This window comes from Paenibacillus cymbidii, assembly GCF_004764705.1.
GTDB classification, from domain to species: domain Bacteria; phylum Bacillota; class Bacilli; order Paenibacillales; family NBRC-103111; genus Paenibacillus_AN; species Paenibacillus_AN cymbidii.
Window position 1 is genome coordinate 346,028 of record NZ_SHLX01000002.1, and the last position, 57,671, is coordinate 403,698.

At 58.1% G+C, this 57,671-nt stretch carries 42 protein-coding genes, 4 tRNA genes and 1 riboswitch (2 of these 47 running past the window's edge); of the genes, 8 read left to right on the forward strand and 38 right to left on the reverse strand.

From position 1 onward, the window contains the following. From EXY20_RS04745 to EXY20_RS04755, 3 genes are all read right to left on the reverse strand, one after another. A protein-coding gene (locus EXY20_RS04745) for an extracellular solute-binding protein (RefSeq protein WP_135548192.1) crosses the window boundary here: on the reverse strand, positions 1-934 show its 5' portion. The gene continues 629 nt to the left of window position 1, outside the view; 934 of the gene's 1,563 nt are visible here — the first part of the coding sequence; the start codon lies at positions 932-934; its stop codon lies beyond the left edge, outside the window. A 246-nt stretch (positions 935-1,180) separates the two neighbouring features. Next, on the reverse strand, positions 1,181-3,397 hold the full coding sequence (locus EXY20_RS04750; protein ID WP_167858990.1) for a helix-turn-helix domain-containing protein: 2,217 nt from the start codon (positions 3,395-3,397) through the stop codon (positions 1,181-1,183). A 552-nt stretch (positions 3,398-3,949) separates the two neighbouring features. Next, complete coding sequence (locus EXY20_RS04755; protein ID WP_235885368.1) at positions 3,950-4,405, reverse strand: arsenate reductase/protein-tyrosine-phosphatase family protein; 456 nt, start codon at positions 4,403-4,405, stop codon at positions 3,950-3,952. A gap of 673 nt (positions 4,406-5,078) precedes the next feature. On the opposite strand from EXY20_RS04755, the gene EXY20_RS04760 reads away from it, so the two are divergent. Further along, positions 5,079-5,309, forward strand: coding sequence for a YolD-like family protein (locus EXY20_RS04760; protein ID WP_207671221.1), 231 nt, complete (start codon positions 5,079-5,081; stop codon positions 5,307-5,309). Between the two features lie 162 nt (positions 5,310-5,471). On the opposite strand, the gene glmS is transcribed toward EXY20_RS04760, so the two are convergent. From glmS to ppc, 8 genes are all read right to left on the reverse strand, one after another. Next, on the reverse strand, positions 5,472-7,301 hold the full coding sequence (gene glmS / locus EXY20_RS04765) for a glutamine--fructose-6-phosphate transaminase (isomerizing) (protein ID WP_135548198.1): 1,830 nt from the start codon (positions 7,299-7,301) through the stop codon (positions 5,472-5,474). 1,011 nt (positions 7,302-8,312) lie between these two features. Continuing rightward, entirely contained in the window at positions 8,313-9,656 is a 1,344-nt protein-coding gene (glmM, locus tag EXY20_RS04770) for a phosphoglucosamine mutase (protein WP_135548200.1), read from the reverse strand. A 94-nt stretch (positions 9,657-9,750) separates the two neighbouring features. Then, a complete protein-coding gene (locus tag EXY20_RS04775) occupies positions 9,751-11,178 on the reverse strand; it encodes a CdaR family protein (RefSeq protein ID WP_135548202.1) in 1,428 nt (475 codons plus the stop codon). Beyond that, a complete protein-coding gene (cdaA, locus tag EXY20_RS04780) occupies positions 11,171-12,004 on the reverse strand; it encodes a diadenylate cyclase CdaA (RefSeq protein ID WP_135548204.1) in 834 nt (277 codons plus the stop codon). Before cdaA ends, EXY20_RS04775 begins: the two co-directional genes overlap by 8 nt. A 137-nt stretch (positions 12,005-12,141) precedes the next feature. Beyond that, positions 12,142-12,747 carry a zf-HC2 domain-containing protein gene (locus EXY20_RS04785; protein ID WP_135548206.1) on the reverse strand — a complete coding sequence of 202 codons (606 nt, stop codon included), beginning with the start codon at positions 12,745-12,747 and terminating at the stop codon, positions 12,142-12,144. Positions 12,748-12,826: 79 nt separating this feature from the next. Next, on the reverse strand, positions 12,827-13,408 hold the full coding sequence (gene sigW, locus EXY20_RS04790) for an RNA polymerase sigma factor SigW (protein WP_135548208.1): 582 nt from the start codon (positions 13,406-13,408) through the stop codon (positions 12,827-12,829). Between the two features lie 97 nt (positions 13,409-13,505). Continuing rightward, positions 13,506-14,405: an EamA family transporter gene (locus EXY20_RS04795; RefSeq protein ID WP_135548210.1), complete on the reverse strand. Its 900-nt coding sequence runs from the start codon at positions 14,403-14,405 to the stop codon at positions 13,506-13,508. Between the two features lie 94 nt (positions 14,406-14,499). Then, positions 14,500-17,295, reverse strand: a complete 2,796-nt coding sequence (gene ppc, locus EXY20_RS04800; RefSeq protein WP_135548212.1) for a phosphoenolpyruvate carboxylase — start codon at positions 17,293-17,295, stop codon at positions 14,500-14,502. A 323-nt stretch (positions 17,296-17,618) separates the two neighbouring features. On the opposite strand from ppc, the gene EXY20_RS04805 reads away from it, so the two are divergent. Together EXY20_RS04805 and EXY20_RS04810 are read left to right on the forward strand one after the other, a co-directional pair. Beyond that, positions 17,619-17,831: a DUF6199 family natural product biosynthesis protein gene (locus EXY20_RS04805; RefSeq protein ID WP_235885354.1), complete on the forward strand. Its 213-nt coding sequence runs from the start codon at positions 17,619-17,621 to the stop codon at positions 17,829-17,831. A gap of 254 nt (positions 17,832-18,085) precedes the next feature. Continuing rightward, positions 18,086-19,519 carry an MDR family MFS transporter gene (locus EXY20_RS04810; protein WP_135548214.1) on the forward strand — a complete coding sequence of 478 codons (1,434 nt, stop codon included), beginning with the start codon at positions 18,086-18,088 and terminating at the stop codon, positions 19,517-19,519. Between the two features lie 16 nt (positions 19,520-19,535). On the opposite strand, the gene EXY20_RS04815 is transcribed toward EXY20_RS04810, so the two are convergent. From EXY20_RS04815 to EXY20_RS04880, 14 genes are all read right to left on the reverse strand, one after another. Continuing rightward, positions 19,536-20,543 (reverse strand): HD-GYP domain-containing protein, encoded by a 1,008-nt coding sequence (locus EXY20_RS04815; RefSeq protein WP_167858992.1) that lies wholly within the window; start codon positions 20,541-20,543, stop codon positions 19,536-19,538. 33 nt (positions 20,544-20,576) lie between these two features. Next, the gene (locus tag EXY20_RS04820) at positions 20,577-22,415 is read right to left on the reverse strand and encodes a FapA family protein (protein WP_167858993.1); all 1,839 of its coding nucleotides are present in this window, start codon (positions 22,413-22,415) and stop codon (positions 20,577-20,579) included. Positions 22,416-22,539: 124 nt separating this feature from the next. Then, a riboswitch (cyclic di-GMP riboswitch) is annotated at positions 22,540-22,628 on the reverse strand. Positions 22,629-23,112: 484 nt separating this feature from the next. Next, positions 23,113-23,186 (reverse strand) — tRNA-Gly (locus tag EXY20_RS04825). A gap of 17 nt (positions 23,187-23,203) precedes the next feature. Further along, positions 23,204-23,280: transfer RNA gene (locus EXY20_RS04830), tRNA-Pro, on the reverse strand. 51 nt (positions 23,281-23,331) lie between these two features. Continuing rightward, positions 23,332-23,408, reverse strand: a tRNA-Arg gene (locus tag EXY20_RS04835). A gap of 4 nt (positions 23,409-23,412) precedes the next feature. Continuing rightward, positions 23,413-23,487, reverse strand: a tRNA-Gly gene (locus EXY20_RS04840). A 214-nt stretch (positions 23,488-23,701) separates the two neighbouring features. Next, complete coding sequence (locus EXY20_RS04845) at positions 23,702-25,303, reverse strand: extracellular solute-binding protein (RefSeq protein ID WP_135548220.1); 1,602 nt, start codon at positions 25,301-25,303, stop codon at positions 23,702-23,704. Positions 25,304-25,390: 87 nt separating this feature from the next. Then, positions 25,391-26,257 (reverse strand): carbohydrate ABC transporter permease, encoded by an 867-nt coding sequence (locus EXY20_RS04850; protein WP_135548222.1) that lies wholly within the window; start codon positions 26,255-26,257, stop codon positions 25,391-25,393. Between the two features lie 37 nt (positions 26,258-26,294). Further along, positions 26,295-27,215: an ABC transporter permease gene (locus EXY20_RS04855; protein WP_135548224.1), complete on the reverse strand. Its 921-nt coding sequence runs from the start codon at positions 27,213-27,215 to the stop codon at positions 26,295-26,297. A 184-nt stretch (positions 27,216-27,399) separates the two neighbouring features. Next, the gene (locus EXY20_RS04860; RefSeq protein ID WP_135548226.1) at positions 27,400-29,073 is read right to left on the reverse strand and encodes an extracellular solute-binding protein; all 1,674 of its coding nucleotides are present in this window, start codon (positions 29,071-29,073) and stop codon (positions 27,400-27,402) included. Between the two features lie 32 nt (positions 29,074-29,105). Continuing rightward, on the reverse strand, positions 29,106-30,653 hold the full coding sequence (locus tag EXY20_RS04865; RefSeq protein ID WP_135548228.1) for a response regulator transcription factor: 1,548 nt from the start codon (positions 30,651-30,653) through the stop codon (positions 29,106-29,108). Beyond that, on the reverse strand, positions 30,631-32,451 hold the full coding sequence (locus tag EXY20_RS04870; RefSeq protein ID WP_167858994.1) for a sensor histidine kinase: 1,821 nt from the start codon (positions 32,449-32,451) through the stop codon (positions 30,631-30,633). The genes EXY20_RS04865 and EXY20_RS04870 overlap by 23 nt, the downstream gene beginning before the upstream one ends. Before the next feature lie 120 nt (positions 32,452-32,571). Then, positions 32,572-33,570, reverse strand: a complete 999-nt coding sequence (locus tag EXY20_RS04875) for a glycoside hydrolase family 130 protein (protein WP_135548232.1) — start codon at positions 33,568-33,570, stop codon at positions 32,572-32,574. 575 nt (positions 33,571-34,145) lie between these two features. Continuing rightward, entirely contained in the window at positions 34,146-35,063 is a 918-nt protein-coding gene (locus EXY20_RS04880; protein WP_167858995.1) for an AraC family transcriptional regulator, read from the reverse strand. 152 nt (positions 35,064-35,215) lie between these two features. Here EXY20_RS04880 and EXY20_RS04885 point away from each other — a divergent pair, with 152 nt between their 5' ends. Next, entirely contained in the window at positions 35,216-36,025 is an 810-nt protein-coding gene (locus tag EXY20_RS04885; protein ID WP_135548236.1) for a phytanoyl-CoA dioxygenase family protein, read from the forward strand. A gap of 344 nt (positions 36,026-36,369) precedes the next feature. Here EXY20_RS04885 and EXY20_RS04890 read toward each other — a convergent pair whose 3' ends face one another. The 11 genes from EXY20_RS04890 to EXY20_RS39695 all read right to left on the reverse strand — a co-directional run bounded on the left by EXY20_RS04890 (position 36,370) and on the right by EXY20_RS39695 (position 47,447). Next, the gene (locus EXY20_RS04890; protein ID WP_135548238.1) at positions 36,370-36,810 is read right to left on the reverse strand and encodes a MaoC family dehydratase; all 441 of its coding nucleotides are present in this window, start codon (positions 36,808-36,810) and stop codon (positions 36,370-36,372) included. A 7-nt stretch (positions 36,811-36,817) separates the two neighbouring features. Further along, positions 36,818-37,591 carry an IclR family transcriptional regulator gene (locus EXY20_RS04895; RefSeq protein WP_135548241.1) on the reverse strand — a complete coding sequence of 258 codons (774 nt, stop codon included), beginning with the start codon at positions 37,589-37,591 and terminating at the stop codon, positions 36,818-36,820. 120 nt (positions 37,592-37,711) lie between these two features. Then, on the reverse strand, positions 37,712-38,878 hold the full coding sequence (locus tag EXY20_RS04900; RefSeq protein WP_135548243.1) for an ABC transporter substrate-binding protein: 1,167 nt from the start codon (positions 38,876-38,878) through the stop codon (positions 37,712-37,714). Positions 38,879-38,886: 8 nt separating this feature from the next. Further along, positions 38,887-39,993, reverse strand: a complete 1,107-nt coding sequence (locus EXY20_RS04905) for a Gfo/Idh/MocA family protein (RefSeq protein WP_135548245.1) — start codon at positions 39,991-39,993, stop codon at positions 38,887-38,889. An 11-nt stretch (positions 39,994-40,004) separates the two neighbouring features. Beyond that, positions 40,005-40,838 carry an amidohydrolase family protein gene (locus EXY20_RS04910; protein WP_135548247.1) on the reverse strand — a complete coding sequence of 278 codons (834 nt, stop codon included), beginning with the start codon at positions 40,836-40,838 and terminating at the stop codon, positions 40,005-40,007. Positions 40,839-40,846: 8 nt separating this feature from the next. Beyond that, positions 40,847-42,043 (reverse strand): CaiB/BaiF CoA transferase family protein, encoded by a 1,197-nt coding sequence (locus EXY20_RS04915; protein ID WP_135548248.1) that lies wholly within the window; start codon positions 42,041-42,043, stop codon positions 40,847-40,849. After that, positions 42,040-42,570 (reverse strand): MaoC family dehydratase, encoded by a 531-nt coding sequence (locus EXY20_RS04920; protein ID WP_135548249.1) that lies wholly within the window; start codon positions 42,568-42,570, stop codon positions 42,040-42,042. The genes EXY20_RS04915 and EXY20_RS04920 overlap by 4 nt, the downstream gene beginning before the upstream one ends. An 18-nt stretch (positions 42,571-42,588) precedes the next feature. Next, on the reverse strand, positions 42,589-43,740 hold the full coding sequence (locus EXY20_RS04925) for a CaiB/BaiF CoA transferase family protein (RefSeq protein WP_135548251.1): 1,152 nt from the start codon (positions 43,738-43,740) through the stop codon (positions 42,589-42,591). Between the two features lie 664 nt (positions 43,741-44,404). Then, the gene (locus EXY20_RS04930; protein ID WP_135548253.1) at positions 44,405-45,409 is read right to left on the reverse strand and encodes an RpnC/YadD family protein; all 1,005 of its coding nucleotides are present in this window, start codon (positions 45,407-45,409) and stop codon (positions 44,405-44,407) included. Positions 45,410-45,615: 206 nt separating this feature from the next. After that, positions 45,616-45,927, reverse strand: coding sequence for an L-rhamnose mutarotase (locus EXY20_RS04935; RefSeq protein ID WP_135548255.1), 312 nt, complete (start codon positions 45,925-45,927; stop codon positions 45,616-45,618). Positions 45,928-45,944: 17 nt separating this feature from the next. Next, on the reverse strand, positions 45,945-47,447 hold the full coding sequence (locus EXY20_RS39695) for an L-fucose/L-arabinose isomerase family protein (RefSeq protein ID WP_135548257.1): 1,503 nt from the start codon (positions 47,445-47,447) through the stop codon (positions 45,945-45,947). 120 nt (positions 47,448-47,567) lie between these two features. Here EXY20_RS39695 and EXY20_RS04945 point away from each other — a divergent pair, with 120 nt between their 5' ends. Beyond that, positions 47,568-48,449, forward strand: coding sequence for a helix-turn-helix domain-containing protein (locus tag EXY20_RS04945; RefSeq protein ID WP_135548259.1), 882 nt, complete (start codon positions 47,568-47,570; stop codon positions 48,447-48,449). A 1-nt stretch (position 48,450) separates the two neighbouring features. On the opposite strand, the gene EXY20_RS04950 is transcribed toward EXY20_RS04945, so the two are convergent. Next, entirely contained in the window at positions 48,451-50,400 is a 1,950-nt protein-coding gene (locus tag EXY20_RS04950) for a TOMM precursor leader peptide-binding protein (RefSeq protein ID WP_135548261.1), read from the reverse strand. Between the two features lie 840 nt (positions 50,401-51,240). Here EXY20_RS04950 and EXY20_RS04955 point away from each other — a divergent pair. The 3 genes from EXY20_RS04955 to EXY20_RS04965 are packed head-to-tail and all read left to right on the forward strand — an operon-like array spanning position 51,241 to position 53,003. Then, positions 51,241-51,822, forward strand: coding sequence for a Crp/Fnr family transcriptional regulator (locus tag EXY20_RS04955; RefSeq protein WP_135548264.1), 582 nt, complete (start codon positions 51,241-51,243; stop codon positions 51,820-51,822). A gap of 60 nt (positions 51,823-51,882) precedes the next feature. Further along, positions 51,883-52,623: an SDR family oxidoreductase gene (locus EXY20_RS04960; RefSeq protein WP_135548266.1), complete on the forward strand. Its 741-nt coding sequence runs from the start codon at positions 51,883-51,885 to the stop codon at positions 52,621-52,623. Positions 52,624-52,649: 26 nt separating this feature from the next. Further along, positions 52,650-53,003: a darcynin family protein gene (locus tag EXY20_RS04965; RefSeq protein WP_328592490.1), complete on the forward strand. Its 354-nt coding sequence runs from the start codon at positions 52,650-52,652 to the stop codon at positions 53,001-53,003. A 75-nt stretch (positions 53,004-53,078) separates the two neighbouring features. Here the strand turns inward: EXY20_RS04965 and EXY20_RS04970 are convergent, their stop codons facing one another. Beyond that, positions 53,079-57,671 carry the 3' portion of a CARDB domain-containing protein gene (locus tag EXY20_RS04970; RefSeq protein WP_167858996.1) on the reverse strand. 1,563 nt of this gene lie beyond the right edge of the window, so only the last 4,593 of its 6,156 coding nucleotides appear in the window; its start codon lies off the right edge, out of view; its stop codon occupies positions 53,079-53,081.

Below are 57,671 nucleotides of genomic sequence, written 5' to 3' on the forward strand. Positions count from 1 at the left end.
AGCGGAAAACCGGTGCCCCGACGTTGCCTTTTAACACTTTGTCCTTGAAACGGGCTGCGTTGTCGGTGATAAACTCAGGATCGATTAATTTCGCTTTGTACATTTTGTTAAGGAACTTGAGCGCATCCAGAGCGCCAGGCGCCACGCCGCCTTGCACCAGCTTGCCGTCCTTCAAGATCCAGTTGCCTGGCAGCGTGCCGAATGCACTGAACACCATATCCATTGTCGACAAGTCGACATTGCCGCCGTTGGTAAAGGCGCTTAACGCGTACGTATCTTTTTTACCGTTGCCGTCAGGATCCTTGTTCGAGAACGCATCTGCCACAGCGTAATATTCGTCCAATGTCGTCGGCACCTTCATACCGAGCTTGTCGAGCCAGTCTTTGCGGTAGATCGGAATGTTGTCGATCGCACTGCCGCGGATCGGCACCGCGTAGATATTGTTATCGCTGTGTTTCATGACGTCCCACAAGCCGCCGTCGCCGACTTTTTTCAAGTTCGGCGCTTTCTCAAAATAGTTGTTGATCGGCAACAGCACGTTCGACTTCGTAAGTTTCATTTCCAGCGAATCGCTGCCGAACTGAATGATATCCGGCTTATCGCCGGACGCGAGCATGATCTGCAGCTTGCTATCGAGATCGCCGCTCGGCACGACGGTGATATCCAGCTTCGTATTCGTCTTCTCTTCGATGTAATGCGTCGTTTTGTTGTCGACAGAGACGCCCGGATACGTTTCAAGCACAGCCATCTTCAGCGTTGCCGGAGGCTGTTTGGTGGCAGCCGCAGATGGGGAGACAGATGCCTTCGCGGACGAAGACGGCGACGAAGAGGACGAAGACGATTCCTTGCCGCCAGACGAACAGCCGGCCAGCATCGCGGCGGTCAATACGGAAGCGGTTGCAAGACGTACTGCTTTTGATGTAGTTGTGGTCAAAATAATACCCTCCCTAATATAATCCCTTTGAAAAGGCTTTCAGCGTGCTGCACCCCAAGTATATAGAGGTTTGTGTGGCGTCGTAAATGAACGAATCCGACGATCCGATCGATTTTCAATGAATCGTCATGGTACGATGTGAGGAAAATGTGCCATTGCCACGGCGAACGTCTGTTGTTAAAAAAAAGAATTCCCCTGCCGGGCGAAATGCGGCAGGGGAATGAATGGCAACCTATTGCGTATCCGCTAAAGCTGCTTCCGCCGATACTCAAGCGGTGTCATGCGATACGTTCTTTTGAACAGTCGGTTAAAGCTTTGCGCGTTGTTGTACCCGACTTCCTGCGCGACGTCCTGCACTTTCGACTCCGGGTGCAAAATCAGCTTTGCCGCCGCCTCCATCCGTACTTGCGTCATGTAATCGTAAATGGTGACCCCGGTTTCTGTCTTAAAAATCGTGTTCAAATATCCCGGGCTTAAATAAACGTTCGTCGAAATATCTTTTAACGACAAGTTTTGCCGATAATGGCGTTGGATAAACTCCATCGTTTTGCCGACAATTTCTGTATGCTGCTTCTGCTTCAGCTCCTCCGTCACACTCATGCTCCGGTCGATGAAGCTGATCATCAACTGCTCCAATGCCGCGATCGTATCCGCCTGCTGCACGCTGTCCCAAATGGACGGACCATCGATGCCCGCAGCTTCTGGTCTTCCTCCCATGTCGGCCAGCGCGCCGATCAGATTGGAGCAAATTTGAAATACGGCATATTTAATAGAGCCGATCGAAGACGATTGGCCGGCCAGCATCCGAAGCAAATCGCGAACCGTCATCTTCGCTTTTTCGCTATTTTGCGTTCGAATACAGTCGAGTAAACCTTCCTCGAGCTGCTTGTCATAGAAGCGTCCGTTCGAATCGGCTGCTTGCACCGTTTCCCGGACGATAATTTCGTTTTTGCCGATGAAAAACTTGCGGCCCAGCAGCTGCAGCGCTTCCTGATACGCAAGGAACAGCTTGTTTAGGCTGTCGAAGACCGGACTAATCGCCATCGTAATTTCCGCTCCGGCATCGCTGAGCGTCTCTTTAAGCTCAGTAAACAGCGCGTAAATGCCATCCTTCTCCAGCTCCGTATTGACAATGAGCACGAGCCGGCGTTCGCCCATCACCGACAGCAGCATCGCCTGCAGCCGCTGATCAAAAAACAGCTCTGCTTCATCCACCATTGGATCAGTCAAGACGGTGTTTTCAAACTCCAGCACGGACACGACAAAATGCGGCTTGTCAAACGGCTTGCCGAGAAGCTGTACGATTGCCCATAACTTCTCGTCCTCCCACACTTTCCCACTCAGCAGTTTGAACAAAGAATGCTGCTTCATGTATGGAAACGCCAGACCGAATTGCGACTGCAGTGTGCGGTTTTCCTGAAACAAATCGTTTACTGCGCCGCCGATCAGCGAATATTCGTCCTTGCCTTTTCCAAGTGTCGTCATCCGTTGGCGAATGTCGGCGACAAGGCGAGCAAGCGGCCGGTACAAGTAGAAGGAAAACAGATACGCCATCGCCAGCGATAGAAGCAATACGATGAGCACCGAATAAAAAATGACGTGGCGCAGCAGCTTGGCGGAGTCGACCACTTGTTTAAACGGCTGCTCGTATATGATCGTCCAGCCGAGAAAATTCGATCGGGTTTTGCTCAAGAAATAATCTGTTTTGTCCAGCGTTCGCCGAATCGACGAGCCTTCCGAGCCACGAATGGACGAAAGCTGATTTTGCAGTGACTCCGCCTTGATGCCGGTGTTGTTAAGGATGAGTTGGTCACTATCATTAAAAATTAGCAGATCCATCGGAATCGGATTGTCTGATGTTTGCAGGCTACTCACAAAATCCCGGGTGTCGATATTGATGACGATCTTCATCGCGTCATTGCTGGACACGTCTTTGAACGTCCGTACGGCGCTCAACAGATTACGTTCCGTGGCGCCGAGCGCCGTAACCTTGCGCGGCGGCAGAACTGCGAATAGCCCTTTCGGCTCGACTTGCAAAATGGTTTGGTCGAAAAACGTGTCCAAACTGTATTTGGAGTCCGCCAGTACATAATTTCCGTCTTTGTTGATCAAATAAATGGAAACGATCGATTTATTCGTGCCGGCGATTTTGCCGAATGACCGTATGACGCCGGCCATCGCTTCCGATCGGGCAGCATACGAATCGTTGGACTCAAACAGCTTCCAAACTTCGTCGCTCGCCATAATTTGTTTGATCAAATTATCGATTTCGACCAGTTGCTGCTCGATGAACAGCTTCTTTTCCCCAAGCAGAATGTTGCTGGACATGTCAACCTGCCGCACGATATGCGCTGTGCTGTTGTGAATCGCCACATAACCGATCGTGACGGCCGGGATACTAATTGCGGCAATGAACATAAGTAAAATTTTATAAAATCCCTTCTGCGTCTTAAACGGCTTCACATTTACTCCCCCTGTCACCCGAAAGTGAAGCGCATACATTTTTACTGATTAGAAACAGTGCAAGAATTCAATCTTGTTGTCCAACAATCTTACAGCCTTATTTCAAATGAAGTCAACGATATGATACGACGATAATTCACATATAACAATCAAAAAAGGTTGCGTCATACTTGGACGGTTTTCCGGTGCTGCGAATCGGTGTAAACCTGATGACGGATCTTATCCACTATGATACGTACCAACTTGTCCTTTTGGGAGATCGTGAACGTCGAATACGCCTGGATAGAGCCATGGATGCCATAAAGGAACGATACGTGTCTTGAGAAAATAAAGTATTAGACTTGAGTGCTTGATAAAACGGAGAAAAAGAAGTGAGTTTTTGTCAGCTTTCAGGATTTAAGTATTAGACTGACCATCCAAAATGAAACAGCGGCGGTCTAGGACTCGAAAATAAAGTCTTAGACTACCGCTGTCTTCATTGAGCTAACGTGTCCCGTTAGCGTAATAAATTCATTAACTTCGCCAGTTCTTTAATAATATAGAAACCATTCATTACAGGGTAGTCCTTTGTTCAAGATTATGTATGATATGGGGCGTTGCTTCATAAATGAAATGAACCAACTTTTTCATTTGTTCCACAAAATCTTTACTATCGGGAGCACCTATATTTACTGCTGTTTTTTGACCATTATATACTTCATTGAATAATGGGATTTCACGTTTGTATAGCTCCTTAATATAATCTCTATGAAGTTCACTCATTGCAATGATTACATCGTACTCTTTAAAGTGATTTTCATGAAAAAGGGTTCTTTTGAAGTCAGAAGTATCTATATTCAATTCATTCATTATATTAAAGTGAATACCGGAATACCTGCTAATATCACTATTTGCTCTTATCCCAGCGGAAGCAACCTTAATTGAAGTCTTATTACTTCTGCTTAGAAAATCCTTCATACAATATTCAGCTATTACGCTTCGTGTAAAATTATCGGTACATACAAACATAATATTCAATAAAACCAACTCCAATCCACTGCCCATTTTATGGAATTATAGCAATGGAACAAGAAAATTACCAACAATATTTTTAGATTGGTTATTCAACTAAACTGCCCGTTAGTTGAACGAGGCAACCGAATCGATTCGCCGGCTGCCTCATTTTAGCGTAGAATTGAACTATCGTGCCCGTTAGCGTAAGTTCAAACACGTGGAGGAAGCTAGCGGAACCCAGCGCCCTTATTCATGAACACAACCCGATGAATCGCATCGCAACGGAACTCAGCGCCGTTATTGGGCGTTTGGCAGGCGCATTTGCACCATTTTTTGCTGAATAACGGCGCTCAGTTCCGTTAAGCTGGCTTATAATCTATTATTTCGTCCGGTAGCGGCGCTCAGTTCCGTTAGCTCCAGTTGGAACAAATCTGCCCGTTAGCTTAACACCGACGTCAGTCTATTACTTTATTTTCTCAGATTACAACTTTATTTTCCAAGTCTAATACTTTATTTTTCAGTCTAATAGTTTATTTTGTTCTGACAATACGGGAATAGCGCCATCAGGCGTGCCGTCTCAGCAGCAGAGTCCGGTGAGGCCGCCGAAAGAGGTCGTAAAGTTGGAGGTCATTACAAGTGAGCCGGCGAAAAAAAATTGACTGAAAATGGCATGTGGGAGAGTAGTCGGATGATGCTACCGGAGCATAAAGAGCAAATTGTTGTTCACCGTCAAGAAGTGGTGAAACGGACGCAACCACAATTGGATGCCCAGGCGATTGAGGAAATGAATATGGATCTGCAGCATGCGATTCACGAAAAGCGAGAAGTCGTCATGACATTGTTTCATGAGGACGAAAACCGGTCCGTTATTGCTCGGCCACTGAAAGTAAATCAGCACAATCGTGTGAATCAGCCATAATTTAGCTCCTTTAAAAAAGGCAACCAGTATTTCTTCACTGGTTGCCCTTTTGGTCAGTAAAAACAAATCTTTATTGTAAAAATACTACTCAGAACAATACTTTTTTGTTCAGAACAACACTTAATTGTAATGAGTCAATCAACACACCACTCCCGCCAAACCTTACTCCACCGTAACCGACTTCGCCAAATTGCGCGGCTTGTCGACGTCGTTGCCGCGGGCGAGCGCGGCGTAGTAGGCGAGCAGCTGCAGCGGCACGACTGACAGCGCCGGAGTAAGCAGGCCAAGCGTGCGCGGGATCGTCACGACCTGGTCGACCGACTTGCGCAACTCGTCGTCGCCTTCGAGCGCGATGCCGATGACGTAAGCGCCGCGAGCTTTGACTTCCTTGATGTTGCTGACGGTTTTCTCGAACAGGTCCTCCTGCGTCGCCAGCGCGATGACCGGAACGCCGTCTTCGATCAGCGCCAGTGTACCGTGCTTCAGCTCACCGGATGCATAAGCTTCCGAGTGAATATATGAAATTTCCTTCAGCTTGAGCGAACCTTCCTGCGCTACCGCATAGTCGAGGCCGCGGCCGATGAAGAACAGATCCTCGTGCGTCGCGATTTGTTCGGCGAGTTCCTTGATTGCGGCGCCTTGTTCAAGCACGCGCTCCACTTGCTCCGGCAGCGACTTGAGCGCAGCGATCGTGTGCGCGACTTCGGCCGCTTCGATCGTGCCAAGCGTTTGCGCCAGATGCAGGCCCAGCAGATAGAACGCGATCAGCTGCGACGTGTACGCCTTCGTGGAGGCGACGGCGATCTCCGGCCCCGCCCACGTCGTGATGACATCGTCCGCCTCGCGCGCAACCGAGCTGCCGACAACGTTCGTGATTGCGATGACGCGGGCGCCGTGGCGCTTCGCTTCGCGCAGCGCGGCGAGCGTATCGGCGGTTTCGCCGGACTGGCTCACGACGATGACAAGCGTCGACGGCTTGATGATCGGCGAACGGTAACGATATTCGGACGCAACGTCCGTTTCGACCGGGATACGCGCTAGACGTTCGATCACCGATTTGCCGACCAAACCGGCATGATAAGCTGTACCGCAAGCCACGATATGAATGTTCGAGATGCCGCGCACGTCTTCGGCCGACATCTTCACTTCGTTCAGTTCGACACCGCTGCCGGCAACGTTCAGGCGCGCGCCCATCGTATCCCGATACGCTTTGGGCTGCTCGTAAATTTCCTTCAGCATAAAATGGTCGAATCCGGCTTTTTCCGCCGTCATAATGTCCCAATCGACGTGAAATATTTCTCGGGAAATAAAATTCCCTTCGATTGTCATCAATTCGACAGCGTCGCGTGTCAACACGGCCATTTCATTGTCGTTCAAAATATACACGTTGCGCGTATGCTCGAGAATCGCCGGAATGTCGGAGCCGATGAAGTTCTCGCCCTCGCCGACGCCGATAATAAGCGGGCTGGCCAGCCGCACCGCAACCAGCTTCTCCGGTTCGTGTTCGGTCAGCACGCCCAAGGCAAAAGCCCCCGTCATCCGCTTCACCGCGCGCTGTACGGTGCGAACAATGTCGCCATCATACAGATCGGCGATCAAGTGCGAAATGACTTCGGTATCCGTTTCCGACACGAAGCGATGCCCTTTGGCGATCAGTTCTTCCTTGAGCGCGATATAATTTTCGATAATGCCATTGTGCACGACGGAAAATTTTAGCGAATTGTCCGTATGCGGATGCGAATTGACGTCCGACGGTTTGCCGTGCGTCGCCCAACGCGTATGGCCGATGCCGATCGTGCCGCGCAGCGGCGATTCGCCGAGCTGCGATTCCAGCACCGCCAAGCGGCCTTTGGCCTTCTTCACGGCCAGGCCTTTGTCCGTATAAACCGCAACGCCCGCCGAATCGTAACCGCGGTATTCGAGTTTCTTCAAGCCTTCAATCAGGATTTCCTGGGAATCCCGTTTCCCCACATAACCGACTATTCCGCACATACCAAATAAGCCTCCCCGAATGTAGGCGCACCTTGCCAAGCCCCCCGCCAAACCGTGCGGGCGCTTGCAAACGCCGAATGATTTTCAATTCAAACTTTCACAAACTTTGCAAAAAAGCTAACGCAAAAACAGTTCCGCCATCCACCGCTTTGGACCGGTTTCGCCACCGGCGTCGCAAAAACGATGCTGCGAATGCACAAACGCACAAGCCGCAAACAAAATCAAACCGGGCCACACCCGGATCATGGCAAAAGCTGACGCCCGCACGCGCCGCGGCCGAATACTCCGTTTCGCCGCCGCACCGGGGCCGACTTGCTCCCATTCTATAACCATCGCATTGGAATCTTGTCCGACCGGTCACCCGTTCGATTTGCCTTCCAATTCTCGGCACCGATGTATATGCCGGAAGGTCCCCGCCGATAATCCGAACACCTTCACCTCGTCAGCTTGACGCCGCTCCGCCGCCCATAAGGACAACGAACCGGACCCGCTCAAGCTCTGGCGCTTGGGGAAATCTGCAACCAACTGCCCACCTTTCCGTTTCGGACTGAAACATATTCCTATCTTATTCATTTTGATTCGCAGTTGCAACAACTATTTAGCGACAGCAAATTACGACATGTCCCGCCGGAGCACGGAATCGTTTCGTACAACGGTCTGGTGAAGCTTCGAAATTGGTGTCAAGGCGTCCTTGAGCCGGATCGACTTCCAGCCCAAGCGCCGCCACAGTTCGGTTTATTCACGAATTCTCGCTTGAATTCGCTCGAAACACATCTCCCGCCAAAATAGCCCATGATAAATGGCTTATTCGCTTCATTTCTCTCGGAGCATAAAAAATAGCCAGTAAAAACACTGGCTATTCTAAGCAAATCGCCTCAAAATCGAACCTTTCAGCGAAATAGCCAATGATTTCACTGGCTATTTCGTTAAGGCCCGCCACTTTTGGCGAAATAGCCAATAAAACAGGGCCTATTTCAAAACGATACTATGGCAAACCATGAATGAATAGGCTTATAAGGCCAACTCGCGGCGAATGACGTCCGCGATGCGATTGACGAACGATTCCACTTGCAGCTTCTCCGGCCCTTCGGCCATCACGCGCACAAGCGACTCCGTGCCGGACGGGCGAACGAGCACGCGCCCGTTGTCGCCAAGCTCCGCCTCCACCTCGCGGATCGCGCTGTCGATGGCAGCGTTGCCGGTCAGTCGCGTCTTGTCGACGCCTTTGACATTGACGAGCACTTGCGGAAACTTGCGCATCTTCGTCTTCAGCTCGCTCAGCTTGCGGCCGGAAGCGATTATCGTATCGACCAGCTGCAGGCCGGAAAGAATGCCGTCGCCCGTCGTGTTGTAGTCGAGGAAAATCACATGCCCCGATTGTTCCCCGCCCAAATTGAAGCCGCCGCGGCGCATCTCTTCCATCACGTAGCGGTCGCCGACAGCCGTCTGCGCCGTAGTCAGCCCCAGCTCGCGCGCCGCCTTGAAGAAGCCGAGGTTGCTCATCACGGTGGTGACGACCGTGCCGTGGCGCAGCGCGCCCCTGCGGTTCATCGCGTCGGCGCAAATCGTCAGCACGAAGTCGCCGTCGATTTCGGCGCCGGTGTCGTCGATGGCGATCAGCCGGTCGGCGTCGCCGTCGAACGACAGGCCGAGATCGGCCTGGTGCTTCAGCACTTGCTCGCGCAGCGCCTCCGGATGGGTCGAGCCGCAGCCCTCGTTGATGTTGCGGCCGTCCGGCTCGGCGCCGGTCGCAATAACGGTTGCGCCCAACTCGCGGAACACGCGCGGTGCCAGTTCATAGGCGGCGCCGTTCGCGCAGTCAAGCACGATCTTCAGCCCGGCGAAGGACGACGTGACCGTCGTCTTCAAGAAATCGGTGTAGGCGAACTTCGCCGCCGCATCTTCATCGACCGAACCGAGCGCGCCGCCGACCGGTCGCGGCAGTTCGTCGGTCGCGGCGTCGATCAGCCGCTCGATCTCCAGTTCCGTATCGTCCGACAGCTTGAACCCGTCGCCGCCAAAAAATTTAATGCCGTTATCCTGCACCGGATTGTGCGAGGCGGAAATCATGACGCCCGCGTCAGCTCCCAGCTTGCGAGTCAAATAAGCGACGCCCGGCGTCGAAATGACACCCAACCGAATGACGTTTGCGCCAATCGACAGCAAGCCGGCGACGAGCGCCGCTTCCAGCATCGGGCCGGAGATGCGCGTATCGCGTCCGATTACAATCGTCGGCTGCGCTTTCTGTCCGGTGAGGACGTAGCCGCCGCAGCGGCCGATCTTGTAGGCAAGCTCCGGCGTCAGTTCCCGGTTGGCCACGCCCCGCACGCCGTCGGTGCCAAAATATTTTCCCATGTCGAATAATCGCCGCCCCTAATAAAAGTAATTCCATAACATCAAGCTCATAAAAGAATTGTATTCATGATATGCCGCCATGCCCGCCAATGTTTCACCCGCCGCGCGGCGTGGCGCTCGCTCCCGGCGACGCGCTGCCGCCACTCGGGTTCGCGGGCGAGCCGGAGGCCGAAGCCGACGGCTTGGGCGTCGGGCTGGGCGTCGCCGTCGTTGCGGCGCCTCCCCCTTGCGCCGTCGCCGGCTTGGCGCTGCCGGCCGGCTCGCTCGGCGTCGGCGAGGCGCCTTTGGCGGCGATTTCGACCGTCGCCTTCAGTTCCTGCTGCTGCGCCGCCTTCATCAGGAACGCCGGCAAGTTGAGGCTGATCGCCACGTCGTGTTTGCCCGGCGGCAAATTGCTGACATCGACGATCGCCTGCACATCCTGCAGCTTCAGGCTGTTCAGCAGCGCCTGAGCTCCTTCGATTACCGCGCTGATCGCCTGATTCTCCGGCGCCACAAGCGTCGTTGTGTAGCCGTCGCTTTGGCCGATGATCCGCAGCGGGATATTGTCCACCGTCCTGGTCTGCGAAGGCACGACGGACACCTTGATCTCGATTTTGGCCGGATCGACCTGGGTCACCTTGTCCTTCAGCGGCACGTCGAGCGTAAACGTCTTGTCTTCCGTCAGCCCGCTCAAATCGATCTGGAGGCCGTCGTAGAAGTCCAGCTTGTCCAATACGTCCTGCGGTGCGTACACCGTCACCTGATCGATCTTCTGCTGCAGCGACGACACAGCGTAACCTGCCGCCGGTCGGCCGATCGTTTTGATCGGGAGCGGCATCGTTTTGAACGGGTTGGTGATCGGAATTTCGACGTCGACGACCTGCGGACTGACCGTGCCGTCGATCGGCTTGCCGTCCTTGCCGTAAGCGACAAGCTTCACCTGCTTGGAGACGACGCCGGTCGCCTTGTCGACGCTGACCTCCGCGCGCGCCGACTCCACCTGGTCGAGCATGCTGCTCGGCACGGTGACATGCACGCGGTTTGGCTTGATGACCGGTTGGCCGGCCTTGTAGCCGGGCGCAGGCGAGCCGGTGACATTGATGACGACCGGCACTTCCTTCTTCTGCTTCTCCTCGAGCACGACACGCACCGTTTGCGGAACGATTTCCACCTTCACGGCGTTAGGGATGATACTGGTCGTTCCGACCGCACGCAGTACAACGGAATGCGTCCCCGCTCCGCGCCCGGTCAGATCGGCTTCGATTTTGAACGTGCTCGTGTTCATCTTCTTCAGCGCCGCTTCGCTCGTGCCGGTCAGCAGCACCGTCACTTCCGGCGGGTCCATCGACACGATATTGTACTGTTCCTTGTCGTAATTGACCGTCACGTTGACGTTGTTGATCGAAACGTCTTTCGTGATCGGGCTTGTCGACGACGGCGCATTGTTCTGGGAATCCATATGGACGACGACCCACAGCAGCACGCTGATGAGCACCGCCACCACTTTGACGACGTTGTTGTCTCGCAGCCACTTATCCATGCTGGCCCCCCTTCCATTTCCAGAAGGAGTTTTTCTGCTTCGCCTTGGCTTTCGACTTCGGCTTCAGCTCGTCATACAGCTTGGAGATAAGCGACTCCTCTTTAATATCGCGGACGACGAGGCCGTTGATCGCCAGGGAAACTTGTCCGGTTTCTTCGGACACGACGACCGAAATCGCGTCCGACACTTCGCTCATGCCGATCGCGGCCCGGTGGCGTGTCCCGAGCTCCTTGCTGATGAACGGATTCTCCGACAGCGGCAAATAACAGCCTGCGGCCATCAGCGTACCTTTGCGGATAATGACGGCGCCGTCGTGAAGCGGTGTGTTCGGGATGAAAATGTTGACGAGCAGTTCGGAGCTGATCTCCGCGCCGATCCTAATGCCCGATTCGATATAATCGGTCAGGCCCGTTTCCCGTTCGAACACGATCAGGGCGCCGATCTTGCGCCGCGACAAAATGCCGACCGTCTTCATCACTTCGCCGATGCGGCGGTTGACGTCCTGGTCTTCTTCGTTCGTCTGACGCGTGAACAGCTTGCCCCGGCCGAGCTGCTCAAGCGCACGCCTGAGCTCCGGTTGAAAGATGATGATGACCGCAAGCACGCCAAAATTGAACGCCTGGCTCATCATCCATTGCAGCGTGTTCAGATTGAACGCGATACTGAGCACCCAGGCGAGCACGACGACGAAAATGCCTTTGAGCAGTTGAATCGCCCGCGTCCCCCGAAGCAGAAGCAGCAGCTTGTATATCACATAACTGACGATAAGAATATCGATGATTTCTTTAATCGAGCCTTGGATCGTTAGCTCTTTCAGAAAAGCCATACGCGTTCCCCCAATGAACCCTGTTAACGATCGCTAGCGCGTTTTTCTTTCTAGTATAAATCATAACATATTTTGCGAAAAAAACCTCCCCAGCTCGTAATCGAATTGGGGAGGTTTCCACAAATTAGGGAATTCGGTTAGCCGGCCGCCAGCGATATCCATTCATTCACTTTGTACCAGAACCAGCTGATCGCCCGATCGACCGGTACGATCTTGCCGGCGATGTGCGCGGTCGACGCCAGATTGTAGCTGCCGTCGATGACGACCAGATTGCCGTCCACGTTGCCGTCCACCTGTATATGTCCGTTCTGGACGAGCAGATTGCCGTGTACGGTCTGTCCGGCCGGCACATAGACGTAGTCGCCCTGGATGACGATGTTCTGCAGGTCGTTTCCTTTGACCATCAGGTCCTTGTCGTCGTTCCATAACGACATGAAGCTGCCGAGCATTACCAGCAGGAACACCGACGCCACCGACGCCGCCGGATGCCTGCGTATCCAGTGGGTCCACGTGCTGCGCCGCTTCGGCTTCGGCAGGGCGCTCATGATGCGGTCGGTCATGTCGTCCGGCGCGTTCATGCGCGGCATGGAACGCACAAGCGCTTCGGTGCGCTCGAACTGCTTCAGCGCGGTTCGGCAGCTCGCGCAGACGAGCAGATGCTTTTTCAATTCGGCCGCTTCCGGACCGGCAAGATCGCCGTCCAAATATTCGTGCATGAGCGACAGGGATTCGTTGCAGTTCATCGCCAGCCACTCCTTTCGTCAAAATTCCGTTTCCGCTTCGCTATGTACCGTTACCATACGTGCGAACGGCGCAATTGTTTCAAAAAAGTTGGTTTCCATATTCCGGCTCCAGCTTCTTGCGCAAAAATTCGCGCCCCCGGTGCACCCGCGTCTTCACCGTCGTGACCGGCATGCCGAGCACATCGCCGATTTCCTGCAGCGACATGTCGTGGAGATAACGCAGGATCACAACCGACTTGTACTTCTCCGGCAACGTATCGATCGCCGCACGAATGTGCTCCTGCATCTCCGACAATACGACTTCGCTTTCCGGCGTCGCCTGGTCGCTCGGCAGCAGCGAATACCAGTCGGCCCCTTCGCCTTCGGGCATCTCCGCGTCCAGCGAATAGTTCGGCTTGCGCTTGCGCAGCCGGTCGATGCACAGATTGGTCGCGATTCGGTAAATCCAGGTGGAAAACTTCTGCGTCTCGTCGTACCGGTGCAAATTGGTATAAACGCGCAGGAACGTTTCCTGCACGATGTCTTCGGCTTCGTGCGATTGATTCAGCATCCGGTAGGCCAGATGGTACAGCTTGTCTTTATACAGCTCCACCAACTCGGCAAAAGCCCGGCGGTCGCCGCCTCTGGAAAGCTTGGCGAGCCGCGTTTCGACATAATTCACCGGCGTATCCTCCGATTCAGGATCCCGCGTGCAGGATCTTCCCTTACTACGTTGCAGATCATGTTGCGTTTCAAATAGAGCGGTCGGAGCGGTTCCGTCACTCCGACACCTCCCGTTTCGCGCCGCCGAGCCGCTCCGACACCGCGATGCCAAACAGGATGAGTGCGACGCCCAGCCACTGAATGGCGCCGACGTGCTCGCCGATGATCAGAAAGGCGCCGACGACGGCGACCGGCAGCTCCATCGAGCCGAGCAGCGCGGCGAGCGCGCTGCCGATGCGCGGGATGGCGACGTTGAACGTCACGGTGGGAACCGTCTGCCCGAGCATGCCGAGCAGCAGCCCCCACAGCAGCAGCTCCCCGCCGTCCGCCTGAAAGAAGACGGTGGGCGGATACAGGAGATAAACGAAAGGCAGCGCCGCCGTCATCATGACGACCGACTTCAGCAGCGGGTGCATCGTCGTCTTCACCCGGCCGGTGCAGAAGATGAACAGGCTGTAGGAGACGGCCGACAGGAAGCCGAACAGCGCCCCTCTCCAGCCGAGCCGGCCGATATCGACGGCGAAAACGTCGACGGCGCACAAGGTGCCGGCCATGATGACGGCGATGCCGAGCAGTTGGTAGCGGTTCGGCCAGCGGCGCGAAGCGATCGACTCCATCGCGGTCGTGATCCAGGTGAACTGGAACAGGAACACGATGGCCAGCGAGGCATCCATTTGCGACAAGGTTACATTGTACATGACCGTGGTCGCCGCCAAGCCAAAAATACCGATCAGCGCCAGCCTAATCCACGGCCCGCGGAACGGGTTGCTCCACGCCGATCGGGTCACCGCCAGCAGCAGCCAGAGCAGCGCGGTCCCTCCCGTCACCTGGGCGACGCTCACTTCCCCGTCGGCAAAGCCGGCATCGTAAGCGAATTTGATAAACGGCGACAGCAAGCCGTAGCTCGATGCCCCGATCAAAATAAGCGCCACGGCGATCATGCGGGTCCGGTTCATCGTCGGCCGACGCTCCTTTATTTGGAGAAAGAGCCGGATCGCTTCCGGGCGGAAACGTTCCGGCTTCTTCGATGGATAGTGATGCCGCGTGCGATCAGCCCGTGTTCCGCAGCCCCGCGGCAATGCCGTTGATCGTCAGAAGCACTTCGCGCAGCAGGTCCGCGTCGTCGGCTTCGTCCGTCTCGCGCTGGCCGCGCAATTCGGACAGCAATTCCACTTGCATGTAGCTCAGCGGATCGACGTACGGGTTGCGAAGCCGAATCGACTCCTGCAAAATCGGCACATTATCGAGAATGTCCTGCTGACCCGTAATTTGCAGGATCAGATCGGACGTCAGTTCATATTCTTCCTTGATGAGGGTAAAAATACGCTCGGCCGCCGCCTGGTCTTTCACCATGCGGCCGTATTCCTTGGCGATCTGCAGATCGGCCTTGGCCAGCGCCATCTGCAAATTGTCGATCGTCGTGCGGAAGAACGACCACTTGGCGTACATGCGCTGCAGCATTTTCAAATTGTCCTGCTTGCCCTGATAGAAGCTTTGCAGCCCTGTGCCCGCGGCATACCAGGCCGGCAGCAAATAACGGCTTTGCGTCCAGGCGAACACCCACGGAATGGCGCGCAAATCTTCGAACCGGTCGCTGTTCTTCCGCTTGGACGGGCGCGAGCCGATGTTGAGTTCGCCGACTTCCGGCAGCGGCGTCGTTTCCTTGAAGAACGCCAGGAAATCCGGATCGCGGAAAATCAGGTCCTGGTACTTCGTCTGCGACGCTTCGGATATGCCGCGCATGATGGCTTCATATTGATGCTCATTGATATCCGTTTGCGGATTGCGGGCAAGCATCGCGGCGGTGATGAGCGCCCATGTCGCCTGCTCGAGGCTGCGGTAAGCGATGCCCTTGATCGCGTAGCGTTGCGACAGCACTTCGCCTTGCTCCGTGATCTTGATGCCGACGCCAAGCGTTTCCGGAGGCTGCGCCATGATGCTGCGGTTGAGCGGCATGCCGCCGCGCCCGAGCGCGCCGCCGCGGCCGTGGAAAAACTTCAGCTTCACGCCGTGCTGGCGCGCCACTTCGGTAATTTCCTTGAGCGCGATGCGCAGCTCCCAGTTGGCGGTCAGCACGCCGCCGTCCTTGTTGCTGTCCGAGTAGCCGAGCATGATTTCCTGCCTGTCGCCGAGCGCTTGCACACTGTCGCGATAAGCCGGGATGCCGAACAGCGTATTCATGATGCCCGGCGCGGCGTGCAGGTCGTCGATCGTTTCGAACAGCGGCGACGGCTGCAGCGTACACACCACCGTGCCGTCCGACTCGCGGCGGTACAGGCCGTATTCTTTGCCGAACACCATGACTTCCAGCAAGTCGCTGGCGCCCTGCGTCATGCTGATCAAATAGCTGACGATGCAGTTCCGGCCGAACTCGCGCTGCGCTTCCTGCACGGCGCGGTATACGTCCAGCGTCTCGCGCGTCGCGTCGGAATACGCCAAATAAGGCGAGGTGATCGGCCGCGGATCGTTCAGCACGTTCGTCAGCAGCACGATCTTCTCTTCTTCGGCAAGCTTCGCGTACTCGGACGTAATGCCCATCATCCGCAGCACTTCGCTCATCGCGTTTTCGTGCTCCTTGCTGTGCTGGCGCACGTCGAGCGTGGCCATGTGGAAGCCGAACAGCCGCACCTGGCGAACGAGCTTCTTGATGTGGCGGTCGGCGACATAATCGGCTCCGTGGCGGCGCAAGCTAACGTACATTAAACGGAGGTCGTTGATAAACGCCTCCGGCGTCTCGTATTTGCCTTCTTTCCCTTTATAGGAGCGGTTCGCGGTATTGCGGATCTTCTGCACCATATAGCTCGCTTTGATCCGGTACGGCTCTTTCTCGTTGCGCCACACTTCTTCGGTGACGACTTCCGTCGTTTCGCGGTCGCGTTCGATCGAATCGAGCAGTTCCTGCGTCACGCCGACGATATTGCGGCTGAAGCTGAGATGGTCGAGCACCTGGCGCAAACCGGCCTCATATTTCTTCAGCGCCAGGTCGCGGTGCATATTCAGCGTCTCGAGCGTGATGCGGGCGGTAACGGACGGGTTGCCGTCGCGGTCGCCGCCAATCCAGGAGCCGAAGCGCAGGAACGATGGCACGTGCCAGTCTTCGCTCGGATAATAATTGTGCAAGCACCGTTCCAGCTCGCCGTAAACTTCCGGCAGCACGTCGAACAACGTTTCGTCGAAATAGTACAGACCGTTGCGCACTTCATCCAGCACTGTCGGCTTGCGGTCGCGCAGTTCGTCGGTTTGCCACAGCGTCAGCACTTCGCTCTGCAGCCGTTCGTGCAGCTGCTCGCGCTCGCGGCGCGTCAGCGTCGGATTGTCCAGCTCGGCCACGTCTTGGGCAATGCGCTGGTGGATGTCGAGCACGTCCTTGCGGGTCGCCTCGGTCGGGTGTGCGGTCATGACGAGCTCAAGCGAAATTTGGCCGACGATCGCCTGCACCTCTTCGACGTCGACGCCGCGCTGATGCAGCTCTTTGACCACGCTTTCGATCGAACCCGGCTGGATGTTCTCCCCGGCGGAACGCTCGTAGTCGCGCTTGCGGCGAATGCGATGGTTCTGCTCGGCAATATTGACCAGTTGGAAATAAATCGCGAACGCGCGGATCACATTGTGCCGAATGCCTTGATCGCACGAGTTGATGGCCGCCTTGAACTCGTCGTACAGCTCGGGGGTAAACTGCGCACGCAGCGACTTGCTCATCTCGCGGATTTTCTCCACGATGGCCAGCAGCTCGTTCCCTCCCTGGCTGACGAGCACTTCGCCGAGTATATTGCCCAGAAACCGGATGTCTCTGCGCAGCAAGTTGTTGGTCGCCTGCCTGGAAGCGGCGATAGTTGGGTCGGACATTGCTCTTTCACCTCATTAATGGGTTGGGGCGATGCCGATGATCGGCAAACCCCGTTTTGAGCGGTTGTTCAAAAAGCCGGCTTTTTGAACTCTCACTTGAAGCGGCAAAGAGGCCGGATCGGATTTTCATCGGTTTATTTTATCACATTTTCGACATAGGCATATAGCTTGTGACGATAATTTTTCATGTATCCGCTTACTTGCGGAAGAGTCATTTCGGCGGAACAAGCCGGAAGATCGCGTGAATGGCGGCATGTATCGCGCAACAAACGTCCGGCTATTTCGTATGTATGGGAAATCACGCGGATGGAGGATGGATTTCGATGCTGATTTTTCAGCTTGCGGCCTGGGTGTTCATCGTCATTGGCGTCCTGCAGGCCATATTCCCGCGAGTCGGCTGGTACTTGAAATACGGCTGGCAGTTCAAGAACGCGGAACCAAGCAACGCAGCGCTCGTCATGAACCGGATCGGCGGCATCCTCGCCGCGGCGATCGGGATTTACCTGCTGAGCCAACATTATTTTTTCCCTCTTTGAGCAGGATGGGCACGAAATAGGCCATGAAAATGGCTTATTTCGCATTCCCCTTTGCTTAAGAATCAAGATTGATCTTGCAACTTGAAGCGGGGTCGTTTATTATGGATATTATAGGTCTATAATAAATTCCGCAAAGAACAGCACCTGTTCCGCTACGTTCAAACGTTGCAGTCGCGAATCGCACAAAAACCGACGCCCTTTTGTACGCTAATTATGGATATTATAGATCTACTAAGGAAGTGAAGGAGAGAAACATGATGGAGCTAAAAAACAGCAAGCCCGGCCCGATCCTGTTCGCACTGATCGTCGGGATGTTTGTTGCCGCTTTGAACGAAACACTCATGGGCAATGCCCTCCCCGAACTGATGAATTCGTTCGGCGTGTCCGCAACGACGGTCCAGTGGCTTGCGACCGCCTATTTGCTCGTCGTTGGCGTGCTCGTTCCGGTGACGGCGGTATTGCAGCAATGGTTCACTACCCGGCAAATGTTTCTGTCGGCAATGAGCCTGTTTTTCGTCGGTACGGTCATCTCGGCGATGTCGCCGGATTTCGTCGTGCTGCTGGCAGGGCGGATTATTCAGGCGATCGGGACCGGCATGCTGCTGCCGCTTACCATGAACGTCATCATGACCATTTACCCGGCGGAAAAACGGGGAGGCGCAATGGGGATGTTAGGGCTCGTCGTCATGTTCGCGCCGGCGATCGGCCCGACGCTGTCGGGGTTGATTGTTGACGGGCTATCCTGGCGCTGGCTGTTCTACCTTGTGCTGCCGTTCGCGCTGCTCTCGATTATCGTTGGCGTCGCTGTCCTGAGAAACGTGTCGGACGTCACGAAGCCGCGGATCGACCTTCTGTCAGTCGGGCTGTCCACGATCGGCTTCGGCGGCATTGTGTTCGGGTTCAGCAAGGCCGGCGAGCTCGGTTGGTCGGTGCCGGAGGTGATTTGGACCGTCACGGCGGGAGGTGTCGCCTTGGCGCTGTTCGTCTGGCGGCAACTGCTGCTCAAGGAGCCCGTCATGGATTTGCGGGCGTTTCGTTATCCCCTTTTTGCCCTTGTTGCGGTGCTGCTATTCGTGCTTCTGATGACGTTCTTCTCGTCGGCGATCATGCTTCCCATGTTTATGCAAGGAGTGCTGATGATGACGGCATTCCAATCCGGATTGATCCTGCTTCCCGGCGGAATTGCCAACGGGCTGATGGCCCCGGTCTCCGGCAAGCTGTTCGACAAGTTCGGGCCTCGCGTTCTTGTCATTCCCGGACTTGTCGTTGCCGTCGCCTCGTTGTGGCTGTTCACCCGGTTCGACGAAACGACGACCACCGGCTTCCTCGTCGCCGTGCATATCGCGCTGATGATCGGCATCGCGCTCGTGATGATGCCCGCCCAGACCGCCGGGCTTAACCAGTTGCCGCAGCATCTGCACCCGCACGGGACGGCGATCTTGAACACGCTGCAGCAAGTGTCCGGCGCCATCGGCACCGCATTGTACATCAGCATGATGTCGGGCGGACAGAAACGATACTTGAGCGGAGCGGGCGATCCGCAGTCGCCGGCGGAAATCGTCAAAGGGCTGGCCGCAGGCATCCATAATGCGTTCTGGATGGGTTTCATCATCGCACTGGCTGCGTTCGCACTCGGTCTCTTCCTCCGCAAAGGGAAATCGCCGGAGCCTGAACGGACGGCAGGTTGACGACCGGCCCGGAGCGTCAAATGATGCGTTCCAGGCCGATCGTATGCTCCTTGCTCAGATCGATATAGGTGCCGTTCACTTCCACAAGCGGCTGGGCGGGCGCGTCCGGGCTGACCAGAATGATTTTCCCTTCGAGCCCGTTCGAAAGGACGACCCGGTTGCCGATGGCCAGGTCCATGATCTGTTTGACGAAGCGCAGCGTAATGGTCGGATCGAGACTGCCGTACGCCAGTTCGGACAACGCCTGCAACGCCTTGTGGAACGGCACGGCCTCCTTGTAGACGCGCTTCGAAATCATCGCGTGAAACACATCCGCAACCGCGATCATTTTGCTGTACGGGTCGATGTCCTTGCTTTTCCGGCCGTTCGGATACCCGCTCCCGTCCTCGCGCTCATGGTGCTGCAGCGCCGCGAGCGCCTGCCGCCGCGATATCCCTCTCGTACCTGCAATCAATTCGTAGCCGTACACCGTATGCCGTTTGATTTGTTCGAATTCGTCGGCTGTCAGCTTGTCCGGCTTGTTCAGCACGAACGGCGATACTTTGGTTTTGCCTACGTCGTGCAGGAGACCCGCAAGCATCAGTTCTTGCAGTTCCTCTCCGTCCAATCCGTTTGCGTTGCCGATCATTCTGGCCAGCATGGCGACACCGATGCTGTGTTTGTATGTATAGTCGTCGTGCTGCTCCAAGTAGATAAAGATAGGTTTCAGGTCGGTTTGTTCACTGATCTGCACGACTTTCGGGAGAATGCTGCGGCGAATATCGTCGTACGGAATCCGATCGGAATGGCGGATCTTCTCAAATGTCAGTTTGATTTCGCGGATGGCGGAATCGACCAGTTCCACCACGGCCCCGGGCTCCACGTCTTCGTCGTCGAGCCCGATGCGCAGATGCTCGAGCAGATCGATTTCTTTGCTGGACAGCAGCGTGAAGGCCGGAATGATCAATGCTCCTTGGCGGTTATAAACGTTTCTGTTGACGCGCATGCCTTCGCGCCGATAGCGGCTGACGTACGAGTCTTTCATCATCGAAGCCCCCTGTTTCATCCCGCATGAAAGCTACTTCACATCTTGAACATGATAGATCATGTTTTCCACCGGTTCAAAAATGTCCCTGCAATACTTCCCGATGCAAATTCGCCCCGACAGCATCTTTTGTACCGATATGTGCTTCTTCGCTTTCAGCAGCGATCCGACGCCCGTTTGTCCGCCGATCGTTTTCGCCGTGATGCTTCCTCCCGCTTCCAGGCTCGACCCGCGGCAAACCGCCGTGTCCCGGACGAAGACGATATCCCCCGCCGCAAACAAGTCGCTGCTCACCACCCCGTCATTCTCCACGAGAATGTCCCCGTTGGATTTGAGTTCGCTTCGGTGGCACTGGTTGAGCTTGATTTCCGACTTCTCCTCCTGCATGCGGGCTACTTCCTGATGCGTTTCCTGCAGCAGAGTGACGATGCTTTGCACAAAACTGGCGGTCGCGACTTCGAGCAATTGAGCCGGTTGCAGCAGAAGCGCGCACATTTCCTGAAGCTTCCCGTATTCCTTCTGCTTGATATGCCTGATGCTGGCGATGATCGACAGCAGCTCGACAACCGTCGCCGGAATGTCCTTGAACTTGTTCTCCATCAGCAGGATCACGATTTGCCCGTAGCGGACCTTGCTGTTCTTCGCTTCCAACGTCTGTTGAAGCATAAGCGAAGCGGCCTGCAGCTTGGCGATCTGCTCGCTGAGAATTTTGGACGCATTGTACAGCCGGTTGAACATAACGCCGAAATAACCGCAATACAGCTTGCTGCCGAGCACATTGCCCCTGACGTAAACGCTTCCGGTTGCGGTAATCGTGGCCTGATACACATTTCCGTACACGTACACGTTCCCAAGCGATTCGATAATCATATGGTCCGTCACATTGCCGTACACGATCACGTCGCCGGCGAAGACGATATTGCCGGTCTCGATATCGACGTCTCCGTAAACGACATAAGAGGTCGAAATATCGAACGTTTTGATCTTTCCGCCCGTAATGCGCGGCCTTCCGCTCTTCAGCGCCTTGATCTTGCCGTCGGCCGTCCATTCGACCGAAGGCTTGGCTACGATCATGATATCCTTCGGCGCGGCCGGGACGATCACATTGCCGTAAACGTCGTAACCCGGGATACCATCCACCGGCGGCAGTTTGCGGGCGATCAACTCGCCGCTTCCGACAGTAGGGATCTGCAGATGGTTGCGAAAATCGACGGTGCCGGAAACTTCGAAAAACTGGCTTTCCACCTGTTCCGAAAAATAAATTTCGAGCTCCGCATCTTTCCCCGGGACGGCTTCCTTGCCCGCCGCGATCAAGACCGGCTTATAGGTTGGATGCTCCAGTTCCCGTTGAATGGCAGCGATATCCAGCACAGCACGAATGGCCTTCAGCTCGATGTGGCCGACGACATCCGACAAGTGGACCGTTGCCAGCACGATCTCCTTGTTCTCCTCGGCCGCAATCGTCAGCTTGTTCCCCCGCGCCGTCTCCGTGAGCCGCCAAGCGCAGCGCTCCTTCGCGTGCAAATGGAAATGGGCGTGCAGCTTGTTCTTCGACACGGTAATGCCGAACAGCGATTTTTCTTCGATTTCCCAACGAATGCTGTCTTTGGAGGAGACGGCCACTTCGGCTTGTACATGCTGCCCGTTGACGATCAGCCTCACCGGGCCTTCGGCGCGTATGAGCGGCGGCTTGCCTCCTTCGTCCGGATCGCGCACGACAATGGTTTGATCCTTCACCTGCACCCAGCCGTCCCGGTCGGTCCAATTCGCTTCGCCGCCGGCGCTGTTGTCGACTTCTTTGACGGTTGCCACATTGACTTCGTCTTCCAGCTTCAGCTGATTGATGAGACGCGTCAATTCGAGTTCGGTCACCTCTCCCATCTCGCATCGCACACCTTTCGAACCAATTGGTACAAATGACGGCAGCCATTTGTTCACCGCTTGACAACCGAAATAAAAAACACATCACCCGACGGATGATGTGTGCGACATCCAGTTCGGCGGCTTGGCGACCATAGAACGGGCTTGTTCATTAGGTCCATAGCTTTGCGTCCCAATCTTTCGAAAGGTTTGCTATTATCGTTGGAGCTTCTATTCAAATATCATACCAATGCACTAACAGAAACAAATCGCGTAATACTTGAGTACTACTCACTTAGAGTATATTCACGAAACGTAAACTTTTCAACCTCTTTTTGTGACTTTTTTAACAAAAACCGGGCCGCTTAGGGTCAAACGGCGTATGGATTCCGGAGGGAGGGCGAAGCTGTATTTCTTTCTATGAAAAAAGCCGGCGTCGATGGGGAAATAGGCGGCGTGCCGGTTCGAAAATAAGCCCAATAGCCAGTGTTTTTGCTGGCTATTTTTGATGATCCGCCAAAAAGTGGGCGAATAAGCCATTTTTTATCGGCTATTTTTGCGTGGGGTCTGTTTCGCAATGCTCAGTCCGCCAAACCGCGGCGGTCCAAGCCATCCTGGCGTTATGCCCCCTTGACCACAAATACGTCTTCTATTTGTTGCAAAATAAAAAGAAAGCTTACGACTGTAAGCTTTCGGACGGTTGATCTTATGGAGCGGGTGATGGGAATCGAACCCACGCTACCAGCTTGGAAGGCTGGAGTTCTACCATTGAACTACACCCGCAACTGGTTACAAAATAATGGTCGGGACGACACGATTTGAACATGCGACCCCCTGGTCCCAAACCAGGTGCTCTACCAAGCTGAGCTACGTCCCGTAAAACCGATTGCAGCGCCATAATCCAATTCCAACCGCTGCAAGAAAAAAATGGCGCACCCTGAGAGATTCGAACTCCCGACCTTTTGATTCGTAGTCAAACGCTCTATCCAGCTGAGCTAAGGGTGCATAATGGAGCGGACGACGGGAATCGAACCCGCGACCCTCGCCTTGGCAAGGCGATGCTCTACCGCTGAGCCACGTCCGCAAAATGAATTCCGATGTTTCGAAAAAGCGCCTCAAAGCCTTGATACATCTGGCTTTTTCTTTCGCTTCGTTATGTTGTCCTCAACAGCGACAAGAACTAATATAACAGGTTTACAACTAAAATGCAAACCCTTTTCGCAAAAAACTTTTCGCGCGATCCCCCCCGCCGGGTAAACCCGCCCTGCCAAGAGCAGGACGGGTCGCGCCGCGGAAGCTTATTTGCCGATTTTGCTCATGAAGTCGATGTATTCCTTCTCGGCATCGGCGGTGGCCGGGTACCATTCTTTCGTCAGGAAATCCTGGAACTGCTGCTGCGATACCGTACCGAGGACAAATTTCATCTCCAGGTCGTCTTTCTTCTTCACCAGGTCCGGGATCGAGCTGTTCAGGTTCAAAATTTTCGGCGAACGTACGGCCGGCACGTTGGTGACGGTCATCTGTTTCGTCGCCGCCTCAAGATCTTTATTGAACTTCGCCAGCTTCTCGTCGGTGTCCGCGCCTTCGATGATGGCGCCGGCACCGCCCACCGCATTGGCCAGCGTCATGTACGTGCTGGTCAGCGTCGCTTGTTTGGTCGCTTGATCGGCCGTACGGCTGATCTTCTTCGTTGCCGGATCGTAACTGTCGAAGGTTACGCCTTTAACGCCAAGCTGCAGCAGCGCGTTCGCTTCGGCCGTGTTGCCCCAGTCGAGGAATTTCAGTACGGCGTCAACGTTCTTGCTCGACTTGGCGATCATCCAACCGCCCCACATTGCCGGTGTCACCCAGTCGTTGGCGACGCCCTTGGCGTCCTTCAGCACGCCGGAATACGAAAATTTATGAATGGAATCCTTATCCTTCGACGTGTTGGCCACGACCTGATATTGGTGCGAGTAGCGGATGCCGATTTTGCCCTGGTTCATCTTCTCCTCGTCCACGTAAATTTTGTTGACGAGGAATTCGGGGTCGATCAGTTTCTCGTCGTTCAGCTTCTTCAGGTAGGTCAGGTACGGGATGTAGCCGGACATTTTCTCGCGGATTTTGTACGTGCCGTCCGTGTCTTTCGCCCCGAGCATGATCGGCAGATCAAACGCCGCCGCAAGGAAGTTCGAGGAATTCCAGAACGAGTTGGTGCCGAGCGACGGGTTGGAGAAGCTAAGGCAATACGTGTCCGCTTTGCCGTTGCCGTCCGGATCGTTCTTCGTAAACGCATTGCACACGTTGGTGAATTCGTCGAGCGTCGTAGGCGCTTTCAAATTCAGTTTGTCCAGCCACTGCTGGTTGATCATGTATCCCCAATGGTTGACGATGTTCGTCCGCGGGATAATATACGTTTTGCCGTCGTTTACGGACTTCACCGCGTCCCACGTATCCTTGGAAATGTTTTTCATCAGGTTCGGGTACTTGGCGATCTTGTCGTCGAGCGGTGTCAGCAAGCCGTTCTTCGCCCATGTCTCCATGTTGGCGTCGGCGCCGCCCCAGTTGTAGATCAGGTCGGGCAAGTCGCCGGAAGCCATCAATACTTGCAGCTTGTCGACATAGTTGTTGATCGGCGGCGCTTCGATCGACAGCTTGACGTTGGCCAGTTTCTCCATCTCGGCGACGACCGGGTTATTTTCGAACACGATGCCGGCATTGACCCGATTGAACATCTTGATCGCCGCAGGCGCCGCAGGCGTTGCCGCCGCGGACGGCTTGGCGCTCGTTCCTGCGCTTGCGCCCGGGCTTGGGCTGGAAGCGCTGTCCTTTTTGTCGTCCGAGCCGCAGGCGACCGCAACGGCGCTGACGAGAAGAAGGCTGGCAACAGTGGCAATGACTCTTTTTCTCGATTGTTTCATTTTCCAACTCTCCCTTTTTTCGTGATCTATTACAACTGCGGGTTGCGCAGCAGCAATCGGTGGTGAGGTGAGGAAACTCAGGCGAAGCTACCCTTTGATCGAACCGATCAGCATGCCTTTCATGAAAAACCGCTGCAGGAACGGATATACGGTAATGATCGGCAGCGTCGCAAAAATGATGATCGCCATCTTGATCGTAAACACGGTCACGCCGCTAGTATCGTTCACGTCCTTGGCAATGCCTCCGTCGTCGACGACCAAATCGCGCAGGATCAGCATCAGCGGCCACAAATCCCGTTTGGACGTGTAGATGATGGCGGAGAAAAACGTGTTCCACTGCGTCACCGCATGGAAAATAACGAACGTGGCGATGGCCGGCTTCGACAACGGAATGATGATTTTATAGAGTACCTTGAATTCGTTCGCCCCGTCAATAAACGCCGATTCCTCAAGACTCGCCGGGATGGAGGCGACGAAATTTTTCATCAGGATCAGGTTGTAGGCGCCGAGCACCCCGGGAAGAATCATGCTCCACAGCGTGTTGTACAGGTGCAGCTCCTTGACCAGATAGAAGTTCGGGATCAGGCCGCCGTTGAAGAACATCGTAAACGTGATGAAGATCAGCACAACGTTGCGGCCTTTCAAATCCGTCTTGGACAGCGGATACGCCGAGATCAGCATCAGCGAAATGTTCAGCGCCACGCCGATGACGGTAATCAGTATGGTGTTACGATACCCGGACCACATCTGCGGCATGCGGAAAATTTGCTCGTAAGCGCCGAACTCGAAATGATGCGGAATCATCCGCAGCGGATGCGCCAGGTAATCGTCGTACGGCGTAATCGAAAAGACCAGCACGTAGTAGAACGGGAACAAACAGATCAGCGCGAACAAGGTAATGAGGATATAGTTGAAGCTGTCGAATATTTTATCGCCGAACGATCGGATCGTCATCGGGGCTGCCTCCTTGGTTGCGGTATGATGCGGCCGGTTACCATATGCCGTCCTCTTTCATCAGCTTGGCCAGCCAGTTGCCGAGGAGCAGGAAGATCAGTCCGATCACGGAAGTGAACAACCCGACCGTCGTGCCGAAGGCGAAACGGCCGCCGAGAATGCCGACCCGGTACGCGTAAGTCTCGAACACCTCGGATACGTCCAGATTCATCGGGTTCTGCAGCACGAAAATTTGCTCGAAGCCGTTGCCCATAATTTGTCCCAGCCGCAAAATGAACAGAATAATGATCGTCGACTTGATCCCCGGAATCGTAACGTACCACAGCTTCTGCATTTTGCTGGCGCCATCGATGCCCGCCGCCTCGTACAGCTCCGAGTTGATGCCCGCGATCGCCGCCAGGTAGATGATGCTTCCCCAGCCCGCGTCCTTCCAGATGCTGCTAAGTACGACGATCGGACGGAAGTAGTCGTTGTCGGCCAGGTAGAAGATCGGCTCAGCGCCGAACTGGCTCATGAAAATATTGACGATCCCCCATGTCGGGGACAGGAAGTTGACCAGAATGCCGCCGATGACGACCCACGAGATGAAGTGAGGCAAATAAATGATCGTTTGCGACACCCGCTGGAACACGAGGCTGCGCACTTCGTTCAGCATCAGCGCCAATATGATCGGAAACGGGAAGCCGAAGACGATGCGCAATAACCCGAGGTAAAGCGAATTCCAGAATACTTTGTAAAAATCGCTGAGCCCGAACATGTAGCGGAAATTCTCAAAGCCGATCCACGGGCTGCGCAAAATGCCCTTGGCAAAGTTGAAATCCTTGAAAGCCATCAGCACGCCGTACATCGGAATGTAGTTGAAAATAAAGAAGTACACCACGCACGGAAGCAGCAGCACGTACAAATACTTCTTCTTATTTAAGTAGCGCCAGGCGCTCCTCATCGTTGCCGAGCTCATTCGCTTCACCTCTTGATCGTTCTTGTTGCCTTGCTTTTGTCTGATCTCTGGCTGCTTCCTCAGTGTACCCGTTCCGCCGATTGCCAACATCTACGAACATTGGGGAAACGGATACAATCTTTAGGTGCGCTGGGCGAATGGACAAAAAAAGCTCCCGGCAAACGCCGAAAGCCGAAGAAACCCGTTATTTCTGCTGCGACGCCTGCTGCTCCCGGAAAATGTCGTAAATGTCCTTGGTCAGCACGATGCTGTCGCGTTTGTTCGCGTAGAAGCTGTGGTACCAGTCGTCGACCTGCTTGCCGCCGGCGTTGTTCCATAATGCCAGGGCGTCGGCCTTCGCTTGCGCGGGCGTATAGCCGGGCGTCAAAATCGACTTGATCCAGACGTCCCCTTCGCCTGCGCCGGTATGTTTGCTCATGTCGGACAAGATCGTCTGCAGATCCGCCGGCAGCTGCGGCATGTGCTCGGGATGAGTCGGGCCGGCCGTGTCCAGGCTGAAGTCGACGAAGGCGGAGTTCAGCTCGAACATCTCTTTGACATGCTTCTGCAGCGGCTCCTTGTCGCTCAGCTTCTCTTTGCCGAAATAGCACGCCCCCGACAGGATCGGCGACGCCAGCATGGCGAAATCGCCCGACGCGTAATTGAATTCCGTCTTCCACTTGTCCAGGTCGATCAATTGCGGGCATTGGTCGCCAACGGTTTGGCTATGGACGCCTTCGAAGCCGTAATACATCGTCTTCATGAACGATTCGGAGGAGGCAAAATCGATATACTGGATCACCGCTTCCGGGTCCTTCGTCTCCGCGTTGACGACGCCCGTCATCTGGATCGGGTTGACGAAGACGGGATTGAACCGGCCGACCGGCGTCGCCACATACGGTGAAATCGCGAGCTCGGCTTCGGGCACATTGCGTTTGAGCGGGACGTAAAAGTCGGTATAAAAGGTGATCGGCACATTGAACTGTTCCATGTAAATGCCGACCTTGCCGTTAAGGAAATCGTTCTTGGCCCGGGCGCCGTTCTTGTCGTTCAAGTAGCCCGGGTCGACAAGCCCTTCGCTGTACAGCGCCTTCTTGAACGCCGTTACCGCTTCGATGTTGTCCCAGCCATGGACCAGTTCGCCGCCGCGTACGACGTAGTCCGGGTACGTCACGCCGAACATTTCGTCCAGCGCGGCGCCGGAATTGTACGACATGGCAATGCCGTACGTATCCTTCTTGCCGTTGCCGTCCGGATCCTGCTCGGTGAACGCCTTGGCCAGCAGATACAGATCGTTCGTCGTTTGCGGCATCTCCAGATTCAGTTTGCGCAGCCAGTCGCTGCGGATGAACAGGCCGCGCTGCGGCACCGTTTCGTTGATGCGGCCGAACTGGTACAGGTTGCCGTCCGATCCCGCCCCCGCCTTGCGCAGCGCCGGGAACAGGTCGAGCAGCTCCTTGTAATGCATGCTGTACTGGTTGATCATGCTGTCGATCGGCCGAAGCAGCTTCTGGTCGATCAGCGTATATTTGATTTGCGGCGCGTATTCGAGAATCAGGTCCGGCGCTTTGCCGGAAGCGAACAGCGTGTTAAGCTTCTGCTCCGACTGCGTTCGCGGCACCGCCACGAATGTCACGTCGACCGGGCCCGCCTCATTGATCCAGCGCGTCATCTTGTTGTTCTCGATTGTGCCTTCGCTGGCGGGAATCGTACCGCGATCGTAGACCGTAACGGAAATGTGCCCGCGCGGCGCGGCGCTTCCTTCCTTGCTCCCGCCGCCGCTGTCGCTGCGCTTGCAGCCGGACGACAAGAGCACAAGGGCGGCCGTCACGATCGCCGCGGCGGCGAATGCGGATCGGCTCCATGGCAGCTTCTTCATACGTCTCTCCTTTCCCCGAAAGGCCGGCCGTCTTACGGCTGATGCTGCTTGCGGTATTCCTTGGGCGACAGCCCGGTCGACTGCTTGAACAGCTTGGCAAAATAGTTCGGCAAATCGTACCCGATCAGGCCGGACACTTCGGTTACGTTCAAGTCCGTATTCGACAGCAGCTTCTTCGCCTTCTCCATCCGCAAATCCACCAGGTAGGTCACGAAGCTGCGCCCTGTCTCCTTTTTGAACAGATGGCTGAAATACGTCGCGTTGAGATGAATATGCGAAGCGACCTGCTGCAGCGACAGCGGCTCCGCATAGTGTTCCTCCATATAACGGATCGCCCGCGTCACCGTGCCTGCATTGTATTTATGCTGCCAGCTGCCGAGCGCTCCCATGAACCGTGCGGTTTCTTCCTGCAGCCAGGCGTACACCTCGTCGCCGCTGCGGCAATTATGCAGCTTGCCGATGCGCGCCGGCAAAGCGGGCGAGTCGTATTCCTGTTCGAGCTGCTTGCGCGCCGTCTCCTGCAGCGCGAAGCTGAACGACAGCGCTTCGATCCGCCAGGCGTCTTCCCGCATCGCGCGAATGTCCTTCATTTGCTGCTCGAGATACTGCCCCAGCGCTTCCGTCTGCCCCGCCAAAATGAACGACAGCGTCTGCGCCGCGAGCAGCTGCTGCTTAGCCCGGTTGATCGGCGCCGCACCGCCGGCCGCTTCGCCGGACGGCTCCTCCTGCTGCTGCGCCCGTTGCGGCCCGCCGGCGGCCATAACCGCTTCGTAGGTGTCGGCCAGCCGCGAGAGGTCGCCGACAGCGCCGGCCTGATGCGAAACGATGGCAAGTCCGAGCAGACGGTGTACGGTATCCTGCACCGCCTCGCAAAGCGCAAGCGCCTCCACCTGCCCCGGCATAAACAGCGCGAAGCGTCCGGATTCGATCAGCAGCAGCGTGCCGGCCAGTCCGTGCACATCGAGCAGCTCGCTGATGATGTTGAGCACCGCAAATTGCAGCAGCGGCACGTCGCGTTTCACATACTGCTTGTGAGCAGGCAGAAAGTCGGCAATATGAAACAGTACCAACTGGCGTTCCGCGAGCACGCGCTCCAACTCGGCGACCGTTTCCTTGCGGGTCGGAAACCGCAGGAACGACGCGCGCAGCGTGTTCTCCAGCAGCAGCTGGTGTTCGCTCGCTTCCTTGCGCCGCTTGAGCTGGCTCGAGGCGAGCTGGGCGTTGGCCTTGCCGAGCGCGTCGTGAATATCCTGCTTGCTGCAAGGCTTCACGAGCAGATCGAGCGCGCCGCTGCGCAGCGCCGTCTGTGCGTACTGAAAGTCCTGGTAGCCGGTGATGACGATGAATTCGATCGCCGGGTAGGACGCTTTTGTCCGCTGGAGCAGCTCGAGCCCGTCCATCAGCGGCATGCGAATGTCGGTCAGCACGAGGTCGGGCAGCAGCTCGGCGATCATCCGCTCCGCTTCCTGCCCGTTCTCCGCTTCGCCGCAGACGGTCCAGCCCATGCCGGAGCCGGCGATCATTTTGGCCAATCCTTTGCGAAACAAGGGCTCATCCTCAACCAGCAGTATGCGTATCATTGCCCCTGCCCCCTTCCTTCGTTTCGTACGGCAGCGTCAACCGGATCAGCGTGCCTTGCGGCAGCCGGCGGATGTCGAGCCCGTAAGGCGCGCCGTGCACCAGATCGATGCGGCGGATCACGTTGCGCACGCCGATGCTTTCCCGCTCGCGCCGCTCGTCGTACAGAATGCGGTCGTCGAGCAGGCTGTCGATCGTCTCCTGCGGCATGCCGCAGCCGTTGTCCTCGATTTCGATATGCAGCTCGGTATGGCGGCGGAACGCGCGAATCGCCAGCCGTTTGTTCGCCGTCTGGTCGCGGAATGCATGGATGAACACGTTTTCGATCAGCGGCTGCATGAGCAGGCGCAACATCCGGCATTGCAGGATGTCTTCGTCCGCCTCGATCGTCACGTACAGCTCTTCGCCGTGCCGCGCTTCCTGGATCGTCATGTAGTTGCGGATTTGCGTCAGCTCGTCCTGCAGCGTGCTTGGCGTCGTCGCCGGCGCCAGCGAATATTTGAGCAGCTCCGACAAGCTGGAGACGAGCGAAGCGGTTTCCGCGTCGTCGTACAGATACATGATTTGCCAATAAATCGTATTGAGCGAATTGTGCAGGAAATGCGGGTTCAGCTGCGCCTGCAGCGACTTCAGCTCCGCTTCCTTCTCGCTCAGCTTGCTGACGTACACTTCCTGGATCAGCGCCTGGATGTTGGCGACCATCTCGTTGAACCGTTCCGACAAATAGGCGAACTCGTCGTCCGACGTTTTCGGAATGACGACGTGCAAATTGCCTTCGCGCACCCGCTGCATGGCGGCGACCAGCACCTGCAGGGGCTTGAGCATTTTGCCGCTGAAGAAGGAGACGCTGAACGCCATCAGCAGCACGCTGACCAGACCGGACACAAGCGCCAACTGGTAGACGTTGCGCCCTTTCGCCTTGATATCCGCCAGCGAAATGCCGCTGACGAGCGTAAACGAACGCGGCGCAAACTCGCTGCGGACGAACAAGTAGTCGCTTTTGTTATGATGCTCGATGAACGTATCGTCGCTGCCGGCCAGCGTCGGCTGAAAGCCCTCGTCGCCTTCCGGCTCGCGGCTGTACAGCAGCTCGCCGTTCTGATCGTACAAGTACGCCCCCGTCGTCCGGCCGGCCATCAACGGCTCCAGCGAGTTGCCGAAATACGCCTCGTCGATGATCAGAATCATCATGCCGTACACCGTCTGCTGTTTGGTCGATTTGAGCAGGCGCGCGGCTACGATATAGCTTTTTTGGCCGGAGGAGTCGGCGATTTTCATTCGCTGCCAGGCGATTTCCGCCGACGTTGGCTTCATACTGCTGCGCAGCAGCTGGTAGAAGTCGGGGAACTTGATCTGGAACGCCGAATTCGTCTGGCTGTAATAGCGGTTGATGCCCTGCGTGTCGACGATGTAAACGGCGCGGATCTGCTGCGTTTCGTTCTTCAGCGTCAGCAGCATGTCGGCCAGCTCGCGCTCCAGGCGAAAATCGCGGAACGCCTCGCTTTCGCCCGCCGCCGGCGGCGCGTGCATTTGCTGCATAAGCTGCTCCACGAGCGGGTGGAAAAAAACGAAATCCGTGATCCGGTACACGTCCTGGATTTTGAACCCGATCTGCTCGATCGTTTGTTCGCTCGTCTTGTGGTATTGTTTGCTGATTTCGCCTTCGAACAAATTGAGGTTGATCCGGTACGACACATAGCCGGTGACGATCGAGCAGACAATGATAATAACCGACAGCGAAATAATCAGTTTGACTTTAAAATGTTGGTTAATATATTGAAGCAACTGTTTTCGTCTCATCGGCGCCTTACCCCTTAACATAACCGCGGAAATAAGTGTGTGGCAAAAAGAAACCGCTTCAAGAAAGAAAGCAGCGAAGCTGCTCTTGCGATCCGCTTCCCCGCTTTGATTCGTACTGCTTTATTGGTCTTCCAGACAGGCGCGGACGAGATCGTCCACATGGGCGGTCGCCAGACATTCGACGGTGTCCGCCGCGCCGTAATACAATTTCACTTCGCCGTCGTCCTCGAGCACCATGCCCCCCGGAAAAATGACGTCGTTGCGGAAGCCGCCTTCGACTTCGTAGCTCGCTTCGGGCGCCAGCAGCGGCCGTTTGCTCATGCCGACAATCTTGTACGGATTGTCAAGATCGAGCAGCATGATGCCGGCGCAGTAGCGCTTCCTCCAGAACGGCTCCCAGCCGTTCCGGCCGCGGTTGTGGTCGATGTCGACGGCGTGGAACGTCGTCAGCCAGCCTTGCGGCGTGCGGATCGGCGGCGCGGCCGGGCCAAGCTTGTCGTTGGCGAACGGCACCTTCTCCAGGCCGAGCAGCAACTCCGTGTTGCCCCAGTATTTCAAGTCCGGCGAATCGGAAATCCAGATGTCGAAGCTGTCCTTTCCGCTCTTGCCGTATACCGGGAACGGGCGCTCCAGCCGGACGTATTTCCCGCCGATTGTTTCCGGGAACAGCACCATGTTGCGGTTGTCCGGCGCCGACATGCTCAGCACCTCGAAATGGTCGAAGTCGTCGGTAACGGCAATCCCGCCGCGTACTCCGTGCCGCGTATCGACGGCGAAGCACAGGTAGCAGCGCCCGTCGATCACCGTCAGCCGCGGGTCGTAGGTGCGGATGATTTCGTCGCTTTCGATGCCGAATGCCGGCTTCTCCTGCACGTCCCAATGGATGCCGTCGCTGCTGAAGGCAAGGCCGACGTTCGTCGTGTTGTGCGGCAGCAGCGTGCCGCTTTCGGCATCGCCGTAATCGTTGCGGAACATCATGACGTAGCGGCCTTCGTACTTCGTTACGCCGGCGTTGAAGACGAGCGCGGGCTTGTAAGGCACGTCGGCGGCGGTCAGAACCGGATTGCCGGCGTAACGCGTGACGATCGGATTGGAAGCAAGCGGATTGGGCAATGTCATGGGATAGGTTCTCCTTCTCGTATGCAAAATATCGATGCTCTGGCAAGGAATACCCGTTCATTGACGCATTGGGCCGCTCCTCAGGACCAGTATAGGTGATGGTTCCGACAGGCTGCAGCAACGGAAGATGGGAAAACGGATAAAATCTTTAGGTCGCTCTGTCGGATCGGCCTCAACCGGCAATATCCGGCGAAATCGGCTCCCGCTGCGCGCGGGGGGGGGGGTTGGGATTCCGATCGCTTCTCCACCCCAACCCCCGCTCTCCGCTCCCGCCGCTCGCCCCTGTTCCAACCATCGCCAAACGCGGCATTCTCCCCCCGCCGCCTCAGCTAGCCATTTGCTTCACTGCCGCTCCGCTCCGATCAAGCGTCTTGCCATATAGGCCATGTTTTATTGCCTATTCCGTCTAAAACGGGCTGCCCCTCTAAAATAACCAGTGAAATCGCTGGCTATTTCGGCTAAAAGACCTGATTCGGGGGCCTGGCGGAGCAAATAAGCCCTATTTTCACTGGCTATTTCCGACGAGGCGGGCCAAATCGGGCAAATAAGCCATTTTTTACTGGCTATTTTCGTGGTTAGATATTGCGCCGCAGCTTGCGGTATTCGCTGGGAGCGCAGCCCGTGCGCTGCTTGAACAGCAGCGAGAAGTAATGGATCGAGCTGATATGCAGCCGATCGGCGATATCGCCGATCGCGTCGTCGCTGTCCGCCAGCCACTCTTTGGCCAGGTTCATCTTCTGCTCCGTAAAATACTCGTGCGGCGAAACGCCGAACTGCTTCAGAAACAGGCGCGACGCATGGTTCTCGTGGTAATGCGTCCATTCCTTCAGCCACGAGCGGTCGTAAGGCAGCGCGGCGCGCTGCTTCAGCTGCTCCATGACGAAGCCCATCGTCCTTGACGCGGACGGCAGCTCGCCGGGCCCGGGTGCGGCGGTGCTCGCGGACTTCAGCTTGAGCAGAAACTGCGTGAAGAGCGCCCGGTTCAGCATGTGCGCGCTGATCTCGGCTTCCTCCCAGATGCGCACCATTCGCGCCACATACGCTTCGACCCAGGCGGAATGATCGTTCCAATACTCCGGCACGTCCAGCGCATTCGTCAGCGAGCCGATCTGCAGCCGGTTCGTCACGTCCGGCGCCGCTTTCATAGCGGTTAAGGCGGTAATATCCGTGGCGTATAAACGCCCGTTTTCGGGAAACGCGCCGTTTAGCCAGAAATGGATGCCGTACAGCACAAAAGGCCGCTGCCGATCCGCCTCGAACCGGTGCGCCACCAGCGGGCCGTAGAAGAACAGATCTCCCGGCTTCGCCGTGTATCGTCGGTCTTGAATTTGCGCGCTGCCGCTGCCGCTTGCGACATAGATGAACTGATAGTCGGCGATATACCGCGGACCGAACGCGAATCCGGGCGCGCAAGGCAGCCGGTTGGCGAACGTGATGACCGGGTTCAGATCGTTCCAGGAAATCGACGGGGCGATGTCGGCGTTGGCGTTCATTGGGCTCCTCGGACTCTTTTCCGCGCGGGATAGGAATTGCTTGCAGATTATAAATAATTCCTTGTGAATTTGAAATACATCGACAACAAAAGGACTTATACTGCCATTATAACGTTCGTATTCCATAAATTCTACCTATGAGGTGACGAAATATGTCGGATCGACTGCAAGAATTCGAGGTGTCCAACGCGCTGCTGAACAACGTCCCCGCCTTGCGGGAACGGCTGAAAGAGAAGGGGTATTTGTTTTTCCGGGATGTGCTTGACAAGGAGGCGCTGCTGGCGATCCGCAGGGGGATGCTTGAGTTGGCTGCCGGGCATGGATGGGTCCGGGAAGGGACGGATCCGATCGACGGCATTTACAGCGGTTCGGTGCAGGAGCCGGGCAAATTCGAAACGACGCGGCTGTACCGGGAAATTCTCGATTTGGCGACTTTTAACGCGTTCGGGCGCAATCCGGTGCTGATGCTGCTGTACAGCGGGCTGTTCGGCGCGGAAGCGCTGGAGCACCGGCGCCGCATCGGCCGCATCACGACGCCGCAGAGCTTCAAGCAAACGACGCCGTCGCATCAGGATTTCTATTATATCCGCGGAACGCAGGCGACGTATACGAACTGGATTCCGACCGGAAACTGCCCGCGGGAGCTTGGCGGGCTGGCCGTGCTGGAAGGCTCGAACCATCTCGGCTTCCTGGAGCATGTGCCCATGAGCGGCACCGGCGGCCGCGGCATTCCGCAGGAGGAGACGGACCGCAGCGGGCTGCGCTGGCTGACGACCGACTTTGCGCTCGGCGACTTGCTGCTGTTCCATAGCCTGACCGTGCACAAGGCGCTGCACAATACGACGCAGGAGCAGCTGCGGGTGTCGCTCGAATACCGCATCCAGCCAAGCGGCGACGCGATCGACCCGGGCTCGCAAACGTACCACATGCGCGGCGCGTTTGGTGAGAATGAGATTTTGTGAGGCGGAATGAGAGAGTGTGGGCTGCGAGCGTGCCGCGGATGAGGTAAGGCATCAGCTACTTAAAAGCACGGTTGGCGGGCATACGGCGGAATGCGGCGGATGCGACGAAGGTGCGGCAGCGGCGGAGCGCGAGCTCCCTTTGAAATAAGCCCTGTTTTCTTGGCTATTTCACCAAAAAGGACCGGCAAAAGCAAAATAGCCAGTGAATTCGCTGGCTATTTCGACGGAAAAGCCCGATTTGGGGCTCCTTCGGCGAAATAGGCCATGTTTTCACTGGCTATTTTTGATGGACCGAATAAAAAGAGGCAAATAAGCCGCTTTTCATGGCCTAATTTACCAACACGTCACCCGCGCCGCTTCACCATCAGCAGATGCTCGCAGGCCAGCACCACTTCGCCCGACTGGTTGACGACCGTCAGCTTCTCGCTGACGATCCCGTATTCCGGCCGTTTCGGGTGGTCTTTCTTATCGCTGATCTCGACCTTCGCGCGGATGGTGTCGCCGATGAAAACCGGCTTGATGAACCGCAGGCGCTCGTAGCCGTAGCTGAACGCCTCGGGGTTGATTTCGCCCGCCGTCATGCCGACCCCGACGCTGAAAATAAGCGTGCCGTGGGCAATGCGCCGCCCGAACGGCTGCTCCTTGCACCACTCCGCATCCATATGATGCGGGTAAAAATCGCCCGTCTGCCCGGCATGCAGCACAATGTCCGTCTCCGTGATCGTACGGCCGCCGGTTTCGCGGGTGTGGCCCAGCTCGTAATCCTCGAAATAAACCGACTTCATGTCCGCGTCATCTCCTCGTTTGCGTCGTCAATCCCAGCGACTCCGTAATCCGGGCCGCGCACAGCCGCAGCTGCTCCAGCACCGCCGGTCCGCCGGCCGCCTGGCGGTTGGCGAGCTGCAGGCACGGCACCGCAAGCGCGGCCATCAGCCCGATCCGCTCGTTGCCGACAAGCACGGCGTAGTCGCTCACGCCAAGGTGGAACTCTCCTTCCGCATGACTGTAGCCCGTCTCGCGAATCGCCGCCAGCTTCTCGTGCAGTTCCTCCCGCTCCCGCTCGTTCATCGCGAGATAGCCCTCGTGCTGCCGCAGCAGCCAGCTCTGCTCCTCCGGCGACAAATGCGCCACCAGCAGCCGGCCGGAAACGGTGTTCAGCGCATCGAACGTACCGCCGACTTCGACCGACAGCCGGTACTTGAGCGGGCTGTCCTCCTGCAGCAGCACGAGCAGGCCGGATTTGCGCAGCACGCTGAGGTGGCACGATTCGCCCACGGCCACGGCCAGCTCGCGCATCGGAATGGCCGCCGCGCGGATCAGATTTTCGACCGGCGAATGCGTATGCGCCAGCTCGTACAGCTTCAGCGTCAGCCGGTAGCTGCCGGAATGCGGTTCCTTTGCGACATAGCCGCGCTCCTCCAGGAAGCCGATCATCCGGAACAGCTCGCTGCTGCTGCGACCGAGCGCGCGGCTCAGCTCCGCAAGCGACATCGGCGCCATGCTGGCGGACAATGTCTCGAGAATCTCGAGTCCCTTTTCCAGCGCCGGCACTTTAAAATCTTTCATGGCACAACTCCTTCTTCCGAACCCGCCCGCCGGGCTCGCCGGCCGACAGCCGTCGTTTCGCTGGCCCTATTGTACCCGATTCGCGACACTATGGCGAACCGTACAACACCGGAACGGGGGTCAGTCCGGAATGGTGCAACAAGTGCGCAGCAGGTCGTTCAGCTCGGCGACCAGCGCCTTGCGATCCTCGCCGCCATCCAGCAGAAACTGCCGGATGCGCGCCCCCGCCTGCTCCTGGAAATCGATATAGCCGGCAAACCGCGGCCGCATCGAACCCAGATCGAGCGTACGCAGCGTGTCCGCGAAGAAGCCGTTCGAGACGCGATTCACCTCGGCGTCGAGCCAGGCGCCGCGATGGCCGGGCTGCCCGCCGCTGGCAAAAAACGTTGTGCGCTGAAACGCCGGCGCCGCCGTCATCATCGCAAATTCGCCGCACACGTCGCGATGGCGGGTGCGTGCGGAAACCGCAAGCCCGACGCCGCCGATCATGCTGCCCCGCGGCTCGCCGTCGACCGACGGAATGTCGGCGTACCGCAGCGCATGCGGCGCGAACCCGTCGCGAGCGTAGTTCGAGTAGCCGTACATCAGCGGCACGTAGGCGATTTCGTCGGTGCGCGCCATATGCTCCGACATCGCGATCGGGTCGCTGTGCGGCGACTCCGGATGCAGGTGCGGCAGCAGCCGCTGCAGCAGCGCCAGCGCTTGATCGCCGACTTCGGCGTCAAGCGGCGAACCGTCGCTCCAGTACGTGGTGCCGCCAAGCTGCGTAATCAGCGTGAAGAAACTGGCGTAAGCGTGCACCGCCACCAGCGGCAAGCCGATGGTCAAACCGGCCGGCAGCGTCTTGGCTAGGCGCAGCGTTTCGTTCCACGTCGTTGGCGGTTGTTGTCCGACCTTCGCCAGCAGGTCCGCGCGATAGGTGGCCACCTGGGCCGCCGCATCGACGGCCAGCGCCCACTGATGGCCTTGCCAGAAGTAGCTGTCGTGGCTCAGGCCAACGCTGTTCGCGCGCTGCTCGTCGAGAAAAGCGGCCGGCAGCAGTTCGTCCAGCGGCACGAGCAAATCGCCTGCCACCGCCGAACCAAGATGCGGATGGTCGATCATAATCAAGTCGTACGTGGCGGCCAGCAATTCGAGCGGGTACGCTTCAAAATCTTGCAGCGACCGCGCCTCCCACTCGATCGTTACCTCCGGATGCCGTTCGTTGAACAGCCGGGATGCGGCCACCAGCGGAGCTACTCCTCTTTCGTGTTTCCAAGTCATCCCTTTTAATTGAATCTGCGTCATAGTTGCCTTTACTCCCTTTCCGCCGCAATTTCAGCCAACGCCACCGGCCGGCCTTCCGCCATCGAACGATAGGCGGCAAATACCATTTGCAGCGTCAGCAAATTGTCTTCTACGCTGTTCTCCGGCTCGCGATCCTCTTCAATCGCCCGCATCAGTTCGCCCATCGTGCCCATAAAAGCGTGCGGAAACCATTTGCCTTCCAGCACCGGCGAAAACCAGCGAGTCGGGTCGATCTGTTTGGAGAGGAAGCTGATCGTGTCCTCCGCGCCGTGCGGATAGTTGTACAGCGCGCCGTTCGTGCCTTTGATGATGCCTTCGGTGCCTTCGAAACGGAACGACGCGTACCAGTCGTCCATCGGCGCCCAGTTGTTGTGGTTGTCGTGAATCAGGCCGCGGGTGTCGCCGGGGAACGTCATATGAATCGTCGTCCGCGTTTCGCCTTTGACCGTCTGGCCGGGATAACGCGCCCCGTCGGCAAAAATCGATACCGGCGTGCCGAACAGAAACCGGATCGAATCCATGTAATGAATGCTGTGGTACATGACTTCGAGCGTGTCGATCGTGCGCAGGAACGGCCAATTGGCAAAATCGGTCTTTACGTTCACCTGAATCGTCGCTTGCGTCAGCTCGCCCATCCAGCCTTGCCGGATAATGGCGTGACTGGCGCGCATGCCCGGGGCCCAGCGCATTTGCTGGTTGATCGCGCCTTTGACGCCCGCCTCCCGGCACATGTCCACAATGCTGCAGGCCGCTTCGTACGTTTCGCCGAGCGGTTTTTGGCACAGCATGTGTTTGCCCGCCTGCGTGACGAGCCGGACGATATCCGGCTGGCGGTCGGCCGACAAGGCGATGTCGACGATTTGCACGTCCGGATCGGCGATCAGCTCTTCCGCCGTATCGTACACGCGGGCGATGCCGTAATCGCGCGCCAACTCCTCCGCCCGGCCGCGCGTCCGGTTCGTAATGGCGACAACGTTGAAGCCCGCCATCCGGTACGCCGGCAAATGAGCCTCGCGCACGATTTCGCCGGCGCCGATGATGCCGATGCCGCGCGAGCGGTCAATCGGAAGCTTCGGTTTGTAATCCAGGTCAAGCCACGGTTCCTTCGTCGTCATAACGCGCCTCCTTACAGGTTATAAAAGCGTGCGGCCGTTCCGCCCAGAATCGCTTGCCGCTCCGCTTCGGCGTAATCGGCGACGCATAACAAGGTCGCTTCCCATACTTGCGCATAATCGCCGGCCAGGTTCGCAACCGGCCAGTCGCTGCCGAACATGAGCCGGTCGGCGCCAAACTGCTCTTTGGCATAATCCACGTACGGCTTCAAATCGCGCCAGCTCCAGCCTGCTGGGTCGGCCGCCGTATTCAAACCGGACAGTTTGGCATATACGTTCGGATACTGCGCCGCGCGCGCCAGCAGATCGGCCCACGGCTGCCAGCCTTTCTCCAGGATCGGCGGCTTGGACAGGTGGTCGATCACCATGCGAAGGTGCGGCACCTTCTCGGCCAGCGTCGGCACGTGCTCGAGATGGCGCGGCAGCACGGACACGACGTCGAACGGCAGCCCGGCGTCGGCCAGCCGCTTCAGCCCTTCGATCGCCTCGGGGCGGACAATCCAGTCGGGATCCTCTTCGTTGTGAATCAAATGGCGCATGCCTTTAAAATACGGGTTGCCTGCATACGCTTCCAGCAGTCGCGCCGCTTCGTCCGGGCGGTCCAGCGGCACCCAGCCGACGACGCCGGCGATCCAGTCATGGTTCGCGGCCACTTCGAGCATGTAATCCGTTTCGGCGGTGGAGTGGTCGGCTTGTACGATCACCGTTTGGTCGATGCCGGCCGCCCGCACGAGCGGCTCCAGTTCCTCCGCGACGATGTCGCGGTAGAGCGACGGCACGCTGGCGTCCGGCCACTTGTAGGCAATTCGTTTGAAATCCCAAAAATGCTGATGCGCATCCACTTTCATCTTGTTCGTCACGCTCCTTTTTCGTTTGCGCCGCCGCTTGCGCCAGCGCGGGTCATTTTGCGTTCCGCCAGTTCCCGCGCGATGCGTTCGTTATGTTCGCCGATCTGCGGCGAGCCGACCGGCGAACGGAACTGGCGGCCGTCGATCCGGATCGGGCAGCGCAGCGTCGCCAGTTCGACGCCGTTGGCCCGGCGCACCGTCTGCACCATCTCGAGGCGGCGAAACGCCTCGGTTTGCAGCAGCTGCAGCCAATCGAGCACTTCGGCGCAGGCGAAGCCCGCCGCTTCCAGCCGCGCGGCCCACTGCGCAGCGGTGTCCGCGCGCAGCGCGCGCTGCAGCTCGGCGCGGCTTGCGGCCGGTTCGCCGCCGGCGGCAAGCGCGGCGCTGCCGACAAGCCGGCCGAGCGCGGCGACGTCCGCGGCAGGCACCGCGCCGAGCGCGAGCCAGCCTTCGCGGGCGGCGTAGATGCCGCCTAGCGGCGGCTGCTCGACCGGCGGGCGGCTTCCCTCGCGGGCGCCGGGCTGCTGCAGCTCGTCGCTCCACACTTCCTGCATCGTGTCGAGCGTCGACTCGAGCAGGCTTACCTCCACTTTAGCGCCTTTGCCGGTGATCGCGCGGCGCACCGCCGCCGCCAGCAGGCCTTGCACCAGATGGGCGCCGGCCATCATGTCGGCGACCGCCAGCCCGAACGGCACCGGCGCTTCGCCGGCCCGCTCGTTCTGCCAGGCGATGCCGCTGATCGATTGCACGAGCAAGTCCTGCCCCGGCATGCCGACGAGCGGCCCTTCCTGGCCGTACCCGCTGATCGAGCCGTAGATGATGCGCGGATTGATTGCCGTTACCTTTTCAAAGGAGAAGCCAAGCCGTTCAATAACGCCGGGGCGAAAATTTTGCATCATGATATCGGCGCCTTGCAGCAGTTCTTCCACGAACGCGCGATCTTCCGGCTGCTTCAAGTTGACGGCCACGCTTTCCTTGTTGCGGTTGATCGAATGAAACAGCGTGCTGTCGCCGTCCAGCTCCAGATTGGAAATGTACAACCGGCGGCACAGGTCGCCGCCTTGCGCGTTTTCGATCTTGATGACACGCGCGCCGAGATCGGACAAGCGAAGTGCCGCGTACGGCCCGGAAAGAAACTGGCAGAAGTCGACGACGGTCAGTCCTTCCAGCGGTTTCGCCAAGTTTGCGGAAGCGGGAGTCGTCATTTTTTCTCCACCTGGTCTTGCCAGCGTTCCGGATCGCGGTACTTGACCGTCTGCAGATGCTCGCAGTACAGCACCAGCTCGCCTTCGTTTTTGAACACCTCGTAGCTCACTTTGACCAGACCCATCGTTTCGTACTTCGGCCGCTTCTCCAGATGCGTGCGCACGGTGTAGATCGTGTCGCCGATAAATACCGGCTTGATGAAACGCAGCTTGTCGTAGCCGTAGCTGAACGTATGCACGTTGTTGTGCGCCATCAGCCCGAGCCCGTAGCTGAACACCATCGCGCCGGCGACGAGCCGCTTGCCGAACAAGCCTTCCTCCTGGGCGAACCGTTCGTCCGCCACGTATGGATGCAGGTCCATCACAAGCGAATTGAACAGCATCGCTTCCCCTTCGGAGATCGTGCGGCGAATCGATTTCACCTTGCGGCCAAGCTCAAACTCTTCATACATCCACGTTTCCGTGTTGTATACCGGAAGCTCGCTATGCGGATGCTGCTGTTGCTGTTGCGTGTTGCCAGTTGTCATGTCCAAGCCCTCCTGCCGTCATTTCAACCCGAATTCCGCGTCGATATCCGCGTTGTCTTCGCCCAGCACGGGCGCTCCCCGCTTCGCGAACAGCCGCTGCCCGTCCACCCGAATCGGGCACCGCGTCGTTCGTACGACCGTTCCGTTCTTGCGCTCCGTCTCCTGCACGAAATCCAGCACTTGGAAACCTTCATGCGCAAACAGCCGGTCGTACGACAGCACCTCGGCGCACCAGTAGTCGGCAGGCTGGAGCTTGCCGAGCCATTCCGCGGTCGTCCTGCCTTGCAGATGGCGGACGAGAATCGCTTTGATTTCGTCGCGGCGGTCGAACCACGACTTCGGGTCCTGATACGCGGCAAGCTCCTCGCAGCCGAGCAGCTCCCCGAGCCGCAGCACCGAACCCATCGCCAGCGCGATAAAGCCGTCGGCCGTCTTGTAAATGCCGTACGGAGCGGCCAAATAAGCATGCGCCCCGTTGACATTGCTGCGGACCGGCAATTGACCGCCGTCGTTCAAATGCGTCGTCAGCACCTCGAACTGAAAATCGAGCGCCGACTCCATCAAGCTCACTTCGACCAACCCGCCGCGGCCGGTCGTGCCCCGGCGAATCAGCGCCGCAAGAATGCCTTGCACCAGATTGGCGCTCGTGAACATGTCGGCGACGGACAAGCCGAACGGCACCGGCGGCTGGTCGCCGCTTCCGTTCAGCCAGGTCATGCCGGAAAGCGATTGCACGAGCAAATCTTGGCCGGGCCGGTCTTTCCACGGCCCTTCCGCGCCGTAGCCGGTAATACTGCCGTATACGAGCCGCGGATTCAGTTCCTTCGCCGATTCAAAATCGAGCCCGAACTTCGCCATCGTACCGGGGCGGAAGTTGTCGATCAGCACGTCGGCTTGCCGGACGAGCTGCTTCACCCGCTCCAAATCGGCCGCATCCTTCAAATTGGCCGCGTAGCTTTCCTTGTTCCGGTTCATCGAATGGAACACGGTGCTGTCGCCGTCGACGATCAGGTTCGACAGCGTCAGCTTGCGGCTCAAGTCGCCGCCTTCGGCGCGTTCGATTTTGATCACGCGCGCGCCGAGGTCGGCCAGCCTCATCGCCGCAAACGGCCCGGCCAAAAAGTTGCTGAAATCCAGCACCAACAATCCGTCCAACAGCTTCTCTTCCATTTTCGGCAGCACCCCAGTGTTGTCAGTTGTTATTTCATATATGCAATTGATTGTTATATATGAAACATATCGTATTTCCATTCCTGCGTCAATCGGGAAAACGACAACTCAGCCAACGCCTGTATCGGCAGTCGATGCCAAACGGCAGCAAAAGCGCCGCTCAAACTAAGAATAGCTTCTATTGAAGCACTTCGAAAAAGTTGGCCAGGCTTTAGCGGTATCTCAAACGATGAACATCCGGCGAAACCGGCTCCCGCTGCGAGCGAGGGTTGGTATTCCGATCGCTTCTTGTTTTCCGGATTCTTCGAACGATAGGCGGAGGGGGAATCCGGAAAACAAAGGCGAACGCTGAGCATATGCTTCCGATACCGCTTTCTTGCAGAAAGCGCTCAGCTTCTCCATACCAACCCTCGCCTCCGCTCCCGCCCCTTCGCCCCTGTTTGAAATATAGGCCATGTTTTTTTGCCTATTTCGTTAAAAACGGGTCGCCGCTTCGAAATAGCCAGTGTTTTCACTGTCTATTTCCGCCGAGGCGGGCCAAATCGGGCAAATAAGCCATTTTTCATTGGCTATTTTGATTACCCGACTTCTGAATAGATTGAAAAAAAGCCGAACGGTTGCCCGCCCGGCCTGGTAAACACTCCTTGCAAAATCGTTGCTGCCGTCACCGCCTCTGGTCCCGCAACTGTTCCAACTCGTTGTCGCTCAGGCCCGTCGCATGCCGAATCAGCTCCGGCTCCGCGCCCAGCGCCAACAAATTGCGCGCGACCTCCAGCTTGCCCTCAATCTTGCCTTCGATCTTGCCTTCCTTGCGCCCTTCCCGCTTGCCTCGCTCCCAAATTTTCGGATCGATCAACGTCTTAATCAAGCGATCCACCTCCTCATTCCAGTGTGGATAAGGATCGTACTGCGCATACAGGTGCTCCGCGATATAGGTAACGATGCGCAGCATATGCTCCAAATCGTCGAATGGCAGTTCGCCGCGTTCGTACAGCTCATCCAGTATACGCAGCGTGCCGCCAAGAGTCACCTGCAACTGCCGGAATTGCTCCTCCACCTGCACCCGCTTCTCCGCATCCGGGCGTTTGCTGCGCGCCAGCCGCTTGAGCTTCGCCCGTGCGCCAAATACCTGCAGCGGCAACAACGCATACAGCCCGCGCGCCAGCAATTGCTCCGCCGACCATTCCCAATACTTCATGACCGGCACGGAGTAACGCACCTGCAGGCCATCGCCGAACTTGAGCAGTAGCGAAAGCGAGTCGGGAATATTCCCGTTCTCCTCGAGCACGATGACCCGCTGAGCCGGATACTCAAGCGTCAACTCCGTTTCGGCGCTGTGAGGCGCCTGCAGCGCCTTCTCCATGCCATAACGAAACATGCGGATCGCCATCGTCCGGTCGTGCAGCGTTTGAAACTCGACGTGATAACGGTAGATGCGGTCATGCGTTTGGACAGCCAAAAACAAATCGCCTTGCAGCTGCTGCCCTTCTCTTGTCGTAAACCGGTTGTCTTCGTAATGAATGTCCGTCACTTCGGCTTCGGCGAACGTTTCGTCGAACAAACCGTTCAGCAGCCGCAGCGTAACCTTTCGCGACAGACGGAATAACTGCCGCATCGCCTGGTCCAGCCGGATCGCCGGATGACGGCCTCCGCGCTTCTTGCGTGGCATCATGTTCCCCCTTAGTATACCATAATCGCGATGCATCGGCGGCGAAAACGCAAGCTGCGCGGACCGGGATCCCCCCTCCCGAAGAAGGAAAAGGAACGCAAAAACGCCGTCCTCTTTCCCAGACGGGAAAAGAGAGCGGCGCGTGCTTCGCGACCGATGGATGCACAATCAGAGTACCAAATCAGCCTCCAACCGGCAAGACAATGTTATTCCCCGAACGCGTACACTTCCGGTATCGTCTTCACCGTATCGCCGGTTTCCCAGGCGAGCAGCAGATCGCTCATGAACGCTTGCCACTTGGCGTTGGCCGGATGCGCGGCCAAATGCGCCATCGCCTTCGCAAAGTCGTCGACCGCCATGTAAGCGAACAACGTGCCTTCATGGTAAAAAATACGATAGCTGTGAATCCGGGCCGCGGCAAACTGCTCCTCCAGCTCAGGATCGACCCGCTCGTGGCGCCGGCGGTATTCCGCCTCGTTCGCCGGATCGATGCGCAGCACGAATGAAACGTGCTCCATTGTTCCCGCCTCCTTTCCTACAACGTCACATGCCTGATGCCCATCAACTCGCCCACCTTGCGGAACAGCGACGCGTTGTGCCCGATCGACATCGCGCAGTGATGGGTCGGCGCTTCCGCGAACCAGGCGCTCATGTAGTCGTCCGGATGCTGCCGGAAGCGAACCGGCGTCTGCGTGTTGCCGATGCGCATGATCGGCCCGTCAGTCGACTCCGCTTCGCTGCTGATCAGCTTCAGCCGGCCGTCGCCGGTTTGGGTGACGTTCAGCGTCGTCACCGGCCCGCGGCGCACCTTCGCTTCCACCGATACTCCTGTGCCCTGCTTGCCGTGATACAGTCCCATGCCGCGCAGAATCGGCTTTCCGTCCGATATCGCGATATGGAACGGCCCGTCGTGGCCGAGCAAAATCGTGCCGTCGTCGTAGTCGACGACAACGATTTCGCTGAAGCTGCCGCCGGTGCCGAGGATATCGCATATTTTCATCGCGACGGCCGTTTTCAAATCGCCTTCGCCGGAGCACGGAATGCCGCGCGCGGTAAGCAGCGAATGGCCGACGATGAAGCCGCCCTGCAGTTTCTCGTACTCCCCGCCCGGCGCGCCGTGGTAGTAATACGACAGCGCGTCGAGGTCGTACGCGCGAACGAGCTTCTCCTGGGCGGCGGCCACGCGGCACGACCAATCGAGCTGCTCGTCGGTCGGCTTCCGCGCAATCGGATCGGACGGCGAATCGCCGCTGATCGCAAACATCGCGCGCACTTCGTCCAGCTTCTCGCGCACGTCCGCTTCCGTCACGTCCCGCAGCATGCGGTCCAGGTCGCACATTTCCAGCACTTCGACATGCAGGCCGGTTTGCGCCTGGATCATCGTAAAATCGCTGTACATGTCCAGCATGCCGCTGTACGTATTGCCGAGGAAGCCGAACCGGGCATGCCGGAGCGTACGCGGCACGGATGCGGCGCGCGCCCATTCGCCGATTTCGCGCCAGGCGCGGATCGCTTCCGGACGGTCCGCCGTCGCTTCGTCGGCGAGCGATATGGCCGGCGTTTCGTCCAAACCGAGCAAACCGTTCACGACGCGGAACGCGATGCCCGCCCGGTTCAGCGCGTTCGCCAGCTCCGGCACGGGGCAGGCGCCGCAGTGAGCCAGCCATTCGCCGGTCGTCGTCGCGTCGTAGTTGATGCGCGCGGCCGGCTGCAAATTGAGAAACACCGCCGGCGCCCGACAAATCTGATGTACCGGCAGCACCGTCGAGCTCGTCGAATACGTCGCCGAGTGGCCGAAGACGAGATCGACGTTCCGCTCGTTCAACCATTCGCCGGCCCGCCGGCCGGAGCCTTCGTCGTCGACGAGGCCGAAGTTGAATACGTCGCCCCAGGCGGACAGCTTCCGCTCAATAAAGGCGCCATACGCGATCAGCCGTTCCCGCAAACCGGGAAATTGCTCCCAATACGCTCGCAGCCCGATCGAATACAAGCCGATACGCGGCCTGCGCGCCGGCTTGACAGGCGATAGCAGCGTCATCGCCATCCTCCTTTTTCATGCCATAATGTCGTCTTTCTTCTTTCATCTTAACCCCTTATAATACAGATTACATCCAACATTATTGGGCAAAAATCAAACAATATTGACGAGGTGTTCGCCATGTCCGCCTTCCGCCAACGTTCGGCCAACGACTGGTCCGCCGATTCCGTTCGCCTGATCGCCACGCCGTCGGCTTTTGCCCGCCAGGCGCTCTACTACATACAGGAAATCGGCCATTTTCGCGCCGCCCGGGCGTATTTCACCGAACGCGAGCAGCTCGAATCGTTTCTTGTCGTGTACACCGTCGCCGGCGCCGGCGAACTGACGTACCGCGACCAAACGACAACGGTGCGGCCGGGCGATTTATTTTGCATCGATTGCATGGCGTACCAGCATTACCGCACCGCCCTCGACTCGCGGGAGCCGTGGGAGTTGCTCTGGGTGCACCTGTATGGGAGCGGCTCGCGCTCCTACTACGAGCTGTTCGCCGAAGCGGATTCGCCGGTTGTCCGGCTGCCGCAGGGGAGCGGCATTCCGGCGCTGCTGCGCCGTTTGCTGGACATCCAGCGCAACCGAAGCCTGAACACCGAATTGGAAAGCTCGCGGCTGCTGGTCGCGCTGCTGACGGACCTGCTGCTCGAAAGCAAGGGCACCGACCGCGATCCGGCCGCCGCCCCCGCCTACATCCTGCAGCTGAAACAGAAGCTGGAGCAGGAATACGCCGCCAGCCATTCGCTTGACACGATGGCGGCGGCGTTTGCCGTCAATAAATATCATCTGGCGCGCACGTTCAAGCGTCATACCGGCTTCTCGCCGCTGGAATACCTCATCAATACGCGCATCACCCGCGCCAAGGAGCTGCTCCAGTACGGCACCTTGCCGGTCGCCGACATCGCCCGGGCCGTAGGCGTCGACAACGCCAGCCATTTCATCAACCTGTTCAAAAGCCGCACCGGCCTAACCCCGCTCGCCTTCCGCAACCGCTGGCGTCAACCGGACTGATTCATGGAAAAGGATGCGGATACGGATTGATCCGCTCGGCGGTCAGCGGCTGATCTGCATAACCGAGCGCAACCGGCACATGATAGAGGCGGTCCAACCCCGTCAGACGGACTCGTTCATGCCCGAACGTCATCGGCAGCATGCCCGGAATGATCGTTTTGACGCTGTGCAGGCCGTTCCGCAGCGTCTCCGCCGCCGTTTGATCCACCACAATTACGTCGAGACGCAGGTCGCGGAACGTTTGCAGCACCATTTTCAAATCGTCGGTCAGATCGGAATGGTTCCTCTTCCGCTTGAATCGTTCGCCGAACGAATGCAGCGGGCGATCCCCCCCCAGCAAAAAACGCAGCCGCGCCTCGGCTTCCGGCAGCCCGTACAAGAGCGCATGGTCGCTCATTTGCCGCACGAGCGTTGCGTCGCGGTACATTTGCCCGGCTTCCTCACGGCTTTCCTCGTCGTATTCCCCCAGCATGAGCACCGTATTGGCGAGCTCGTGGATCGCGCTTTTCGCCGCGCGCGCCGGATCGAGGTGAGCGCCTGCGGCGCAGATCAGATTCGCGCCTGCCGCGCGCCTGTTTTTCGCCACCGCCCAGATGGAAGGGATGCCGTTCTCCGTGGTCGTGTCGAACAGCAGCACCTCATAGCCGGACGTCGCATGCAGCCGTTCGATCATCAGCGTCAATTCCTTGTCGCCGGCCGTGGCCGGATCGAGTCCCGGCGCGGGCAGCTGCGCGTACCAGGCCATCAGGAACGAATCGCGCTCGACCACTTCCAGCATGCCGTAAAGAATCGCTTCCTCCAGGCTGCCGCCGAGGGCGCACCCGTTGGTCGTTTCGTGGACGTGCCCGCCGGCGAACGGCAAGCTGCAATAAGCCAGCAGCTCCGGAACAAGCAGCGGCCGCTCCTGGCCGAACGAATATCCCCACACCCAATCGATCGGACGATCGGGATCGAACGGCTCGAAGGGGAAGCCTTGCAGCGCATACTGCTCCTTCGCATACACCCCCACCCTAGTCGGGTCGAGCGCATGCGCCGCCACATGGCGGTAACTGTCGCGAACGACAGTGCGTTTGCCGCGGGGGGACAGCCCGCAATACCGCTCCAGCCCTTCCAGTATGGCGGTCATTTCGCTTTCCGCGTAGGAATGCCCTCTTCCGCCCGTCACTTCGTCCCCCATCGGCGAAGGCCAGTTCACGCTCACATTCGCAAACGCCGACGCGAGGTGATGGTACTTCCCGTTGAACAAGCCCGTACGCGCATCCACATAGTCGCGGGCCAGCGTCAGCTTCAGCTCGCTTAACGGACGGCAGCGATACTCGCCGGCGTACGGCTTTGGATTCGGCTTCAGCACGATCGTCGCCGCTTCCTCCGTATCGTCGCGCAGTTGGCCGCACACCGGACACATCGGATCGGGCAAAAAGAAATGGAGCGAGCACTCGAGTGTGTCCAAGCGCATGAGATACACGTGCTCCTCCGTGAGCGGCCTTTCGTTCCGCAGCGCCTTCCACGCCTCCGCTGCCAGCAGGCAGGCCGTCTGCCGGATCGCCGTTCGCGAAGGACGTTCCTCGTGCCGATTGTCATCCGGCGCGATCAGCCGGGCCAGGAGCTGCTCCTGCACCTCCTCCGGCTCTCGCCGCCGATAGCCGGCGCATAACGGGCAGCCCGGCTTGCCGGGGCGAACGAGCGGGCCGACGACCGCTTCATGCAGCGCAATGAAACCGCACAGCCACGGCATGCCGAGGCGGCGCAGCTCCGCTTGCGTTTGCGCGTCTTCGTCGGCGCGCTCCTCGTCGTACGCGACAATTACCAGCTTCGCCGTTTCCGGCACGCCGCTGGCAATATTCGTCCCGCGCACCACCTCGAGATCCCCGTCTTGCTCGAGCAATTTTTCACAGACGAGGTCGGCAAGCAAGCCGTCTCCCACAACCGCTGCGACGTTCCGTGCTTTCATCCGAACCCCTCCATTGCAGCGATGCGCCGCACACGCCTGCCAGTACCTCTTTCGGAAACGACTCTCGCGTCAAATCGAGCTCGTCAAGCCGCGGAACACGAAGGGATTGCGAAATAGGCCATCTTTTATGGCCTATTTCATCAAAAATGGATAACGGCCACGAAATAGCCAGTGATTTCACTGGTTATTCGTGTCAATCTGACCTGATTGGGGCTGTTTATCCCAAATAGCCAGTGATTTCACTGGCTATTTTCGATGAAACGGCCGAAATGGAGGCAATAAGCCATTTATTACGGCCTATTTCGCCCCGGCCGAACGATCCGGTATAGTGAATGCTCCTGAAGCACAAATAGTGGCCCGCAATGGCATAGTCAGGACCACTGAGCGCGGTCGCTAATCCTGGATAGCTTTTTGCTGCTCCCCTTCACAGAGTGGAACAACCAGTATGTCGAGAAGCAGTCGCTTCAACTGACATTATGTTTGGGTGCCTCCCAAACACGGCATGTCGGATCCATCCTTCCCCTCCCGCGCCCAATCCTGCTTGTGACCCAACATTGTCATGATATGTACGATGGATTGTCCTTCATACCGGCTTTCGGGCCGGACAGAACTTCTGGAACAGGCACGTTGGGATGTCATCTTTGGAACGAGCTCGGCCCAAAGTCCGATTACGAACGAGAATTCAAGGAACTGCCCGTTCAAGACTGGTGCGCTCCATCGCCGGGCTGTTCAGCAACAAATTGGAAGTAGTCGATGCGTGACGACCGGCGAGGCTTCATTTACGCGTGCAAGACCCGCTAAAGCAGGGAACAGCCTCCTCCCCGACGAAAAGAGTACGTCATGGACAATCCGATGAACGAACTGTATGCGCAATTGAAAAATAAAGTGGCGATCCCGCCCGAAGAATGGCGCGCCTTCGCGGCGATGACGGAGCGGCGCAAGGTGCCGAAGCTCCATCATTTCGTCGAAGCCGGCGAACGGACGGAGACGGTTGGCTTCTGTATCGGCGGGCTGTTCCGGCTTTATTACGCTACGCCGGACGGCGCGGAGTTCAACAAGAGCTTCTGCTTGCCCGGCGAATTCGTCGCGTCTTACGGCGCGCTGCTGCAGGACGTCCCTTCCTATTTCTCGATTCAGGCGCTGACCGACAGCGAGCTGGTCGTCTTCCGCTATCGCGAATACAGGACGCTGTACGACCGGCATCCTTGCTGGGAGCGGTTCGGCCGCCTGATCGCCGAGCAGCTGTTCGTCAGCAAGGAAACGCGCGAACGGGAGCTGCTCCTGCTGTCCGCCGAAGCCCGGTACCGGCTGTTCCTGGAACGCTACGGTCCGCTCGCCTCGGCGATTCCTCAGTATCACATCGCATCGTATCTCGGCATTACGCCGGTGGCGCTCAGCCGAATTCGCCGCCGCTTAACCTAGGTTAATGAGAATCTCCTCTTTCCACCCTACACTGGGGATATGGAAAGGGGAGATTTTGTTATGGATGCCACCGGGCATACGGCATTGATTACGGGAGGAGCTTCGGGAATCGGGCTGGCGCTCGCCGCCGCGTTCGCGAAGCACGGCAACAAAGCGATTGCCGTCGGGAGAAACGCAGACAAGCTCGCCGAGGCGAAAGCGCGCCTGCCGGGACTGGACACGCTGGTCTGCGACCTGCGCGACGAACGGCAGCTGGAGCGGCTGGCAGTCGAGCTGCGCGAGAATTACCCGGCGCTGAACGTGCTCGTGAACAATGCAGGCGTGCAGTATAATTACGCTTTTCTCGATGCGCGGGTTGATGAAATCGGCGATACGATCGCCGAAGAAATCAGGCTGAACCTGACCGCGCCGATCCAATTGACGGCGAGGCTGCTGCCCCATCTTGCGTCGCAGCGTCAGGCAGCAATCGTCAACGTAACCTCGGGCGTCGGCATCGTCCCGAAGCAGTCGGCGCCGGTTTATTGCGCGACCAAAGCGGGCTTACGGCTGTACACGGCCGCGCTCCGCCACCAGCTCGCAGCCACGAATATCCGGGTGTTTGAATTGATCCCGCCACTGGTCGACACCGCAATGACCGAAGGACGCGGCAGCGGCAAAATGTCGCCGAAGGAAGTGGCGGACCGGTTTTGGGCCGCCTTCGCTCGAGACCGGCTCGAGGTTCCGGTCGGCAAAATCCGTTTGCTGAAGCTGCTGCACCGGGCAGCGCCGCGATTCGCCGAAAATTTGTTGAAAAATAGTTAACCAACCAAATAAGGAGTGATTCGAAAATGTCGACAGCGCTGCAATACGGAATTATGGTGAAGCTGGAATTTTACCCCGCGTGGTTGCGACTGGCCCGAACCGAACGAAGAGAGCTGGCGCAAGACATGTACGAGATTATCGGCCGGTACGCGGGAAAAGTGGAGGTGGAATTTTACGACGCGGACGCCTTGCATGGCGGATTTACCGACTTCGTGATTTGCCGAACGGAGGACATGAAGCATTATCACTACATGTGGGAGGAAATCCGCGATACGCGGGCCTATGCCGGCGGATACGTCAAAATCGTCGACGTGACGATCGGCATCCGCGACGCGCATCGGGCCTACGAAGCGGAAGCGCTGGGCATGGACGAGAGCTGAGCGAACGGGGGCGATGTCAAAAAGGCATAAAAACCGGCGGCCTGCAAGGGCCGCCGGTTGCCGGAATGCCGACGCTTATTCGTCCTTCCTCGCCACAGCGCCATCGAACCAGGCCGTACCCGTGCCGCGCAGCCGCAGGTCGAAACGCAGCTTTGTCGCGCCTGCGGGCGCCTTCAGCACCACTTGCCGGTACGTCCAGTCCGATGTCCCCGTCACATACGTCGATGTTGCCGACGTGCCGATCGCGTTGTTCGCGCTGTCGTAGAACTGCGCGTATACGTAAGCGCCTTCGTCCGTGCCGGCGCTGACGCCGCTTGTGCGCAGCCAGGCGCCTGCCGCGTAGGTGCGATTCGCCGTCACGGGGAGCATGTCGGCCGGGTCCGACTTGCTCCAGCCGCCGTTGGCGAACGAGGCATGGACGATTTTGGCCGAATAGCTGCCGTCATGCGCCTGATCGGTGCCGCGCGAGAACACCGGCGAACCGACCCACCCGGTGCGCAGCCAGTTGTCCGCGGTCGTCGACGTGCCGGTTTCGAAACCGGCACCAGCGACAGCCAGCGGGGTCGAGGCGATTTCATGCACGTCGAAGTTGTCGACTGCGTACGCCTCCGGCGTCGAGCCGGCACCGACCTGGACGGAAGCGAGCAGCCGGATCGCCTTCAGCACGGTGGCGCCGCCGTCCGGCGTGACGGTAAACCGGTAAGCCGGCACGTCCGCGTCCGTCACCTTCTGCAGCGTTTCGCTGCCATATACCTCGTCGCTGCCATAAGCGGCAGACGAGTAGAAGCTTGGAGCCGGCGAACCCATCGGTTCGATGACCGCATCCGCGGTCGTCACGAACTGCACGGCTGCGGCGATGCCGGCGCCTGTCGGCGCGGTGCCGGCCGTTCGGCGCTCCGCGTCGAAGGAGAAGACGTAATCGACCGGGCTGCTGCCCGAAGGCAACGCCAAAACGGCATTGATCCGATCGAGCAGCACGCCGCCGCCGATCTCGCCCGCGAAGAGGCTGGCCGCCCCGGCACCCGCGCTGCCGGCCGTAGTGTCGGCCACCTCCAGCACCGTGTTGCGGTTGTTCCGGTCGCCGGCCACGGACACCAGTTGCGCCAAGCCGCCCGTATCGCCCGCCATCGCCGCGATCGGCAGCGCACGATCCGCCCCGACGCTGTCCATGCCGATGTCGAAGTCGCCTTCAAGCAGGTTGCGGGCTTCCTCCACCAGCGCAATATCGTCGATGACGTACGCTTCCGCCGACGGCCCGGTTCCGCCGACACGCACACTGAATTCCAGCTTCAGGGAACTGATTTGTTTGGCTCCGCCGCTCGGCACGACGGCAAACCGCAGCGCCGCCAGATCGGACTTGCCGACCGGCTCGAGCACCTTGCTGCCGCTCGTTTCTTCGTGGGCGTAAGCGGCCGTCGTCGTGATCCCGGTGAGCGGCAGCAGGAATCGCAGCTGCGCATCGCCGGTCAAGTTGGTCTGGATGTCCACGCCCGTGCTCGTCGGCACCATCGCCGTGCTATGCTCCGTGCGCTCCAGCTTGAACGAAAGTGCGAAGTAGACCGCATCGCTGACGGTGGGCCGCCGGAATATTTCGTTGATCCGGTTCACCACCCGCGAAGCGCTGTCGAATTGTGCGCTGAATGTGCTGCCCGCGGCATTGCCGGCGTCGTTGTTGTCGCGGAACTCGACGGCGTTGTCCGTGCCGTTCACGGCCACAATCCGCGTGGTGCCGCCCGTGTTGGCGAATGCGACGGCGAACGGATTCGTCGCGTCGGTCGTGCCCGCGAAGCCGGTGTCCATGTTGGCGTCAAGCAAGCTGCGGCCGACGGTAATCGTCTTGCCGAACTCGTTGTTCGATTCGTTGCTTTCGCCGATCGCGCCAGGATCGTCCACGATCGCTTTCACGCTGTGAGCGCCGAAGACCGCTTTCCAGGCCGCGCCGTAGGTGCCGTCCGTTACGGTGACAAGCTGCGATTCCCCGGGCGCAAGGGAGGAAGCGAAGCTTGTCGACCACAGCGTCGTTGGCCCGTTGTCGATCCGGAAGCCGACCCGGTGCGTACCCGCGGGAGTTGCCGCCTTGCCGATATTCTGAATGACCGCCTGGAACTTGATTGCGTTGTTCTCCGTCACATATTTGCCCAAATAAGCTTGCGGCCACTGGATTTCGGTGACGATCAAATCCGGCTGCGCCTGCGGAACGACGATCGACTTGTTATAGGCGTTGTTCGTTTCGTTGCTTTCGGCGATTGCGCCGTTGTCGTCGATCGTCGCCCTGACGGTGTACGCGCCGCCGGCGGAAGGCGTCCACGGCGCATCCGCGCGAATCATCATCGTGCGGCCCGGCGCGATCGGCGAGCTATAGGTTGTGCCATACAGCGTCGTGCCGTCGACGACGAATTTCACCCGATGCGTCGTATGCCCCGGCGTGTCGACCGTCCCCCGGTTCGTAACGACGGCGGTAAACGTAACCGGCTCGCCCGATGCGAACGCCGAAGGCGAATACACAATGTTCGTGACCGTCAGATCCGCACCGGACGTGGCGCCGCTGCCCCGAATGGCATAGGTCTTGTAGCCGTCGGCCGGCGTGACCGTAACCGGGAAGCTGACGGTGCTGCCGTATACGGTCGCCGCAACAGGCGCATTGTCGATCGAAACCGTTACGCCGCCGGACAGATGGAAGCCGGACGGAGCGGTCACGGTAACGGTTTGCGCCGTGGCGGTGCCGGCGATTCGGCCGACGATGTTGTCGTCGTCGCGCTTCTGCGCGCTGGCGCCGAACGTCGCGCCGGCCGGCAGCCCGATGGCGAAGCCGCCGTAATGGACGGCCGTGCCTTCAAACACCGCCAAACCGCCGTCTTTGGCGTAGCCGGTTTTGCCGGTGAAGCCGCTCGTGGCGTCGGCGTACGTAAACGTCGCGTCGCTTGTATACGAATACTCCGCACCGTTCACTTTCGAACCGACCGTTTTGCCGCCGCTCGTCAGCGCCGTTGCGCTTGCCAGCGGACTGCCCGCCACCAGATTGAGGATGTCGCCCGTGCCGCCCTTGATCGAGTAGATCGACGCATCGGCGGGAGAAGCGCCCGGAAGATCGCCGATCCGGTAATAAGCGCGCAGCAGCGGAATGACGGCGTTGCCCACATGCGCGCTTTGCCAGCGCAGCGTCGGCTGCGCGTTGACCGTGGCGTCGGTATGCGCGTATTCGACCCGCAGCGCATAATACCGATCGGCCGCAGCCGGGAAACTGGGCGTCGTATACGTCGTAATTGCCGTTGCAGGCGACCATTGATCGATGAGCAGCGCGCCTTCCAGCCACACCCTCACCTTGTCGCCTTTGTTCACAGCGATGCTGAGGGTGTAATTTTCGCTGTATTGCGGTTGGATGTTCGACTTCCAGCGCACGGAATACGTGCTGCCGATCCCTTCGATCGGCGATTTGCCGGCCAGCCAGGAGAACAGGATGTTGTTGTCCATCCGCGTCTTGAGCGTGCCCGTCAAGTCGGTGTTGCTGTAATACTCGCCCCACATGCCGGACGTTTGCCGGTTCCAGTTGAACGTGGCGGTCGGGCATGTTGTCGTGCAGCCGGTGTCGGCCAAGTCGTCGTAAACGGAAAGGTAACGGTCCTCGACCATCATGACGCCCCGCGACGTATATTTCCCCGAACTGCCGTTCGGCACCTTATAGAATTGGGCAAAATCGAAGTCGTACAGCACGTTGCGAATCGGGCCGGGATTCAAAATCGAGTCTCCCGAGACGGACGCGGCGTTCAGCTTGCGCAAGTCGAACGTGGAGCCGCCTTCGCTGTCTTCTTCCCCGTTCCAGCTCCACCGATTATGCTCGGACGCATAAAAAATGTTGCCGTTGTTGCCCCCGTTCCACCGATACTGCGAGCCGTTCAGCTGCTGCAAATTGACGTACGCCTCGTGATCTCCGCCAAAATCGTAGCGCATGACGGCGCCGTAGTCGGTGAACAGCGTCGATTCGAGATTCGGCCGCACACCGTCCGGCGCCGTCTCGCCGGAAGTCGTGCTCCAGGCGAGCTGATCGGCCAACTCGGGGAAGAACGGACGAATAAACGTCGCTGCCTCGGGGAGCACGTCGCCGAACTCGTCGCCCGGCAGCGCGCCCGAAGCGTGGGCGCCTTGCGGCGGCACATAACGATTGTCTTTCTCGACCGGCATCATCGTGTTCATGATCCAGTTCAGCCACAGCTTCACGCGGTTGTCGTCAAGCACGTTCGACCCGTCGTACTGCCGGATGGCGGCTGCCGCATGCAAGGTAGGCTGCAGCGAGGCGAATGTGTACGTGGCCAAATTTTCCGTATGCCGGCCGCCGATCGCATCGTTCGCGCTGTCCGACTGGCGTACCCATTCATTGAGATAATCGTTCAGGAACGTCGTGTATGCGGCTTTCCACGCATCGGCGTGCGGGTGATGCCGGAACACGGCCGTCACGAGCCCGAGAATCTGCTTGTTGTCGGCGATAAAGTTCGGATGGCCGGACAACATGCTCCGGTACGGATGCCAGCTGTCGTCCTCGGCCGCATAAGCGAGGAACAGCAGCAGCGCCTTGACGTGATCGCGCTGCGACTGCGTCCAGTACGCCCGGCTGGCGGCATAATTCTGAATATAGATGCTCAGTCCCCGGCCGATGCCTTCGTTGCCGCTCGA

Bases quoted from the DNA above. Each gene is read 5' to 3' on its own strand.
- EXY20_RS04755 (WP_235885368.1), bottom strand. From the start codon at position 4,405: ATGTTTGTATGTACCGATAATTTTACACGAAGCGTAATAGCTGAATAT.
- EXY20_RS04760 (WP_207671221.1), top strand. From the start codon at position 5,079: ATGATGCTACCGGAGCATAAAGAGCAAATTGTTGTTCACCGTCAAGAA.
- glmS (WP_135548198.1), bottom strand. From the start codon at position 7,301: ATGTGCGGAATAGTCGGTTATGTGGGGAAACGGGATTCCCAGGAAATC.
- glmM (WP_135548200.1), bottom strand. From the start codon at position 9,656: ATGGGAAAATATTTTGGCACCGACGGCGTGCGGGGCGTGGCCAACCGG.
- EXY20_RS04775 (WP_135548202.1), bottom strand. From the start codon at position 11,178: ATGGATAAGTGGCTGCGAGACAACAACGTCGTCAAAGTGGTGGCGGTG.
- cdaA (WP_135548204.1), bottom strand. From the start codon at position 12,004: ATGGCTTTTCTGAAAGAGCTAACGATCCAAGGCTCGATTAAAGAAATC.
- EXY20_RS04785 (WP_135548206.1), bottom strand. From the start codon at position 12,747: ATGAACTGCAACGAATCCCTGTCGCTCATGCACGAATATTTGGACGGC.
- EXY20_RS04795 (WP_135548210.1), bottom strand. From the start codon at position 14,405: ATGAACCGGACCCGCATGATCGCCGTGGCGCTTATTTTGATCGGGGCA.
- ppc (WP_135548212.1), bottom strand. From the start codon at position 17,295: ATGTCCGACCCAACTATCGCCGCTTCCAGGCAGGCGACCAACAACTTG.
- EXY20_RS04805 (WP_235885354.1), top strand. From the start codon at position 17,619: ATGCTGATTTTTCAGCTTGCGGCCTGGGTGTTCATCGTCATTGGCGTC.
- EXY20_RS04810 (WP_135548214.1), top strand. From the start codon at position 18,086: ATGATGGAGCTAAAAAACAGCAAGCCCGGCCCGATCCTGTTCGCACTG.
- EXY20_RS04815 (WP_167858992.1), bottom strand. From the start codon at position 20,543: ATGAAAGACTCGTACGTCAGCCGCTATCGGCGCGAAGGCATGCGCGTC.
- EXY20_RS04845 (WP_135548220.1), bottom strand. From the start codon at position 25,303: ATGAAACAATCGAGAAAAAGAGTCATTGCCACTGTTGCCAGCCTTCTT.
- EXY20_RS04850 (WP_135548222.1), bottom strand. From the start codon at position 26,257: ATGACGATCCGATCGTTCGGCGATAAAATATTCGACAGCTTCAACTAT.
- EXY20_RS04855 (WP_135548224.1), bottom strand. From the start codon at position 27,215: ATGAGCTCGGCAACGATGAGGAGCGCCTGGCGCTACTTAAATAAGAAG.
- EXY20_RS04860 (WP_135548226.1), bottom strand. From the start codon at position 29,073: ATGAAGAAGCTGCCATGGAGCCGATCCGCATTCGCCGCCGCGGCGATC.
- EXY20_RS04865 (WP_135548228.1), bottom strand. From the start codon at position 30,653: ATGATACGCATACTGCTGGTTGAGGATGAGCCCTTGTTTCGCAAAGGA.
- EXY20_RS04870 (WP_167858994.1), bottom strand. From the start codon at position 32,451: ATGAGACGAAAACAGTTGCTTCAATATATTAACCAACATTTTAAAGTC.
- EXY20_RS04875 (WP_135548232.1), bottom strand. From the start codon at position 33,570: ATGACATTGCCCAATCCGCTTGCTTCCAATCCGATCGTCACGCGTTAC.
- EXY20_RS04880 (WP_167858995.1), bottom strand. From the start codon at position 35,063: ATGAACGCCAACGCCGACATCGCCCCGTCGATTTCCTGGAACGATCTG.
- EXY20_RS04885 (WP_135548236.1), top strand. From the start codon at position 35,216: ATGTCGGATCGACTGCAAGAATTCGAGGTGTCCAACGCGCTGCTGAAC.
- EXY20_RS04890 (WP_135548238.1), bottom strand. From the start codon at position 36,810: ATGAAGTCGGTTTATTTCGAGGATTACGAGCTGGGCCACACCCGCGAA.
- EXY20_RS04895 (WP_135548241.1), bottom strand. From the start codon at position 37,591: ATGAAAGATTTTAAAGTGCCGGCGCTGGAAAAGGGACTCGAGATTCTC.
- EXY20_RS04900 (WP_135548243.1), bottom strand. From the start codon at position 38,878: ATGACGCAGATTCAATTAAAAGGGATGACTTGGAAACACGAAAGAGGA.
- EXY20_RS04905 (WP_135548245.1), bottom strand. From the start codon at position 39,993: ATGACGACGAAGGAACCGTGGCTTGACCTGGATTACAAACCGAAGCTT.
- EXY20_RS04910 (WP_135548247.1), bottom strand. From the start codon at position 40,838: ATGAAAGTGGATGCGCATCAGCATTTTTGGGATTTCAAACGAATTGCC.
- EXY20_RS04915 (WP_135548248.1), bottom strand. From the start codon at position 42,043: ATGACGACTCCCGCTTCCGCAAACTTGGCGAAACCGCTGGAAGGACTG.
- EXY20_RS04920 (WP_135548249.1), bottom strand. From the start codon at position 42,570: ATGACAACTGGCAACACGCAACAGCAACAGCAGCATCCGCATAGCGAG.
- EXY20_RS04925 (WP_135548251.1), bottom strand. From the start codon at position 43,740: ATGGAAGAGAAGCTGTTGGACGGATTGTTGGTGCTGGATTTCAGCAAC.
- EXY20_RS04930 (WP_135548253.1), bottom strand. From the start codon at position 45,409: ATGCCACGCAAGAAGCGCGGAGGCCGTCATCCGGCGATCCGGCTGGAC.
- EXY20_RS04935 (WP_135548255.1), bottom strand. From the start codon at position 45,927: ATGGAGCACGTTTCATTCGTGCTGCGCATCGATCCGGCGAACGAGGCG.
- EXY20_RS39695 (WP_135548257.1), bottom strand. From the start codon at position 47,447: ATGACGCTGCTATCGCCTGTCAAGCCGGCGCGCAGGCCGCGTATCGGC.
- EXY20_RS04945 (WP_135548259.1), top strand. From the start codon at position 47,568: ATGTCCGCCTTCCGCCAACGTTCGGCCAACGACTGGTCCGCCGATTCC.
- EXY20_RS04950 (WP_135548261.1), bottom strand. From the start codon at position 50,400: ATGAAAGCACGGAACGTCGCAGCGGTTGTGGGAGACGGCTTGCTTGCC.
- EXY20_RS04955 (WP_135548264.1), top strand. From the start codon at position 51,241: ATGGACAATCCGATGAACGAACTGTATGCGCAATTGAAAAATAAAGTG.
- EXY20_RS04960 (WP_135548266.1), top strand. From the start codon at position 51,883: ATGGATGCCACCGGGCATACGGCATTGATTACGGGAGGAGCTTCGGGA.
- EXY20_RS04965 (WP_328592490.1), top strand. From the start codon at position 52,650: ATGTCGACAGCGCTGCAATACGGAATTATGGTGAAGCTGGAATTTTAC.